The following is a 55887-nucleotide window of genomic DNA, read 5'->3' as shown; positions in this document are numbered from 1 at the left end:
CGGCACCTCGGTACTCGCCGGGACTGTGATCGGTCTGGTCGGCCTCTTTGGCTGGCGTTACTACAACGAGCTGCAGCAGACCAACCAGGAAGCCGCCTCCCAGGCTTATAACGTCATGACAGCCCAGCTCGCCAAGGGTGACGATGCCGCCCTTGAGCAGGCCAAGAGCTTCATCAGCGCCCATCAGGGCGACGCCTATGCCGAGCTGGCTTCCCTGCAACTGGCCGCGGCTGCGGTCAAGGCGGGCAAGCTGGATCTGGCTGCCGAGCAGCTGACCCAGGTGGCCGCGAACGGCGACGAGAGCATCAAGCCCATCGCCGCTCTGCGCCTGGCCCGGGTGCTCAAGGATCAGGGCAAGGCCGACGAGGCCCTGGCTCAGCTTGGCAAGATCAACAACGACGCCTTCAAGGCCCAGGTGGCGGAAGTGCGTGGTGATGTCCTGCTGGGGCAGGGCAAGCCCGAAGAGGCGCGCGATGCCTATCAGGTGGCGGCCGATGCCGGTGGCCTGCAGAGCAGCGCCGAACTCAAGCTGAAGATGGACGATCTGGCGCTGCCAGCGGTCACTGCGGGTGAGGCTCCGGATGCGTAATCTGTACAAGAAAATGGCGCTGGGGGTGGCAGTCTCCCTGGCCCTGCAGGGCTGCTCCCTGTTCAGTTCAGAGGAAGACCTGACCCCGATGGCGCCTCTGCCCGTGGTGGAGTCCGCCTTCAGTGCCGATACCCAGTGGTCCTCCTCCGTCGGGGATGGCATAGGTGATTTCTACTCCCAGCTGCAACCCGTGGTGGACGAGGATCACATCTATGCCGCCGCCCGTGATGGGGATGTGACAGCCTTCGATCGCAACAGTGGCGAGACCCTGTGGAGCGTGGATCTGGCAGACCTGCCCATCAACGCCGACAAGCGCAGCGCCCGCCTCTCCGGCGGTCTGGTCTCCCGCTACGGCAAGCTGTTCCTCGGCTCCGAGAACGGGGTGGTCTACGCCCTGAACGAAGCGAACGGGGAAGTGCTGTGGCAGACCACTGTGCCCGGTGAAGTGGTGGCGAGCCCCGCCGTCGAGGATGGTCGCGTGGTGGTGCTGACCACCTCGGGCCGTCTGGTGGCGCTCGACACCGATGAGGGCAAGCTGCAGTGGACCCTGTCCGAAGAGCAGCCCCCCCTGACCCTGCGCAGCGCCAGCACCCCTGTCATCACCAACGGCGCCGTGCTCTATGGCCGCGCCGATGGCAAGGTGGGCATCGCCCTGCTGAGCAACGGCCAGCCGGTGCGCCAGTCCAAGGTGGCCGACCCGCGCGGTGCCACCGAGCTGGATCGCATGGTCGATGTGGACGCCAGTCCGCTGATTGCCGGTGATGAGCTCTATGCCATCGCCTACAATGGCCAGCTGATGGCCCGCAAGCTGATGACGGGTGACGAGGTGTGGAAGCGCAAGTATTCCGGCTATCGCGATCTCGCGATGACCGGCAATGCCATCGTGCTGACCGACAGCCGCAGCCATCTGTTTGCGGTCGACCGTCGCAATGGTCTAGAGCTGTGGTCCAACACCCAGCTGGAAAACCGCACCGTGACCGCTCCCGTTGTCCTGGGTGACTATGTGGTGGTCGGCGATGTGGAAGGTTACCTGTATTGGCTGGATCGGACCGACGGGTCCATCAAGGCCATGCAGCAGCTCGACAGCAGTGGTCTCTATGCCGCGCCCTTGGTGGACGGTGACACCCTGTATGTGCAGAGCCGTGGCGGCAAGTTGTACGCTATCAAGCGTCCCTGATCGCCCGTCAATCTGAATATCCGGCTCCTGGTCTTCGGACCCGGAGCCTTTGTCGTCTTGAGAATGAGGCTTTTATGACTCCTGTAGTAGCCCTGGTGGGCCGCCCCAACGTGGGGAAATCCACCCTGTTTAACCGCCTGACCCGCACCCGGGATGCCCTGGTTGCCGATTTCCCCGGCCTGACCCGGGACCGTAAATACGGCCAGGCGAAGTTGGGCGAGCTGGAATTTATCGTGGTCGACACCGGCGGTATCGATGGCACCGAGGAGGGGATCGAGCTGAAGATGGCCGAGCAGTCCCTGCTGGCCATCGAAGAAGCCGATGTGGTGCTCTTCATGGTGGATGCCCGTGCCGGTTTGACCGCCGCGGATCAGGCCATCGCCGAGCACCTGCGCAAGACCCACAAGAAGGTGTTCCTGGTCGCCAACAAGACCGACGGCATCGACGGTGACTCCGCTGTCTCCGAGTTCTACGGCCTGGCGCTGGGGGAGGTCTACCAGATCGCCGCCGCCCATGGTCGTGGGGTGCTGAGCCTGCTGGAGCTGGCGCTGGCCCCCCACCTGGAGACCCTGGTCGAAGCCGCCGCCGAAGAAGAGGCGCAGGAAGAGGAGGACTTCGACGAAGAAGCCCTGCTGCGCATGGTGGCCGCCGGTGATCTCGACACCCGGGACGACACCAAGGAGACCCCGTTCGCCGACTTGCCCATCAAGTTCGCCATCGTCGGTCGCCCCAACGTCGGCAAGTCCACCCTGACCAACCGCATGTTGGGTGAAGACCGGGTCATCGTCTATGACATGCCGGGCACCACCCGCGACTCCGTCTACATCCCCATGGAGCGTGACGAGCAGAAGTACGTGGTCATCGACACCGCAGGCGTGCGTCGCCGCGGCAAGGTGCATGAGACGGTGGAGAAGTTCTCCGTCATCAAGACCCTCAAGGCGATCGAAGACGCCAACGTCTGCCTGCTGGTGATAGACGCCCGCGAGACCATCACGGATCAGGACTTGAGCATCCTCGGCTTCGTGCTGAGCAGCGGCCGCTCCGTGGTGCTGGTGGTGAACAAGTGGGACGGTCTGGATCAGAAGGTGAAGGAAGACATCAAGAACGAGCTGGACCGTCGTCTGGGCTTCATCGATTTCGCCCGCGTCCACTTCATCTCCGCCCTGCACGGTAGCGGTGTCGGCCACCTGTTCGAGTCCATCAACGAGGCTTACCAGTCCGCCACCCGTCGTACCAGCACCGCCATGCTGACCCGCATCATGCAGATGGCGCAGGAAGATCACCAGCCGCCTATGGTCAACGGTCGCCGCGTCAAGCTGAAGTATGCCCACGCCGGTGGCTACAACCCGCCGCGCATCGTGATCCACGGCAACCAGCTGAACGATCTGCCGGACTCCTACAAGCGGTATCTCATCAACTACTTCCGCAAGTCCCTGAAGATCATGGGTACCCCGATCCGGGTCGAGTTCCAGGAGTCGGTCAACCCCTTCGAGGGCAAGAAGAACACCCTGACCCTGAGCCAGGAGCGGCAACGGGATCGCCTGCTCAAGGCCAAGAACAAGAGCAAGAAATAAGCCCTGACGGCTGCCCTGGTGGCAGCCGTTTTTTTATCTGTCGAACGAGGGGCGAGCCCAGCGCGCCTGCCCTGGAGAGGAGATGACCATGAGTCTCTTGACATGCCCGGCCTGCCAGGCCGAGCTGGACAGCCGCAGCCCAGAGGCGAGCTGCGGCCAGTGCCATGCCCGCTATCGGATCCGGGCCCTGTGCCCGACCTGCCAGCATGAGCTTGAACGGCTTCGGGCCTGCGGGGCGGTGGATTACTTCTGCAACCACTGCAACAGCCTGGTCTCCAAACGTACTGTCCAGTTTGAGCTGACGCCGGTCGAGGCATAAAAAGACATTAAAAAACCCGGCCTTGGCCGGGTTTATGCTGTGTGCTCCGCAATCAGCAAGGTATAGGAGCGGTTGCGGTGCCATATCTTGCGTTTCATGTCGGCCAGTTTCAGCTTGCGTCTGGGGCTCCAGGCGCATCTGGTTTTTCTGGTCAACGTGGCTCTTCTGCGTGTTCGCATCTGGTTTTCCTCCCTGGTCATCCCGGCGACGCTGACGGCTCCCTGACATGGGTTGCCATCGGTATCGCAAGTTGATGAATGTATTGCAATAAGCCTTTCTCAGACAGGCTTGGGTCTGGGGGAATGGTAACAGAGAATTCCCCCAGACGACACACCCCGCAGGGCTCAGGGGGTGATGATCTGGCTGACCACCTCGGCGATGATGGCGGGGCGCTCTGCCGGGGGGGCCGGCTCGCTGCCGTCGTCCTCGTCCAGGGCCTCGCGACGATGGGCCTTCTGCTGCTCGTTGTCGAGCCAGAGCAGGCTCTGGTAGTACTGGCGCACGTTGTTGACGTAGTTGCGCGCCTCGCCGCCCCGGGCATAGCCGTAACGCACCTTGCGATGCCAGCGTGACTGCTGCAGCAGGGGCAACACCTCTTTCACGTCGCTCCAGGCATCGGGATTCTTGCCGAGCTGCTTGGTCAGGCGGCGGGCATCCATCATGTGGCCATAACCGATGTTGTAGGCGGTGAGGGCAAACCACACCTTCTCGTCGGCCGGCACCGAGTCCGGCACCTTCTCCATCATCTCCTGCAGGTAGCGGGCGCCCCCCTTGATACTCTCCTCCGGGTGGGTTCGATCGTTGACCCCCATTGCCTTGGCGGTGGGTTCGGTCAGCATCATCATGCCGCGCACCCCTGTGTAGGAGCGGGCCTGGGGGTCCCAGTGGGACTCCTGATAGCTGATGGCGGCCAGCAGGCGCCAGTCTATGTCCTTGGCGTGGGTCTGGAACAGCGTCTGGTACTTGGGCAGCAGGCTCTTGGCCCGCTTGAGGAAGGTACGGGTGTCGACGAAGTCGAAGTTCTGCACGTGGCCGAAGTACTTCTCGTCGAGCTTGGCGATGGAGCCATCCATGAAGCGCTGGCCGAAGAAGTCGATGATGCTGGCGTAGAGGCTGTCATCGGGCAGCTTGGTCATGGCCCAGGCTACCGTCTGCTTGCTGGCGAGCGTCAGCCCCTCGGTGAGCTCGGGGTAGTAGCGCTGGGTGCGGGCCAGCACTGTGTCCTGCACCACCGTGTAGTCCACCTCGCCGTCGGCGACCTGCTTGAGCAGCTCCTCCACATCGGCGTCCCGGTTGATGCGCCAGCTCAGATTGGGGTACTGGCTGGCCAGCTCCTTCATCAGATCCTCACCGGTGGAGCCGGCAGGTACCACTATGGTGCCCTTGATGTCGCCGAGATCCTTGGGCCTGGGGGAGCCGTTGCGATAGACCAGCTTGGGAGAGACCTGGTAGAAGCCGGGGCCGAAGCGAAACAGCTTGCGCCGCTCCGGGGTCACCACGATGGCGGCGGCGGCGAGATCCAGGCTTCCCTTCTGCAGCTGTTCGACCAGCTCGGCGGTGGAGTAGGCCGGGACTATGGTCAGCTTGACCCCCAGCCAGTCGGCATAGTGCTGCGCCAGCTCGTAATCGAACCCCTGGGCGGTGTCGTCACGCTGGTAATAGGAAGTGGGACCATAGAGGGTGCCAACACGGATCTCGCCCCGTTGGCGGATCTGCTCCAGCTGGCTGGAGGGGGAATAGAAGTCACAGCCGGCCAGGGCCAGTGTCAGCAACATCCCGATAAACAGTCGAAAAATGCAGCGCAAGTAGGTGAGTACCCTTGTTGAAAAAATCGGCATTTGTCAAAAGAGAGGCACCTTTATACCAGAGAGTGTGGAGGGAGTCACATCGTGGGAGATGAGAAAAACGTTTGTTCGCGGTGAGCCTGATCCCTATAATACGCGCGTCTCAAATCCCCCCACACTCTAAAACTTGGTGAGAAAGGTATATGGAAATCTTGCGTGGTGCCCCAGCACTGTCTGAGTTTCGTGTCCACAAGCTGCTGCAGAGCTGCGCACAGAGAGGAGTAGAGATAGCAGACGTCTATGCCGAATACGTGCACTTTGCCGAGCTTTCGAGCCCGCTCTCGCCCCCTGAGCGAGCGACCTTGGGCCAGCTTCTGCGCTACGGCCCGACCATCCCTGAACACACCCCCAGCGGTCAGCTGTTTCTCGTTACCCCCCGCCCCGGCACTATCTCCCCCTGGTCTTCCAAAGCAACCGACATCGCCCACAACTGCGGCCTGAACCAGGTCAAGCGGCTGGAGCGCGGCATTGCCTATTACGTGCAGGCCAAGGGCGAGCTGACCGCAGCCCAGCGTGGCGAGGTCGCGGCCCTGCTGCACGATCGCATGATGGAGGTGGTGTTCGATGAGCCGAGCCAGGCAGCCGCCCTGTTTGCCCATCACGAACCGCGCCCCTTCACCCAGGTGGACGTGCTGGGCGGTGGCCGCAGCGCCCTGGCCTCGGCCAACATCGAGCTTGGCCTGGCGCTGGCTGACGACGAAATCGACTATCTGGTGGAGAACTTCACCCGGCTTGGTCGCAATCCCAACGACATCGAGCTCTACATGTTCGCCCAGGCGAACTCCGAGCACTGCCGTCACAAGATCTTCAACGCCGACTGGACCATAGACGGTGAGCAGCAGCCCAAGTCGCTGTTCAAGATGATCAAGAACACCTTCGAGCAGACGCCGGATCATGTCCTGTCTGCCTATAAAGACAACGCTGCCGTGATGGAAGGCAGCCAGGGTGGCCGCTTCTTCCCGAGCCCCGCCAGCGGCGAGTACCAGTATCACCAGGAGCGCGTCGACATCCTGATGAAGGTGGAGACTCACAACCACCCGACCGCCATCTCTCCCTTCCCGGGGGCCGCCACCGGCTCCGGCGGCGAAATTCGCGATGAGGGTGCGACCGGTCGTGGCGCCAAGCCCAAGGCGGGCCTGGTGGGCTTCTCCGTCTCCAACCTGCGCATCCCAGGTTTCGAGCAGCCCTGGGAGCAGGATTTCGGCAAGCCGAGCCGCATCGTCAGCGCCTTTGACATCATGCAGGAGGGGCCCCTTGGTGGCGCCGCCTTCAACAACGAATTCGGTCGTCCCGCCATCCTCGGCTACTTCCGTACCTTCGAAGAGCAGGTGCCGAGCCACAACGGCGTCGAAGTGCGCGGTTACCACAAGCCCATCATGCTGGCGGGCGGCATCGGCAACATCCGCAGCGAACATGTCCAGAAAGGGGAGATCCCGGTCGGCGCGGCGCTGATCGTGCTGGGCGGACCGGCCATGAACATCGGCCTGGGGGGCGGCGCCGCCTCCTCCATGGCCTCCGGCCAGTCTGCCGAAGACCTCGATTTCGCCTCGGTGCAGCGGGACAACCCCGAGATGGAGCGCCGCTGCCAGGAGGTGATCGACCGCTGCTGGCAGCTCGGCGATGACAACCCCATCGTCTTCATCCACGACGTGGGGGCCGGTGGCCTCTCCAACGCCATGCCGGAGCTGGTGAACGACGGCGATCGGGGCGGTCGCTTCGACCTGCGCGCCATCGCCAGCGACGAGCCGGGCATGAGCCCGCTGGAGATCTGGTGCAACGAGTCCCAGGAGCGCTATGTGCTGGCGGTCACCCAGGAGAAGCTGCCCCTGTTCAAGGCCCTGTGCGAGCGCGAGCGCGCCCCCTATGCGGTCATCGGCACCGCCACCGAAGAGAAACACCTCACCCTCTCCGACAGCCATTTTGACAACCAGCCCATCGACCTGCCGCTGGACGTGCTGCTCGGCAAGGCGCCCAAGATGCACCGCGACGTGCAGACCCTGCCCGCCCAGGGCAAGGCGCTGCAACTGGACGGCATCACCCTCAGCGACGCCGCCGAGCGGGTACTGCGTCTGCCGACCGTGGCGGAGAAGTCCTTCCTCATCACCATCGGCGATCGCACCGTGACCGGTCTGGTCAACCGCGACCAGATGGTCGGCCCCTGGCAGATCCCGGTGGCCGATTGCGCCGTCACCGCCGCCACCTACGACAGCTATCACGGCGAAGCCATGTCCATGGGGGAGCGTACCCCGGTGGCACTGCTCTCCCACGCCGCTTCTGCCCGCATGGCGGTGGCCGAGGCCCTGACCAACCTGGCACCGGCTCATATCGGTTCCCTCAAGCGGGTCAAGCTCTCCGCCAACTGGATGTCCGCCGCCGGTCACCCGGGGGAAGATGCGGGCCTCTACGAAGCCGTGAAAGCGGTGGGCGAGGAGCTCTGCCCGGCCCTGGGCATCACCATCCCGGTGGGCAAGGACTCCATGTCCATGAAGACCCGCTGGCAGCAGGACGGCGAAGAGCGCAGCGTCACCTCGCCGCTCTCCCTGCTCATCTCCGCCTTTGCCCGGGTCGAGGACGTGCGCAATACCGTGACCCCGCAGCTGCGGACCGATCTCGGGGAGACCGACCTTATCCTGATTGACCTTGGCAACGGCAAGCAACGCCTCGGCGCCTCGGCCCTGGCCCAGGTCTATCGCCAGCTTGGACAAAGTGCCCCGGATCTGGACAACCCCGTCCAGCTCAAGGGCTTCTTCAACGCCATCCAGGCGCTGGTGGCGGATCGCAAGCTGATTGCCTACCACGACCGCTCCGACGGTGGCCTCTTCGTCACCCTGACCGAGATGGCGTTTGCCGGTCACTGCGGCCTCGACATCCAGCTCGATCGCATCGGTGGCGACCTGCTGCCGGCCCTGTTCAACGAGGAGCTGGGGGCCGTCATCCAGGTGCGCCGTGACGACAAGGAAGCGGTGCTGACCCTGCTGGCCGGTCACGGTCTGGCGGCTTGCTCCCACGTGCTGGGCACGGTGCGTGAAGACGATCTCATCCTGTTCCAGCGCGCCGGCACCGAAGTGTATCGCGCCAGCCGCACTGCGCTTCGCACCCTCTGGGGCGAGACCAGCTGGCAGATGCAGCGCCTGCGGGACAACCCGGAGTGCGCGGATCAGGAACATGCCGCCCGTCAGGACGCCACCGATCCGGGTCTGCAGGCCAGGTTGACCTACAACCCGTCCGAGGACGTGGCCGCACCCTATATCGCCCGCGGGGTCTCCCCCCGTCTGGCGGTGCTGCGCGAGCAGGGGGTCAACTCCCACGTGGAGATGGCGGCAGCGTTCGATCGAGCCGGGTTCGCGGCGGTGGATGTGCATATGAGTGACATCCTGTCCGGTCGCATCAAGCTGGAGGAGTTCCAGACCCTGGTGGCCTGTGGCGGCTTCTCCTACGGCGACGTGCTGGGGGCGGGCGAAGGCTGGGCCAAGTCCATCCTGTTCAACGACGGGGCCCGCGAGCAGTTCCAGCGCTTCTTCGAGCGCGGCGACACCTTGTCGCTGGGGGTGTGCAACGGCTGCCAGATGATGTCCAACCTGCGGGACCTCATCCCGGGGGCCGATCTCTGGCCTCGCTTCGTGCGCAACCGCTCCGAGCGCTTCGAGGCGCGCTTCAGCCTGGTGGAAGTGCAGGAGTCCCCCTCCGCCTTCTTCGCCGGCATGGCGGGCTCGGTGATGCCGATCGCCGTCTCCCACGGGGAAGGGCGGGTGGAAGTGCGCGACGCCGCTCACCTTGCCGCGCTGCAACAGAGCGGCCTGGTGGGACTGCGCTTCGTGGACAACCGGGGTCAGGTCACCGAGCAGTACCCGGCCAACCCGAACGGGGCTCCGGCGGGCATCACTGCGGTCACCACCACGGACGGCCGTGCCACCATCATGATGCCGCACCCGGAGCGGGTGTTCCGCACAGTGGCGAACTCCTGGCACCCGGACAACTGGGGCGAGGATGGCGCCTGGATGCGAATGTTCAGAAACGCTCGCGTGCGTCTGGGTTAATCCCGCGCTGACGTGGTAGAGAATCAGAAACCGGCCCCCGTGGCCGGTTTTTTTATGGGCGTTGATCTGACGATGGGGAGGGCAGGCAGAGACGAGCGCGATGGGGGGCGAGCGGGTCATCCCCGTGCTCGCAGCTCCGTCAGCCGTTTGCTGGAGGATGAGGTACTCCGGACCTGCATTGATTGAGGGACGCCGCTCTGGCGCCGCTTCTCAGACGGGCAAGCCGGTTTGGGGCTTGGCGGACATAAAAAACCGGCCACGGGGGCCGGTTTTGTTGTGTGGGCTGTACTTGAGGCTAGCGCAGCACCACGTGCTGGAAGCCCTGCACCAGGCTGATGACCGGCTGGGGATAGATGCCGAGCAGCACCACCAGGATGGCGGAGAGCAGCACTACCAGCCCGCCGGAGGAGAAGGCCCAGTCGGCCCTGGCATCGCGTAGCTGCATGCCGGGTTCGCGCAGGTAGAGGGTGACCATGACGCGCAGGTAGTAGTAGAGCCCCAGGGCGCTGCCGAGCACGATGGCGCCGGAGAGCCACCACAGCTGCGCCTCGACGGTGACGCCGATGAGGTAGAACTTGCCGATGAAGCCCAGCGTCATGGGGATGCCCGCCAAGGAGAGCATCATCACCGTCATGACGGCGGTCAGATAGGGGCGTTTCCAGAACAGGCCGCGATAGCTGTGCAGGGAGTCCGCATCCTTGCCGCGATAGGGGCTGGACATCATGCTGATGACGCCGAAGGCCCCCAGGCTGGTGAACAGATACATCAGCAGGTAGACACCGGCCGCCTCCACCGGCATCTGGCCGAGGCGGCTCGCCACCACCACTGCCAGCAGATAGCCGAAGTGGGAGATGGAGGAGTAACCCATCATCCGCTTGATGTTGGTCTGGATCAGCGCCAGGAGGTTGCCGACCACGATGGAGATGACTGCCATGGCCGCCAGCAGCCAGTGGATCATGGGATCCGAGGTGGCCGGTACCGCCAGGTAGAAGCGCAGCAGCACGCAGAACACGGCTATCTTGCTCACGGTGGCGAGGAAGGTGGCCACAGGTGCAGGTGCCCCTTCGTAGACATCCGGGGTCCAGAGGTGGAAGGGGGCCAGGGAGAGCTTGAAGGCGAAGCCCACCAGCATCAGGCCGAAGCCCCCCATCAGCAGCGGATGGTGGGCCGGGCTCTGGGCCAGGGTCAGGCCGAGATCGCTGAAGCTCAGGCTGCCCGCCTGGGCATAGAGCAGCGCCATGCCGAACAGCAGGAAGGCGGTGGCGGCGGCGGAGAGCACCATGTACTTGATGCTGGCCTCCAGGGAGTGGCGCTCGCGGTAGGCATAGCCCACCAGACCGAACATGGGCAGGGTCAGCATCTCGATCCCGATGAACAGCGACGCGAGGTGACGGGAACCCGCCAGCACCAGGCCGCCTGCGGTGGCGATGAGCAGCAGCAGGTAGAACTCTTCCCGGTTGTCCGGGTAGCCCTTGAGCCAGGAGCGACCGAAGGTACAGGTGGCCAGGGCACCGATGAGCACCAGACCCATGTAGAAGACCGCATAGCTGTCCACTTGCAGCAGGGGAGTGACCCCCTGATCTCCCTGGGCCATGACGATGGGCAGGGAGAAGAGCGCCAGGTTGAGGCCTGTGATGGTCACCACGAAGGCGGTGTCATCGCAGCGCTTCCAGGCGATGGCGAGCATCAGGGCGACCATGGCCCCCGTGGTCAGCAACAGGGGCAGCAGGGCCAATAGTTGGGCGGCGGTAAACGTCATGACAAGGCTCCCGGCGTGGACAAGGAAAGGGAGAGAGAAGGAGAGGGCATCATTGCAGTGCTCCTGTGGCTGGCAGCGCGTACCAGTGCAGCACGCTCAGCAGGCTGCTGCTGGCGGTGTCGAGCACGGGTTGCGGGTAGAGACCGAGCAGCACCAGCAGGCCGGCTATGGTCAGCATCATGGCCAGCTCCCGTCTGTCCAGGCCCTTGAGGACACTCTCGTCCTTGGGGGCACCGAAGCAGGCGCGCTGCAGCATGATGAGGGAGTAGACCGAGGCCAGCACCAGGCCGAAGGTGGCGATGATGGTGATGATGGGGGCCACCTGGAAGCTGCCGATGAGGATCAGGAACTCGCCGACGAAGTTGCCTGTTCCCGGCATGCCAAGGGAGGCCACCGAGAAGAACAGCATGACGCCTGGCAGGTAGCGCAACCGACCCCAGAGGCCGCCCATCAGGCGCAGATCCCGGGTGTGCAGCCGCTCGTAGAGCTGGCCGCACAGGATGAAGAGGCCGGCGGCGGAGAGGCCGTGGGCGATCATCTGCACCACCGCGCCTTGCAGGGCCAGCTCGCTGCCCGAATAGATGGCGATCATCACGAAGCCCATGTGGGAGATGCTGGTGTAGGCCACCAGGCGCTTGATGTCGGTCTGGGCGAAGGCCAGTAGGGCGCCGTAGACGATGCCGAACAGGCCAAGGAGCATGGCGTAGGGGGCAAACTCGGCGGAAGCCTCCGGGAAGAGCGGCAGGGTGAAGCGCAGCAGGCCGTAGGCGGCGGTCTTGAGCAGGATGCCCGCCAGGTCCACCGAGCCCGCGGTCGGTGCCTGGCTGTGGGCGTCCGGCAACCAGCCGTGCAGGGGCACCAGGGGCATCTTGACCGCGAAGGCGATGAAGAAGCCCAGCATCAGCAGCCACTGTACCGTGCTGCTCATGGGGGTGTTCAGCAGCTCCTGATAGTTGAAGGTGAAGACGCCTGTGCTGGCGTGGTGGGTCAGCACCAGGCCCAGGATGGCCACCAGCATGATGAGGCCGCTCGCCTGGGTGTAGATGAAGAACTTGGTGGCCGCGTTGATCCGGGATTTGCCGTCGGTGACCGAGTGGCCCCAGAGCGCGATCAGGAAGTACATGGGGACCAGCATCATCTCCCAGAAGAAGAAGAAGAGGAACAGGTCCACCGCCATGAAGACGCCGAGCACGCCCCCCAGGATCCACAGCAGGTTGAGGTGGAAGAAGCCGATGCGCTGCACGATCTCCTTCCAGGAGCAGAGGATGGCCAGCACCCCGATGAAGCTGGTGAGCATCACCATCAGGAGTGACAGGCCGTCTACCGCCAGGTGCAATGAGATGCCGAAGCGGGGGATCCAGGGTTGCTGCCACTCGGCCGCCCAGACGGGGAGGCCGGGGCTCGCGAGGGAGAAGTCACCCCCCAGCCAGATGGCACCGGAGAGCACCAGACAGGCGCTCATGGAGAGCAGGGCTACCCAGCGAACGAATTGTCCGCCGAGCCGCTCCATCTGCCAGCAGAGCAAGCCGCCGATAAAAGGAATTAACAAGATCCAGAGTAAGGTCACGATATCAGCTCTCGTCTAGGTTCTAGTCGGGCAGGCCCCTGGCCTGCCACACATATTGGGCTCATGGATCAGCCGAGCAGCAGCAGGGCCAGGATCAGGGCGGCGCCCATCCCCATGGAGGCGGCGTACCAGCGCAGCTTGCCGGAGACTGTCCAGGCCAGCAGCTGGTGACCCCCCTGGGCCAGCACGGCGGGCAGGTTCATCATCCGATCCAGCGGGTCCTTGCCGAGCAAGCGGGTTGTCAGCAGGTAGGGCTTGACCCAGATCCAGTCATAGAGCCAGTCAAAGCCCCAGGCATTGAACCAGAGGGTGCTGAGCGCGCGGCCGACGGCACTCTCGGCGATCCCCTTCGCCAGGCGACGTTCGCCGAGGAAGAGGAAGGCGGCGAGCGCAATGCCTGCCACGGCGATGACGCCGGAGAGGATCTCGAGGCCGTGGCGTCCCTCTTCAATATGATCCCCCGGGCCTGCTGGCAGTACCCCGGCGAGCGGCGGCACTATCAATGCGCCAATCCCGGTGGAGAGCACCAGCAGCACCAGCAGCGGCAGCTGGTGGGCCAGGCCGTGACCGGCGTGGGCCTCGGTTTGCGCCTTGCCGTGGAAGGCGATGAAGATGAGGCGGAAGGTGTAGAGGGAGGTCAGGAAGGCCCCACCCAGACCGGCCCACAGCAGGGCGCTCTGGCCACTGGCCTGCACCTGCCAGAGGATGGCGTCTTTACTGTAGAAGCCGGCGGTGACCAGCGGCAGCGCGGCCAGGGCCGAGCCCCCCACCAGGAAGCAGGCATAGACCAGCGGCAGGCTCTTGCGCAGGCCCCCCATCTTGAAGATGTTCTGCTCGTGGTGGGTCGCGACTATCACGGCACCGGCGGAGAGGAACAAGAGCGCCTTGAAGAAGGCGTGGGTCATCAGGTGGAAGATGGCTCCTTCCCAGGCGCCGACCCCCAGGGCCAGGAACATGTAGCCAATCTGGCTCATGGTGGAGTAGGCCAGAATCCGCTTGATGTCGGTCTGGACCAGGGCGGCAAAGCCTGCCAGCACCAGCGTGATGGCACCGACCAGGGCCACCAGATGGAGGATCTCCGGGGCCAGCAGGAACAGACCGTGGGTGCGGGCGATGAGGTAGACACCGGCGGTCACCATGGTGGCCGCGTGGATCAGCGCCGAGACCGGGGTCGGGCCCGCCATGGCGTCTGCCAGCCAGGTCTGCAGCGGCAGCTGGGCGGACTTGCCGACCGCGCCGCCGAGCAGCATCAGGCAGGCGAACGACAGGGCAGGGGAACCCTCGGCAAACATCGCGGGGGCACGCACCAGCAGCTCGTGGATGTTGAGGGTGCCGAGCTCGCGGTAGAGCACGAAGAGCCCGATGGCGAGGAAGACGTCGCCGACCCGGGTCACCACGAAGGCCTTGAGGGCGGCTGCCCCGTTGGCCGGGTTGCGGTAGTAGAAGCCGATCAGCAGGTAGCTGCACAGCCCCACCCCTTCCCAGCCGAGGTAGACGAACAGCAGATCATCGGCCAGCACCAGGAACACCATGCTGGCGATGAAGAGGTTGGTGTAGGTGAAGAAGCGGGAGTATCCCTCTTCCCCGCGCATGTACCAGGAGGCGAACAGGTGGATGAAGAAACCCACCCCGGTCACCACCCCGAGCATGGTCAGCGACAGCCCATCCAGCGCCAGACGGAAAGTGGGGGTGAAGCTGCCCACCGACATCCACTGCCACAGGGTCTGGGTATAGACGCCGCCCTCAGGGGTGTGATTGAGGAAGTCGAACCCGACCCAGAGGGTGGTCAGGGCCGACAGGCCTATGCTGCCGACACCGATGAGTGCCGCGCTGCGCTCGCCGAGACGGCCGATGGAGAAGGCCAGCAGCAGCCACCCCAGCAGGGGGAACAGGAAAGTCAGGTATAGGAGGCTCATCCGCGCATCTCGCTCACAGTGTCCACGTTCAGGGTGTGGTAACGACGATAGAGCAGCAGTAACAGGGCGAGGCCGATACTGGCCTCCGCTGCCGCCAGAGAAATCACCAGTATGTACATGATCTGGCCGTCGGCCTGGGCCCAGCGGCTACCCGCCACCACGAACGCCAGCGCGGACGCATTCATCATGATTTCGATACTCATGAGGATAAACAGCAGGTTGCGGCGGATCAGCAGACCGCACAAACCGATGCAGAACAGGATGGCGGCCAGCAGCAGACCGTGTTCCATTGGGATTCCATTCATGACTGACCTCCTTCCTGGGATGGGCGAGCTGTGGTTTTGGGGACGGAGAGCACTTCCCCGCTCTTGTCTTCACGGCCAAGGTGATAGGCGGTGACCAGACCCGCCAGCAGCAGGATGGAGGCGAGCTCCACCGCCAGCACATAGGGGCCGAACAGGGCGATGCCGACCTCCTTGGCGCTGACGTCGGTCAGTCCGAGTTCACCGCCGGTGACCCCGAGAATGCCATGGGCCAGGAAGCCGAGCAGGATGAGGGAGAGCAGGGCAGGCCCACCCCAGGTCATGGGGGTGAGCCAGTTGCGCTCCTGATCCTGGGCGGACCCCAGGTTCAGCATCATCACCACGAACACGAACAGCACCATGATGGCGCCGGCGTAGACGATCACCTGCAGGGCGCCTGCGAAGGAGGCCCCCAGGCAGAAGAAGATCATGGCCACGGCGATGAGGGAGATGATGAGATTGAGCAGCGCATGCATGGGGTTGCTGGTGCTGATGACCCGCAGCGTGCTGTAAACGGCGACCAGGGCCGCGGCATAAAATGCCAGTTCCATGATTGACTCCTAGGGCAGCAGGCTCTTGACATCGATGGGCTTGGCTTCGTTCTCGGCATCCCCTTTGGGCTTGCCGTCGATGGCCATCCCGCTCATGCGGTAGAAGTTGTAGTCCGGGTATTTGCCGGGGCCGCTGATCAGCAGATCTTCCTTCTCGTACACCAGATCCTGGCGGCGATACTCCCCCATCTCGAAATCCGGCGTCAGCTGGATGGCGGTGGTGGGGCAGGCCTCTTCACACAGGCCGCAGAAGATGCAGCGGGAGAAGTTGATGCGGAAGAACTCCGGGTACCAGCGACCGTCGTCCCGCTCCGCTTTTTGCAGCGAGATGCAGCCGACCGGGCAGGCCACGGCGCACAGGTTGCACGCCACGCAGCGCTCGTCACCGTCCGGATCCCGGGTCAGTACGATGCGGCCACGGAAACGGGGGGCGGCATAGACCTGCTGCTCCGGGTAGTTCAGGGTCTCGCGGGGGCGCCAGGCATGGGAGAAAACCATCCCCAGACTGCGCAGTTGGGTGCCAACACCCTTGATAATGCTCGTAATTTTCATTGGTGCCTCACTGCACGTTCATAAGCACGACGGCGCCGGTTACCAGCATGTTGAGCAAGGTAAGCGGTAAGCAGACTTTCCAGCCAAAGGACATCACCTGGTCGAAGCGCGGGCGGGGCAGGGAGGCCCGCAGCAGGATGAAGAACACCATGAAACAGGCGGTCTTCAGGGCAAACCAGATGAAGGGCGGCAGCCAGGGGCCGTGCCAGCCACCGAAGAAGAGGGTCACGATGAGGGAGGAGATCAGCACTATGCCGATGTACTCGCCCACGAAGAACAGACCCCACTTCATGCCCGCGTACTCGATGTGATAGCCGTCGGCGAGCTCCTGCTCGGCCTCCGGCTGGTCAAACGGGTGGCGGTGGGTGACGGCAACCCCGGCAAACAGGAAGGTGATGAAGCCCAGGAACTGGGGGATCACGTTCCACAAACTGGCTTGCGCTTCCACTATATCCCGCAGGTTGAAGCTGCCGGTCTGGATGACGATGCCCATGAGCGACAGGCCGAGGAACACCTCGTAGGAGAGGGTCTGGGCCGAGGCGCGCAGGCTGCCGAGCAGGGAGTACTTGTTGTTGCTCGACCAGCCGGCGAAAAGCACGGCATAGACAGCAAGCCCTGCGATGGCCAGGATGTAGAGCAGCCCCACGTTGAGATCCGCCACGCCCCAGGTGGGGGTGATGGGCACCACCGCAAACGCCAGGATGAAGGCGGTAAAGGCGATGATGGGGGCCAGCACGAAGATCCGGCGATCCGCGAACGGCGGGATCCAGTCCTCCTTGAAGAACATCTTGACCATGTCGGCCGCCAGTTGCAGCAGGCCGAAGGGGCCCACCCGGTTGGGGCCGTACCTGTCTTGCCAGAGCGCCAGCAGACGGCGCTCGATGAAGCTCATGAAGGCGCCAGCCCCCACGATCCCCACCAGCACGATCAAGGCTTTGCCTACCTCCAGCAACAGATCGATCAGCTCATTGCTCATGCGATGGCCTCCTGCAAGTCAGTCACATAGGCCTGGTGCAGCGCGGTCGGCAGACCATGGGCTCCCAGGGGCAGGCCGAGCAGGCCTGGTGCCAGCCGCTCGCTGATCCGAAGGCGCAGCCGCCAGTGGTGACCTCCCCAGGAGAAGGCCACCAGATGGCCGGCATGAAGGGCCAAACGGGCGGCGTCGGCCGGGTTCAGCACCAGCTCGGGGTCCCCCATGCGGGCCTGGATGACGGGGCTGCGGGCGGAGAGCTCGTCGCCACCGAACAGCTGGTCATAACTGACCACCTGCAGGGCTGCCTCTGCCCTGAAGGGGGCGGGAATGGTGTCGAACCAGCCGAGGGACTCGCTGCCTGGCTCCAGCAGGCGACGACCGGGATCGCCGGCCCGCAGGCTGCCACCCACCTCGTCCTGGAACTTGTTCCAGGCAGAGGGAGAGTTCCAGCCCGGTGCCCAGGCGAACGGCACCTGTTGCAGGGGCTGGCGGGCACCGGCATAGCCTTCCATGGAGAAGGCGAACGGGGAGTCGGGATCTTGCGCCACACGGGGCTCGCTCACGTTCTGATCCGCCAGCATGGAGGTGCGGCCGCTGTAGCGGTGCGGCTCGCGGGCGAGCTTCATGCCGCGGATGCGCAGACCCGCGTTGGGGGCGGCTTCGCGCATGGTGACCAGCAGCGGGGCAGAGGCGGCGCAGGCTGCACTCACCTCGTCGAAGGTGCTCCAGCGCGGGGACTTGCCGTCCAGCATGCCTTGCAGCGCGGCCAGCCAGCGCCACCCTTCGCGTACCTGGATGTCGGCGTCGTAGAAGGCGGGGGCATAGACCTGGAAGAAGCGCTGGGCGCGGCCTTCCATGTTCACCACAGTGCCATCGGCTTCCGCGAAGCTGGCGGCAGGCAGCACCAGGTGGGCCTGCCGGGCGGTGCCGGTGTCCTGATGATCCACCACCAGCAGATGCTGCAGGCGCTTGATGGCGCCATCGACCCGGTTGCGGGGGGCGCGGCGATAGAGATCGTTCTCCAGGGTGATCAAGGCAAGGGATTCGCTCCCTTCGATGCGCTCGAGGGCGGCTTCCAGCGGGGCGGCGTTGCCGGCCAGCATGGCCAGCCCCAGGCTGTTGGCCTCCTGGGCCACCAGCGCCAGCTCCACGGCCTGGCCGCGACCCTTGAGGGCGTGAGCTATGTTGCTGGCCGCCTCGATCAGCGCCTGGTTGCGGGCACCATTGCCTGCGATGATGAGGGGCTTCTTGGCATTGCCGAGCAGCTCGGCCCAGCGGCTGGCTTGGGCCAGCTGATCGGCGTCCAGATCCTGGGGGGCAGGGGCCAAGCCGTCGAGCAGGTGGGCGATAGCAAAGCCGAGGCGGGCCTGATCGGCGTGGGGGGCGTGCAGTGTATCGGCGGCCACGTCGTCGAGACGGGTCTGATCCAGGCTGGTGATAAGCAGCGGATAACGCTCATTCTGAGCCAGCGTCTGCACCGCGGCGACCTGCCAGAGATCCACCTTCAGCTTGCGGGCTATTTCGCGTCCCTTGCCCTTGACCGCCTGACGCAGGGCCAGGGCGATGCGGGCGGCGGTCTGGGTGACATCTTCACCCAGCACCAGCACGGCGTCTGCCTCTTCCATGTCCCTAAGGCTCGGGGTACGTACCCCGCCCTGATGCAGCACATGCAGCATCTTCTGCAGGCAGGCCCATTCGCTCTGCTCGACGCCTGCGTAGAAGTTGGCGGCGCCCACCAGCTCGCGCAGGGCGAAGTTGCTCTCGAGCGAGGCGCGGGGCGAGCCGATGCCGATGATGCCGCTTGCGGTGCGCAGGGCATCGGCTGCGCGGTTGAGGGCGCCATCCACAGTGATGGCCAGCTTGTCATTGCCATCCTGCAGCAGGGGTTGGCGCGGGCGGTCGGCCTGGTTGACATAGCCGTAACCGAAGCGGCCACGATCACAGAGGAAGTAGTGGTTCAGGGCGCCGTGGAAGCGGTTCTCGATGCGGCGCAGCTCGCCGTAGCGCTCTCCCGGGCTGATGTTGCAGCCGACCGAGCACTGCTGGCAGATGCTGGGGGCGAACTGCATGTCCCACTTGCGGTTGTAGCGCTCGGAGTGGGTCTTGTCGGTGAAGACGCCGGTGGGGCAGACCTCCACCAGGTTGCCGGAGAACTCGCTCTCCAGGGTGCCATCCTCGACCCGGCCGAAGTAGACGTTGTCGTGGGCGCCGTAGACCCCCAGATCCTCGCCGCCGGCGTAATCCTTGTAGTAGCGCACGCAGCGGTAGCAGGCGATGCAGCGGTTCATCTCGTGGTTGATGAAGGGGCCGAGATCCTGATTCTGGTGGGTGCGCTTGGTGAAGCGGTAGCGGCGGCTGTTGTGGCCCGTCATCACCGTCATGTCCTGCAGGTGGCAGGCGCCACCCTCTTCGCACACCGGACAGTCGTGGGGGTGGTTGGTCATCTGCCACTCCACCACCGTCTTGCGAAACTCCTTCGCCTCTTCGTCCTCGATGGAGATATAGGTGCCATCGGTGGAGGGGGTCATGCAGGACATGACCAGGCGGCCGCGCTTGTCGTCGGCATTCTGGTACTGTTTGACCGCGCACTGGCGGCAGGCGCCGACGCTGCCGAGCGCCGGGTGCCAGCAAAAATAGGGGACGTCCAGACCCAGCGACAGACAGGCTTGCAGCAGGTTGTCTGCCCCGTCTACCTCGAACTCTTTACCGTCTACATGAATGGTTGCCATACAACTTCCCTGAAACCTGTTTTGTGAAATCGGCTATTGCCCGATGCGTCCTGGCGTATTACCAGCGCTCGCCCAGCAGATTGGGCTGGATACCCTTGAACAGCTTGTGATTGTCGTGGGGGGCCTTGACCCCGGCCTCGAACTCGGACCGGAAGTACTTCATGGCACTGCCAAGGGGCTCGACGGCGCCGGGGGCATGGGCACAGAAGGTCTTGCCTGGCCCCAGGAAGCTGACCAGCTGCTCCAGGGTGGCGAGATCCTCGGGTTGGCCTTCGCCTCGCTCCAGGGCCCGCAGAATCTTGACGCTCCAGGGCAGGCCGTCGCGGCAGGGGGTGCACCAGCCGCAGGATTCGCGGGCGAAGAACTCCTCCATGTTGCGCAAGAGTCCGACCATGTTGATGCTGTCATCCACCGCCATGGCGAGCCCGGTGCCCATGCGGGTGCCCACCTTGCCGATGCCGCCTGCGTACATCTGGGCATCCAGGTGCTCAGGCAGCAGGAAGCCGGTACCTGCGCCGCCCGGTTGCCAGGCCTTGAGGCGATAACCGGCCTTCATGCCGCCTGCGTACTCTTCGAACAGCTCGCGGGCGGTGATGCCGAACGGCAGCTCCCAGAGGCCGGGGTTGTTCACCTTGCCGGAGAAGCCCATCAGCTTGGTGCCGTGATCTTCCGACCCCGGCAGCGCCAACCCCTGATACCAGGGGACGCCGTTGCCGATGATGGCGGGCACGTTGCACAGGGTCTCGACGTTGTTGACGCAGGTGGGCTTGCCCCAGACGCCAGAAACGGCGGGGAAGGGGGGTTTGGCCCGCGGGTTGGCGCGCCGTCCTTCCAGGGAGTTGATGAGCGCCGTCTCTTCGCCACAGATGTAGCGGCCGGCGCCGGTGTGGACGAACAGCTCGAAGTCAAAACCCGAGCCCAGGATGTTCTTGCCAAGGAGCCCCGCGGCCTTGGCCTCTTCCACCGCGCGGCGCAGGTGGATGGCGGCATCCACGTACTCGCCGCGCAGGAAGATGTAGCCGCGATAGGCCTTGAGGGCCCGGGCACTGATGATCATCCCCTCGATCAGCAGATGGGGCAGTTGCTCCATCAGCAGCCGATCCTTGTAGGTGTTCGGCTCCATCTCGTCGGCGTTGCAGAGCAGGTAACGGATGTTCATGCTCTCGTCCTTGGGCATCAGGCCCCACTTCACCCCGGTGGAGAAGCCGGCGCCGCCGCGCCCCTTGAGGCCGGCGTCCTTGACGGTGCTGACGATCTCATCCGGGCTCATCTGGCCCAGTGCCTTGCGGGCGGCCTCATAGCCCTGCTTGGCCTGATACTCCTCCAGCCACACCGGCTGGCCGTCATCCCGCAGCCGCCAGGTGAGGGGATGGGTCTCGGGGGCGCGGGCCATGCGGTTGGCGGTGCCGAGGGAGGCGAGTGTCTTGCCTGGCTGAATGCTCATGGGTAAGCCTCCAGGGTTTTCAGCAACGTCACCGGATCGAGTCCGCCATAGGTATCGTCATCGATCATGATAGCCGGCCCCTTGTCGCAGTTGCCGAGGCAGCAGACCGGCAGCAGGGTGAAGCGGCCATCCGGGGAGGTCTGGCCGGGGGCCAGATTGACGACCTCTTTCAGACCGGCCAGCAGCTGCTCGTGGCCGTTGATGTAGCAGACCATGCTGTCGCAGACGCGGATGATGTGGCGCCCTACCGGCTGGCGGAAGATCTGGCTGTAGAAGGTGGCGACCCCCTCCACGTCGCTGGCGGGGATGCCGAGCGCGGCGGCGATGGCGTGAATGGCACCGTCCGGCACCCAGCCGCGGGCCTGCTGCACTATCTTGAGTGCTTCTATGCTGGCGGCGCGGGGATCTTCGTAGTGGTGCGTCTCATGCTCTATGGCATCGCGCTCGGCCTGGCTCAGGACGAAGCCGTCCTTCTGGCTTGGGACTGGGCTGTCCCCCTTGCTCTGGCATGCGCTCTGTCCCGCGTTGGACGATGTATTCTTGCACTGACATTGCTGGCTCATGAACTTAACCTTTTGTCGTTTATTCTTCTTGTCCCGTTGCGCCCTGGTGTGGGCGCGGCGGGGACTTAACGATCCACATCCGACATGACGAAATCGATACTGCCCAGGTAGACGATGAGATCCGACACCATCTGGCCACGGATCACCGAGGGGATCTGCTGCAGGTGGGCGAAGCTCGGGGTCCGGATCCGGGTCCGGTAGCTCATGGTGGAGCCGTCGCTGGTCAGGTAATAACTGTTGATACCCTTGGTCGCCTCGATCATCTGGAAGGACTCGGCGGCCGGCATCACCGGGCCCCAGGAGACTTGCAGGAAGTGGGTGATCAGGGTCTCGATGTCCTGCAGGGTGCGCTCTTTGGGGGGCGGCGTGGTGAGCGGGTGATCCGCCTTGAAGGGACCCTCCGGCATGTTCTTCATGCACTGCTCTATGATGCGCATGCTCTGGCGGATCTCCTCGATGCGCACGGTGGCGCGGTCGTAGGCATCCCCGTTGCTGCCCACCGGCACCTCGAACTCGAACTGATCGTAGCCGGAATAAGGGCGCCATTTGCGCACGTCGAAGTTGAGGCCGGTGGCGCGCAGACCGCCCCCCGTGGTGCCCCAGGCGAGCGCCTGCGCCGTGTTGTAGGCGGCGACGCCTATGGTGCGACCGCGCAGTATGCTGTTGCGCATGGCGGCCTTCTCATACTCCATCAGGCGCTTGGGCAGCCAGCTCAGCAGGTTGTCCTGGATGAGACGGGCCCAGCCGGTGGGCAGGTCGTGGGCCACGCCGCCGATGCGAAACCAGGCCGGGTGCATGCGGGCGCCCGTGATGGCCTCGATGATGGTGTAGATCTTCTGCCGGTCGGTGAAGGTGAAGAAGACAGGGGTCATGGCCCCCACGTCCTGGATGTAGGTGCCAAGGAACAGCAGGTGGCTCTGGATGCGGAACAGCTCCGCCATCATCACCCGGATCATGTCGACCCGGTTGGGTACCTTGATCCCCGCCAGCTTCTCGACCGCCAGCACATAGGGCAGGTTGTTCATCACGCCGCCCAGGTACTCGACCCGGTCGGTGTAGGGGATGTAGCTGTGCCAGGACTGGCGCTCGCCCATCTTCTCGGCACCGCGGTGGTGATAGCCGATGTCGGGCACACAGTCGCGGATCTCCTCCCCGTCGAGCTGCAGCACCAGGCGGAAGGCGCCGTGGGCCGAGGGGTGGTTCGGGCCGAGGTTCAGGAACATGTAGTCCTCGTTCTCGTTGCCACGGGCCAGGCCCCACTCTTCGGGCTTGAACAGCAGGTTGTCCTGCTCCTGATCCTGCTTGACCGCATCAAGCATGAAGGGATCGAACTCGGTGGCACGGGCCGGGTAGTCCTTGCGCAGCGGGTGTCCTTGCCAGCTCTTGGGCATCATGATGCGGGTGAGATGGGGGTGACCGTCGAAGGTGATGCCCATCAGATCCCAGACTTCCCGCTCGTACCAGTTGGCGTTGGGGAAGTGGCGGCTGACGGTGGGCAGGTGCAGATCGCTCTCCATCAGCGGCACCTTCAGCATCACGTCGGCGTTACGGTCGATGGAGATGAGGTGATAGAAGACGGTGAAATCGCTCTGCGGCAGGCCATGGCGATGGCTGCGCATCCGCTCGTCGGTGGCGCTCAAGTCATACAGCATCACGAAGGGGGAGGGGAGCTTTTGCAAAAAGCCCATCACATCCAGCAGCAGATCGCGGGAGAGCCAGATCACCGGCACCCCGGTACGGGTGCTCTGCACCGTGAAGCGCTCGGCACCGAAATGGGCGAACAGCTCGCCGACCACCTGGGCATCCTTGTGGTCCGCCGTCTGCCCCTGGGCCATGGTGTAGTTGCTTGGGAATTCTCGAGTCAGTTTCATGATCAGATCTCATCCGGCGTGCGCAGGTTGGTGACTTGGATGCGCTCTTCCCGCTTGCGATCCTTCTCGGCCTGCATCTGGGGACGGTAGATCCCCTGATCACCCACCACCCAGGAGAGGGGGCGGCGCTCCTTGCCGATGGAGTCCTGCAGCAGCATCAGGGCCTGCAGGAAGGCTTCGGGACGGGGCGGGCAGCCCGGGATGTAGACGTCGACCGGCAGGAACTTGTCCACCCCCTGCACCACGGAATAGATGTCATACATGCCGCCCGAGTTGGCACAGGCGCCCATGGAGATGACCCACTTGGGTTCGAGCAGCTGTTCATAGAGGCGCTGGATGACGGGGGCCATCTTGATGAAGGGGGTACCGGCGATCACCATGAAATCCGCCTGACGGGGCGAAGCCCGGATGACTTCGGCGCCGAAGCGGGCCACGTCATGGGGGGAGGTGAAGGCGGTACACATCTCCACATAGCAGCAGGAGATGCCGAAGTTGTAGGGCCAGAGGGAGTTCTTGCGGCCCCAGTTGACTGTGTCTTGCAGCACCTCTTCGAGGCGCCCGATCATGATGCCGCGGGTCGCCTGCTGCGCCAGCGGGTCATCGACGGTCTGGCGCTGTTCCTGGGGGTAGCGCTCAACGGGCGCATCCGGGTCAATCCGGGTCAGGGTGTACTTCATGGTGCAACCTCAAAGGGATAGTCGGTAAATCAGTCTGGCTTCTTGTCAGTCAGGACGCGTTTCTTCGGGGCCCAGTCGAGGGCACCGATGCGCCACAGGTAGATGAGGCCTACCAGCAGCAGGGTGATGAAGATGGTGGCTTCGATGAAACCGACCCAGCCGCTTTCCCGCACGGAGACGGACCAGGCGAAGAGATAGAGCGCCTCGACGTCGAAGATGACGAAGAACATGGCGACCAGATAGAACTTGGCGGAGAAACGCAGACGGGCATTGCCGACGGAGTCGATGCCCGATTCGAAGGGCCTGTTTTTGGCACGGCCATAGGCGCGTCCCCCCAACAAGGCGGCGACGCCTATCATGGTCAGACAGATGCAGATGGCCCCAATGACATAGACAGCAAAGGCCCAATGCTGGACAGCAATATCAGCAAACATATAGGTTTTCCCTAACCGAATTAATCATGTGACTTAACAAGGACGCTACGTAGTATGCCACTTTCATACTGATTTACATGTCATTTCAACGGATTAATTATTAATCGATGGAGGGAAAATCGCGTTTTGCTAGCGGGGTCAATTTTCTCATTTGAGAATCATTTTCAATTGCTTCCGCAAAATGGGAAAAAAGGCGGGAACGGGCAAAAAACAAACTAATCGGGAGGCAACAGCGAGTGGTGACAATCCCCGCATGGCGGGGTCTGTCGTCAGGGATTGAGAAGGGGGAGGGCTTGCTCTGCGGCCTTGCCCTGGGAGAGCACTATCTCCACCCGGCGGTTGGCCTGGCGGTGGGCCGGGGTGTCGTTGGCAAAGCGGGGCTGGGTGTCTGCCACGCCCTGGGCGATGACGCGCCGTGAATCCAGTTTGGGGTTGGTGAGCAGGGTATGGACTATGGTGGCCGCCCGCAGCACCGACAGTTCCCAGTTGTTGCGATAGAGCTCCACCGGAGCCTGGGAGTTGTCGGTGTGACCGGTGACCACCACCATGCCCGGAATATCGGCCAGCACGTCGGAGACCTTGTTGACCAGGGGGATGAACTGGGGCTGCAGGAAGGCCGAATCGGCCGGGAACAGGGTCTTCTCGCCGATGCGGATCACCAGCTGGCTGCCGAGCTGCTCCACCTCGATCTCCTTGGATTCAATCTGGCTCTTGAGCTGCTGATCCAGCTTTTGCTTGGTGAGGGCGGCCCACTCCTGCTCCTTGGTCTTGTGGGGCCATGACTCGGTGGCACTGGGTTTCTCCGAGGCGCCTATGGTCTCGTTGAAGGGATCGGCTGCGGCGGCCGGCGCCTGGGTGTCCAGCACCTCCTCCTTCTGGGAGGTGCCCGGCGTGGTCTTGGACTCCGGCTCCAGGATGCCGGTCCCCCCCTGCATCACGGGAGAGCCCGCGGGCAGAGAGATGAGGCCTATCTTGCCAAGAGACTCGATAAAGCCCTGGATCAGCACCCGTGTCTCCGATTGCTTGGCCATGGCGAAGGAGTAGAGCACCACGAACAGGGCAAACAGCAGGGTCATGAAGTCGGCATAGGAGACCAGCCAGCGTTCATGGTTCTCCGGCGCCTCAGCCTTTTTCTTTTTCGCCACCATGGCCTCCGAGATAGGGTTCAAGGGTCACTTGCAGTCGCTGTTGTGACTCGCCGTCCACTATGCAGAGGATGCCGGTCAGGGTCATCTCCTTGTAGTGGCGGATCTGGTGGGCGAACCCCTTGTAGCGGTTGCCAAAGGGCAGGAAGATCAGGTTGGCTGCGCCGACCCCGTAGATGGTGGCGATGAAGGCCACCGCGATGGCGCCACCGAGCTTGTCCGGTGCATCCAGCAGCCCCATGGCGTGAATGAGGCCGAACACGGCCCCGACTATCCCCATGGTCGGGCAGTAACCCCCCATGGCTTCGTAGAATTTGACGGTCTGCTCGAGATCTTCCTGTTCGAACTCGATCTCGTTTTCCAGCACCTCGTGGATCTTGGTCTTCTCGTAGCCATCCACCATCATCTGCACCCCTTTTTGCAGAAAGGGATCCTTGATGTCGTCGATCATCCCCTCCAGTGCCAGCATGCCGCTGCGCCGTGCATTACCAGCCAGGGTCTCCAGCAACTGGGCCTGCTCCAGCATGTCGAGGCGCAGGGGAGAGATGAGCCACTTGAAACGCTTGAAGGTCTTGCCGACCACGGAGAAGGGGAACTGGGTCAGGGCGGCACCCACTGTGCCCCCGATCACGATGAGAAAGGCGGGGAGATCGAGCAGGGCGCTGGGGTGCCCCCCCTCGATGATGTTGCCACCCAGGATGGCAGCCAGGGCCAGCAGCAAACCAATAAGACTCATTTGTCCATATCCCTATGCGTTGTGTGTGGCTAGTGTAGCCATTTAACTATCAGTTTTTCAAAACGAAATACAATCGGTGAGCAATATCGGGGAGCTAACCGGCACGGGCCCACCCTACCGTGTCGGCCCGAGTCGCGGGATCATGAGGGCTGGCGGGCGCCAGCATGGCAGCGAGGGGCAACCGGGTATCGTGGCGCCTTGGTGAAGTGGAAAGGGATTGTGCGGACAGGTCGGTGATAAAAAGAGAGTGATGGGCGAGGAGTGGTGGAGATCGGTCTTTCCCCCTCGGTTCTGGGGGCGCAGGAGTTCAAACGCAAAAAACCGACCCTGAGGTCGGTTTTTTATAATTTGGCGGTGGGTCGGGATTGACTCGCGCCATCCCTGGCGCTCGCCCTGCGGGCAGCCTGCGGCTGTCCAAGGGGGCTGTCCTGCCCCCTTGTCGAACCAGGGTTAGAACCGAGCCGCCCATCACCGGATAAAGTAAAAAGGCCTGTCTTGCGACAGGCCCTTTTACTTTATTTGGCGGTGAGGGAGGGATTCGAACCCTCGATACGTTGCCGTATACACACTTTCCAGGCGTGCTCCTTCAGCCACTCGGACACCTCACCAAATTTTTGACTGCTGTTTAACGTGTTCAATCGCCACGTGGTTCGCTGCGCTGTTGCGCTGGAACGGGGCGTAATTTAGGGGAAAGCTGACTCGGGGTCAAACACTTTTCCCCTTATTTTTCAGAATCTTTATCGAATGCCTATCCCTTGCACAGAATGCCGGTTTTTTAAACCGGCTCAGGGTTTGTCCAAAATGATCAGGCTGTCGGGCAACTCGTTTTGATCCCGGGTCGCCGGAAACGCATCGGTCAGGATGGCGCTGGTACGCTCCACGCACTCGAGGAAGCCCTGCTCCACCTCCTTGTTGCGCACTCGCACCACGAAGTCGTCGATGATCTGCTGCCACTGCGCGTTGTCTATGTGCTGGGCTATGCCGTCATCCACCAGGATCTCCACATAGTGCTCCGCCACCGAGACGAAGATCAGCACCCCGAGCCGGTCGCGGGTGCGGTGCAGCCCCTGCTCGACAAATTGCAGGCGGGCCATCAGGGCAGCCCTGTGCTGACGCACCTTTTTCGGGATCAGCCGCATCTTGATGGGGGTCCAGTGGAACAGCAGGCTCAGCAGCAACCAGACCGACCACTGTACCAGCAGGATCTCGTACCAGCCGAGCCAGAAGCCGAGCTGGAACACCAGCAAGGGGGTGAGCATGGCCAGCAGCGCCGCCCAGAGGGTGGGAATGTAGCGATATCCATCGCTGGCCGGAGCCAGCACCGTGACCAGTTCAGCATCAGTCTCTAGCTCCGCTTCGCGCACCTTGGCCTGAAGCGTGTGGAAGAACTGTTTAGAAATCATGATTTGTCTCTTTACTCCTGTTACCAGCCACCGGAGGCACCGCCGCCGCCAAAACTGCCGCCGCCACCGCTGAATCCTCCGCCAGAGCGACCACCAAAGGAGCCGGCACCAAATCCACCGGCCATGTAGGCCGCCCGACGTCGTCCTCCCGGCCCACCGCCGCCACCACGCAGGTTGTGCAGCACTATCATCGCAATCACCACCAGAATAAACAGCCAGGGGCCGCCACCGCTGTCACTCTTCGGCTGCTCGGCCGGCTGATACTCTCCGGCGAGTGCCTTCATGATGCTCTGGCTGCCGGCCACCACGCCGGCCACCATATCGCCGCGCTTGAAAGCGGGCAGGATCCGGGTCTGGATGATGTTGGCGGCGATGGCATCGGGCAGGGCGCCCTCCAGGCCATAGCCCACCTCGATGCGCACCTTGCGCTCATCCTGGGCGATCAGCAGCAGCACGCCGTTGTTCTTGCCCTTCTGACCTATGCCCCAGTGGCGACCGAGCTGGTAGCCGTACTCCTCTATGGTCTCCCCATCTAGGCTGTCGACGGAGACCACCACCAGCTGGATACCGCTGCGCTTCTCGAAAGCCGCCAGTTGCTGGGTCAGCTGGTGGGCCTGTTTGCGGGACATCAGGGCGGCCTCATCCACCACCCGTCCGCTCAGGGCCGGAAAGTTCGGCGCGGCTTGCAGCGCTGCCGTCCAGAGCAGCAGCAAGGGGAGCAGCGCGCGCAACATCATGGTCATTGGAAGCTGACCTTGGGCGCCTCATCGGCACCGGGCTTGGCGCTGAAACTGGGTTTGGCCTCGAGATCCGAATAGAGCAGCTTGGACCAGATGACCCCCGGGAAGGTGCGGATCTCGGTATTGAACTGGCGTACCGCCTCTATGTAGTCGCGCCGCGCCACAGCGATGCGATTCTCGGTGCCTTCCAGCTGGGCCTGCAGGGTCAGGAACTGCTGATCCGCCTTCAGATCCGGGTAGCGTTCCACCACCACCATCAGGCGGGAGAGGGCGCTGGAGAGCTGATCCTGCGCCGCTTCAAAGGCTTTGAGCTGGGAGGGGTCGCTCACCTGCACGCTGCCGACCCGGGCGCGGGCATCGGTGACCGCTTTGAGGGTCTCCTGCTCGTGGCTGGCGTACCCCTTGACGGTGGCCACCAGGTTGGGAATGAGATCGGCCCGGCGCTGGTACTGGTTCTCGACCTGGCCCCAGCTCGCCTTGACCTGCTCATCCAGGGTGGGAATGTTGTTCATGCCGCACCCGGTCAATCCCAGCAGCAGGGTGAAAGTCAGCAGGCACTGGGTGGCCCTGTGCCGGAGTGAAGTGGCCATCTTGTTGTTCTCCATTGAAATTTCTGGTGGATATCGGCTCACCATAGCAGCTTGTGGTCAGCCCTCACAACGCTTCGGCAAGACGGGGGCACGGTAGCTCATGGAGACTTTGGGCAACTGGGGCTTGTCCTTGAGCCAGGAGGCCAGCTCGGCATCGCAGCCGTTGCCGGGGGGGATGGGGGCCTGGGGCTGGCAATCCGGGCTGTTTGCCGGGCAGCGCAACCTGACGTGAAAGTGGCTGAAGTGGCCGACCCAGGGGCGCAGCTTGGCGACCCAGGGTTCAGCGGCCGCCCGTTTGCACACCTCGGCCTTGATGACGGGGTTGACGAAGATGCGCGCCACCTCGGGCTTGTTGGCGGCGAGGCGCAGCAGATTGAGCTGCCGGGGGCCGAAGCGGCCGGGCAGCATACGGTAGCTGGGCTCGTCGATCAGCGCCCACTCCTTGGGGGCATCCTGCTCCCACTTACTGATGGGCCTGTCGGCCATGCGAAACCAGATGTCGGCATCGAGGCCGGTCTGGTGACTGCGATGGCCAGAGGTGAAGGGGCCGCCCCGCGCCATGGCGAGATCGGCGATATAGAGATCCGGCATGCCGGCCAGCCTGGTCTGGTTGGCCAGACCCTGCAGGTAGTGAATGAGATTGGGGTGACCGTAGTAGCGCAGTCGCTTGCTGCGGATCACCTGATAACCGGGTCCCGTCAGCGGCAGGGCCACGGCATTTTTAAGGCAACCGGCCGCGTAGCCGCCGATGGCTTCTGCATAGAGGGCGCTGGTGGTGAGCAGCAGGGCAGTGGCGAACATGGGACTCCTGAAGATGGCGGGCTCAGACAGCCCCAAGCATACCAAGAGTGACGGCTGGCCGTCATCCGCGCCGCCGCGCCGGTTGCAACCCATGGGCGGGCTCGCGCACAATGCGGGCCAACGCCGATGCGGCAGGGCCGTTTCCATCATGTGAGGAGGATGAAATGAGAGTCAGTGAACTGGCATCGCAGGGGGGAGTGAACTGGCTGATGCCCCCGGCGCGGCGCTTCTACGGGGTCATGATCTGCCTGTTGCTGGCGAGCCTGGGGACTGTGGTGGCCGCGCTCTTGCTGGGTTATCCCGAGATGGGGCTGCTGCCCTGGGTCGGTCTGGTGTTTGGCGGCATAGTGCTGGTGATGATGGTGTTGCCGCGCAACTGGCAGCGCTGGCGGTTGGCGGAGCTCGCCTGGGACGACCATCATCTCTATCTGCTCAACGGCGGCGAAGACAGGGCCCTGGCCCTGCCGAGGGCGGCACTGGTGGGCATAGAGCGGGATCGCAAGGTGGGGCACGACGGTCAGTGGCTCGACTTCAGCCTGGATCTGGGGCTGGATGGGGAGACCCTGGCCGACGCCACCGCCTTGCTGGGGTTGACCCGGGAAGGCACCCATGAGGTGGCCCCAGGTGTCTATCGCTTCGGTTTTAAACGGGCCTGGCATAGCCGCCGCGCTCTGAGCAGCTTGTTGGCCGCGCTGCAGCCTGGCTGAGTATTTTCTCGACAATTTACCGCAAAGCTCAGATACTCCCTCTGACTCGAATTGATCTTTCCTGCTCCGATAGTCCAAGAGATCAACGACTTGGGCCTCGAGGCAGGGAGTGCCACGGCATGATGCCATGGCTGGTCCGGCAGGGGGGTTGTGCCCTTACTCCAGGTCGGTGGATGCATAGAGAAGGCACCTTGAATCGAGAGTGGATGGCATGAAGATTTACGTAGGTAATCTGTCGTACCGGATGACGGCCGACGAACTGACAAATGTGTTCAGCCAATTTGGGCAGGTAGACAAGGTCGATATCATCATCGATCGCGATACCGGTCAGTCCAAGGGGTTTGGCTTCATTGAAATGCCTGCCAACGGGGATGCCGAGAAGGCCATCGCCGAGTTGCATGGCACCGAAATAGGTGGCCGTACCATCACAGTCAACCAGGCCAAACCGAAGACAGATGCACCTCGTGGTCGCCCCCAGCGCCATCGTTGAGTCGTCTCGATAACGAAAAACGGCATGGAGCAATCCATGCCGTTTTTGTTTGCCTCGCGCTCAGTGACGGGCGGGATCAGGGCACATCGTAACCCAGGGCGGCCTTGCGGATGCGGAACCACTGCTGGCGGTTGAGCACGATGGACTCGGCCGCCACGGCGGCGGCGATCCGCTCCCGCTTGCCCGAGCCGATGAGTGGCAGCGGCTGGCTCGGCAGCATCATCACCCAGGCGTAGACCACCTGCTCCAGGTGCTGGGCCCCCACCTCATGGCGGATCTGCTCGAGCTCGGCCCGCAGCGTGGCATAGGCGGGATCGTTGAACAGCCGTCCGCCACCGAGGCAGGACCAGGCCATGGGCTTGATGCTCAGTTGCTGGCACTGATCCAGGGCGCCATCCAGCGTCCCTTCCTGATGCAGCGGCGAGATCTCCAGCTGGTTGGTGACCAAGGGGAAGGGCAGGCGCGATTGCAGCAGATTGAACTGATGGGGAGTGAAGTTGGAGACGCCGGCGTGCTTGATCTTGCCCGCCTGCTTGAGGCTGATGAAGGCCTCGGCCACCTCGTCGGCATTCATCAGAGGGTCGGGGCGGTGGATCAGCAGCAGATCCAGGTGATCGGTGCCGAGCTTTTGCAAGGAGGCCTCGGCGCTGGCGACGATGTGGCCCTTGCTGGTGTTGTAGTGATTGAGGGCATGTTCCGGCTTGGCGGTGAGGGCGATGCCGCACTTGCTGACAATCTCCATCCGGCTGCGCAGAGAGGGCTCCAGACGCAGGGCCTGGCCGAAGGCCTCCTCGCACTGGTAGCCGCCGTAGATGTCGGCGTGATCTATGGTGGTGACCCCGAGATCCAGGTGGTATTTCATCAGATCCAGCAGGGCGGCCGGGGAGAGTTGCCACTCCATCAGGCGCCAGTAGCCCATGATGAGGCGGGAGAAGGTGGGGCCTTGATGGTGCAGGGCAAGACGGGATACGGACATGGTGACTCCTCTACGGATAAAGAGACGGATAAATAAAGGCAGAATCAATGCTGCCAGCATCTTGGTCTCTTCTGGCGGACAAGGCAATAATGCCCCCCTCGCGAATTCGAACTATGGTTCTGACCGATAACGGTGCCCGGGCGCAGAGGCGGGCCAAAAAGAGGATGGAGAGGTTGTGATGGAAGGATTTGCCGCCAGGCTGCAGAGCCTGATCGGGGAGGGCAGCGTCAGCGCCTTCGCCCGCAAGGTGGGGCTGAGTGAGGCCCTGATCCGCAAGTATCTGAAAGGGGCCGAGCCAGGCCTTGGCAAGGCGAACCAGATCGCCATGGGGGCGAACTGCTCCCTGGAGTGGCTCGCCACCGGCTGCGGTTATCTCTACCGCCAGGCCGAGGTGGTGGACAGGGACGCGCTGGCGGCGGCGGGGGCGTTGGTGCAGGAGACGCTCCCCGGCCAGCCGCTGCCAGGCGAACAGCAGCTGGTGACCCTGCTTGCTTACTACCAGTTCCTGCGCAGCCACAAGCAGGCGGACGGTTTTCTGGATCTGGCGCGGGCGCGGGAGTTCGGCCGTCATCTGGCAGAGGCCTGAGGCCGCCGGGTCCCCGGCAGGGCGCCATTCTTCTGATACCCTCTAAGCAATGGACAAATCCAAGGACACACAGATGAGTTATCTGATCCTGGGCAGTGGCGGATTGGGGGGGGCCCTGGCCCATGAACTCGCCAGCCGTGGCGAAGAGTGGTTGCTGGCGGGCAGGCAGTTGCCAAAAGGGCTGGATCCCGCCTGCTATTTCCCGCTGCAGGAGGTGGACCCGCTCTCCTTCGAGGCTCTGTTCACCCTCTATGACGCCACCACATTGCCGAGGGTGGTGATCAACACCATAGGTCTGCTGCACGATCTCAATCACATGCCGGAGCGGCGGGTGGAAGAGGTGAGCCCCCAGTGGCTTGGGGAGAGCCTGCAGGTCAATGCCTGGCCCCACCTGGCCCTGGGTGCCAGCCTGAGCCGGCTCATGACACCCGAGAGCCGGCTGTGGCTCTGCTCTTTCTCGGATCTGGCGGGCAGCCTGGGGGCGGCCAACCTGGAGGCCGTCGGGCGCTACAGCTACCGGATGAGCAAGGCGGCCCTCAACATGGGGGCCAGGATCCTGGCCGCCGAGTGGGCCGAGCGCTTCCCCGGCGCCGGCGTCATCACGGTTCACCCCGGGCTCATGGACACCCCCATGCAGCAACCCTTCCGGCAGGGGCTTGACCCGGCCCTGTTGCAGGATCCCGCTCTGGTGGCACCGCAGTTGCTGGATCTCCTGGCCTCGTTGACCCTGGCGCACTCCGGTCGCTTCGTGGACTTGCGCGGCCAGCCGCTGCCCTGGTAAGCCGCCGGGCTCACATTCCCGCCCCCCATCCCTTGCCAGCATGGTGCCGGCTGGTTAATGTCATGCTCCTGCATCAGGAGGATGACATGCGCTATATCGATTTACGAAGTGATACCGTGACCCAACCCACGGAAGCCATGCGCCAGAGCATGCTGCACGCCGAGGTGGGCGATGATGTCTACGGGGAAGATCCCAGCATCAATGCACTGGAGCGTCGGGGTGCCGAGCTGCTGGGCAAAGAGGCGGCCCTGTTCGTGCCATCCGGCACCATGTCCAACCTGCTGGCGATGATGAGCCACTGCCAGCGCGGGGAAGGGGCCGTGCTGGGTTCTGCCTCCCACATCTATCGCTACGAGGCGCAGGGCTCTGCCGTGCTGGGCTCGGTGGCCCTGCAGTCTGTCCCCACGCAGGCCGACGGTACTCTGGCCCTGAGCGACGTGCGGGCCGCCATCGCCCCCGATGACGCCCACTTTGTCCAGACCCGGCTGGTGTGCCTTGAAAATACCCACAATGGCAAGGTGCTGCCGCTGCATTACCTGCGCGAGATGCGCGATTTTGTGGATGAGCACGGCTTGCTGCTGCACCTGGACGGGGCCCGTCTGTTCAATGCGGTGGTGGCGAGCGGCGAGCCGGTCGCGGCCATAGCGGCCCCCTTCGACAGCATCTCCGTCTGCCTCTCCAAGGGGCTGGGGGCGCCGGTCGGTTCACTGCTGGTGGGTTCCCATGGCTTCATCGCGCGGGCCAGACGGCTGCGCAAGATGCTGGGGGGCGGCATGCGCCAGGGGGGGATCCTGGCCCAGGCCGCGCTGTTTGCCCTGGATCAGCACGTCACCCGGCTGGCGGACGATCATCGCCGTGCCAGGCGTCTGGCAGAGGGGCTGGCTTCCTTGCCAGGCGTCGCGCTCAATATGGAAGAGGTGCAGACCAACATGGTGTTCCTGCGCCTGACCCAGGGGGATCCCGCCACCCTGCTCGGCTTCATGAAGGAGCGCGGCATCCTCTTCTCCGGCTACGGGGAGCTGAGGCTGGTGACCCATCTGCAGATCACCGATGACGACATCGACGAGGTGATAGACGCCTTCACCGAGTTCCTGAACGGCTGAGGGTGATCGGCAAGCATGAAAAGAAGGGCGCCTGATGGCGCCCTTCTTGTGTCTCTGTGCCGAAGGATCACCCCTGTCGCTGGCCCGTGATCAGCATGGCCTCGTCGGTGGCGTCGTAGATCATGATGGCCAGATGGGTGACCTCGCCGCCGAAATCGGCCAGGGGCACCAGGGTCAGGTTCTGGTACATGTGGGGGGCCGAGCCTGTGATGGGGCGATAGTTGGAGAAGCGCAGCAGATAGGGGCGCTGCTCCCAGGTGCTGAAGGCGCGGTTGTTGAGCTTGAACACCATGTTTGCCTTGCGCTCCAGCCAGGCGCGGTCCACGTCGGGGAAGAGATCGAACAGCACCTGATCGCGTACCTCGCCGGCCAGCCGGCCGCTGTGGCTCTCCATGAAGCCGTTCCATACCTGTACCCGGTAGCCCTTGTCGAGCACGACCAGCCCCACGTCCAGGTTCTGGACTATGTTCATCAGCCAATGAAATTCCCGGATTTCCATGGTCACTCCTGGTGCCTGAGTCTGTGTTGTTGATGCTGGTGATGGGATCACCGCTAGAGCATGTGCATGAACTTGTTATTGATGCTGGCGATGGGATCACCGCTAGAGCATATGCATGATCTTGTTGTTCATGGTGGCGATGGAGTCTTCGGTAAACAGCAGCAGCAGGTCGCACTGCACCGCATACCCCTGCACCCGGTAGTTGATCTCGATGGCCAGGGTGCGGCGCCAGCGGCTCTGGTTGGTGCGAATGAGATCCCTAATGGGCCTGTGCTGACCGAGCACCACGGGATGGCCCTGGCTGAAGGGGGTGTCGAGCTGGTTGGCATAGCCGCGCAGGAAGGCCCCGATCAAGACGTTGGCGGTATCCATCAGCAGCTCCAGCTCGGCATGGTGATCCAGCACCCCCTGATGGTTCATCAGGCGTGCCAGATCCTGGAAGCTGGCATCGTGGAACAGCAGCAGCGCCTCGCCGGCGATACCGGCCCCGATGAAGCCCTGGCAGACGGCGGAGAGGGTATCCGACTCGGCGGCGGCCGAGAGGGCCATGTGCAGCTCGGAGACCTCCAGCACGTTGACGTTGGGGATGGGCAGCAGCACGAAGGCATCCAGCAGGCGAGCCAGCAGATCGGCCCCCTGGCCCATGGCGACGTTGGCCAGCTCCTGATAGACATCCCGCAGCTCGGGGGTGAGCAGGACGGGGGACTCGATGGGCTGCCGTTCGGCAAGGGCGGGGGCGGCGGCCGGGTGGGGCGCCGCTTGCCACAAGCCGTGGCGGCTGAGCAGGGCGAGCAGGGTTTCTGGAGACGCCGGCTTCTTGATGAAATCGAGGGCCCCGAGGGCCATGACGCGGGCGTGGGCTTCCGGCTGGATGTCGCCGGAGACCACGATCACCTTGCTGCGCAGCCCCTCGCGCTTGAGGGTCTCCAGCACGCCATAGCCGTCCATTTGTGGCATGGTCAGATCGAGAAAGATCAGATCGCCGTGGCCCATCAGGATCTGCTCGACCCCTTCCAGGCCGTCAGCGGCCTGGTGCAGGGTGACATTCCAGCCGGCAGGCAGGGCGCGTATCAGCTGCTTGCGAGCGAACCCCGAGTCATCACATATCAATACATTCATAGTGTTAGCCGACCTGTGCAACGAGGATTGCGCTAAGTGTGGGCGATCAACCGTCAGATGCAACGGGCAGCGGCATGGCCGGTAAAAATTGATCGTCCCGTTGATGATGGCGATAGCGTGCGGAGTATTTCTCGACGAAATCGGCAAACATCTTAACACGCAACGGGGTGAATCTGGGCTGGCAATGGAGCATGTAGAAGGGGCGCTTGCCCGACTGCCAGTCCGGCAGCACGGCGACCAGCTGCTCATCCTGCAGGAAGGGGTGCACATAGTGCAGGGGGGCATTGACGATGCCGAGGTGGCGCCGGGCCGCCCGCACCGCGGCCTGGGTCTGGTTGACGTTCAGACGCGGTGTCCGCTTGACCTGCACCGTCTGCTGGTCCCGCCCGCTCAGCTGCCAGTGCTGGTGGGGCCAGCAGTAGATGAGATCGTGCTCTTCCAGCTGGGCCGGGTGGGAGGGGATGCCCATTTTCTCCAGATAGAGAGGGGAGGCAAACAGGCCGTACTCTATGTGGCCGAGGCAGAGGGCATTGGGCAGGGTCTGGGAGAGCTCGCCGTTGAAGAACACCAGATCCCTGTCCTGATCACAGTGGGGGGCGTGGTCATTGGTCTGGCTGATGTCGAACTGCACCCCGGGATAGCGCAGACCGAAGTCGGCCAGCATGTCGACCAGGATGGTATTGGAGAGGGCGATGGGTGCGGCGAGGCGGATGAGGCCGCTGATGTCCCTCTCCTGGCCCTGGATCTCGCCGGTCGCCTGCTCGATTTCGGCCAGCGGCGTGCACAGGCGCTCGTAATAGCGCAGCCCCTCGTCGGTGAGGCGCAGCTTGCGGGTGGAGCGGTGCAGCAAGGCACACCCGAGCTGTTCTTCCAGTTGTGAGATGCGTCGACTGATGGTGCCGGTCGGCATGCCCAGCGCGGCGGCGGCGTGGGAGAAACCGCCCTCTTGCACCACCTTGACGAACAGATAGAACTCTTCGATGTACTTCATAAGCGGCTTAGGGGGTGTTTGTAACAAGCCCGTGACCTTATGAAGAGTCGCCAGGCTTGGCAAGCGCAATCCGGCGTTTAATTGATCTGGATTAGATTCGACTCGCGCTGGTACTGATTGAGCAAATGGACGAAGTCGGCGGGGGGGCGGTCCAGGCTGTTGTCCGGCACCAGGAGATCATAACCCAGCAGATCCCGCAGTCTGGCCATGCGGTTGCCTAGCATGGCGATCACCCCCTCGTACTGCTGGCCCGAGGGGGAGCGAAAGCGGCTCTCCTCCAGCAGCCCCTCGCCCAGCAGCCCGCTGCCGCAGCCTCCGGTGAGGCAGTCGGGGCGCTCGCTGTTCATGGCCTGCAACAGCACGGTGCGCTGCTCGGTCAGCAGGCGAACGGCCAGTCTGGGTGTGATCAGCGTCAAGAAATCGTCGTAATCCTTAATCTTCAAACCTATGTAGGGCAGGGGCACCAGATCCCACCCTAAATGGATACGTGGTTGGTCAATTCGCTGAATATTTCTCCATTTCAGGATCCAGCCACCGTACTTATGGTGATATTGCAGGCAATCCTGACACAGGGAGAGACTGAAATGAGGCTCTGCCAGCTTCAGCGCCCCGACAAGAATTGTCATCAGGCCCGTCAACAGGAGGAAGATGACCGGCATTAATAGTTGTTCAGGAAAGAAAAAAAGTATAAAAATCATAGCAATGGTTATGACTATGCCCAACAATACCAGTGTGAGTCCATTTCTCCTGACCATGGGGATCACATGTAGCGTTTTCATATGATTTCGGCCCTTTTCCACACCTCTGTTTCCAGATTATGGGTCGGAACGGATTTTGTACCAGCACGGACGCGTTGACCAAACGCGGATCCAGGCCGGTTCTGCCATGAGCTTTCAGCATGAATCATCACTCAACATGAATACGCTAGACGAACGCCTGCTCACCGCAATGGACGTGCTCCATACGCCCATCTGGGTCTATGACATCCAGCGTCATCATATCTACTGGGCCAATGGCTCCGCCCTGGGGTTGTGGGAGGCGAGCTCCCTGGCCGAGCTGCAATCCCGCGACTTCTCGGCCGACATGGCCGCCGCCATCGATCTGCTGCTGCAGCGTTATCTCGGTGATTTTCAACAGGATCGCAGTTACAACGAGTGGTGGACCCTCTCCCCCAAGGGGGTCAAGAAACAGGTCTATCTGCGCCTCTCCGGCATCCAGCTTGCCGGACGGCAGATGATGATGACGGAGGCGGTCATCGATGCCGATACCCTCTATCAGGAGTCTTCCCTCGCCACCGGCGACACCCTGGCCTGCCTGTTCGACAACGAGGGGGGGCTCGAGAGCGGCAACCACCATTTCGACATGTGCTTTGGCACCGACATCAGCCGGCTGACCCAGGTCTTCTCCGGTGGTGATGAGGCCTTCTACACCCGGCTCTCCCGGGTGGGGGAGGTGGTGGCCGAGGGAGAGTGCCGGACCCGGAAGGGGATGCGCTGGTTCCAGTATCAGTTCCGCCACATCCAGCAGGGGGCGCGGATCCTGCTGACCATGCGGGACATCACGGATCGCAAGCTCGAGGAGCTCGAACACCGCCACCTGGCCTGGCACGACTCCCTCACCGGCCTGCTCAATCGCTACGGCCTGATGAAGTCTCTCGAGGCCTATTGCGGCCTGGGGGGGCGCTTCGCCCTGGTGTTCATGGACTTGGACAACTTCAAGCTGGTCAATGACAACTATGGCCACAAGGCGGGGGATCGCCTGCTGGAGCGGGTCGCTGGTCGGCTCAAGCAGATCTGCCCGCGGGATGTGGAGCTGGCACGCCTCGGCGGAGACGAGTTCACCGCCCTGGTGCCCCTCAATCAGGCGAGCGATCGGGCGCAGGAGGTGGCGGATCTCATGCTCTCCCAGATGAGCAAGCCGCTGCAGCTGAGCGGGGTGCCCGAGGTCACCATAGGGGGCAGCATCGGCATCGCCATCTACCCGGACGACGCCGATGATGGCGACAACCTCATCACCCGTGCCGACATGGCCATGTACCAGGCCAAGCAGATGGGGCGTCTGCGCTGGCAGCGCTTCACCCCCAGCATGCAGCAGAGCCTGCACCGCAAGCTGACCCTGAAGCAGTTTCTGGCCAAGGCCGTCGGCCGGGGGGAGCTCAGCCTGCGCTATCAACCCCAGGTGGATGTGGCCCAGGGCAAGCTCATCGGTTTCGAGGCCCTGCTGCGCTGGTACAACCCCGTGCTCGGGCACGTCTCGCCGGCGGAGTTCATCCCCCTTGCCGAAGAGATGGGGCTCATTCGTGAAATAGGGAGCTGGGTGCTCGCCACCGCCTTGGCCCAGATGGGGGAGTGGCAGCGCCAATGGCAGGTGCGGGTGCCGGTGTCAGTCAATCTCTCCGGCTTCCAGCTCTCCGCCTCCCTGCCGGGGCAGGTGGCGCAGCAGCTCAGGGAGTCCAATGTCGAGGCGGGCCTGCTGACGCTGGAGCTGACCGAAACCGTGCTGATGCTGGACATGAAGGGGTGTATCGAGATCCTCGACGCCCTGAGCGAGCAGGGGATTAAGATCGCCATCGACGACTTTGGCACCGGCTACTCGTCGCTCGCCTACCTCAACCGTCTGCCCATCGACACCATCAAGCTGGATCGCTCCTTCGTGGTCGGGCTGAACCTGCCGGTGATCCGGGCCACCGTGGCCATGGCCACCAGTCTGGGGCTCGGGATCCTTGCGGAAGGGGTGGAGGACGAGCACGAGCTGGCGGCCCTGCGTGCCCAGGGCTGCCATGTCTTCCAGGGGTTCCTGTTCAGCACACCCATGACCCCGGAGGAGGTGGCGGCGGCAGGCTTCGGGATCCGCTGCAAACTTGGTCACTATCCGCTGGCAAGTCGTTGAGATCCTTGCCGATAAGTGTGCGGCATGTCCCATTTCAGAAGCGCGACATGCCAAATTAAGCATAATTAATCGAATGTTTGTCTCATATCATGGGATTCACTAGACGTTATCGCTAGTATGCGCGCTCATTCCTTGGTCATGGAGTATCACCATAATGAGTCAAGCCGCAGTGAACGAGCGTCCGGCCAGTCCCAATGGCTGGTTGAACCGCTTCCTCAACGGGGTCGAGAAGGCGGGCAACAAGCTGCCGGATCCCGCCATGTTGTTCCTCTATGCCTTGCTGATCGTCTGGGTCGGCTCCTGGATAGGCTCCCAGTTCTCCTTCGATCTGGTCAACCCCCGCACCGGGGAGGCAGTGGTGGTCAACAACCTGCTGACCGGGGCGGGGCTGGCCGAGTTTCTCGCCAGCATGGTCACCACCTTCACCGGCTTTGCGCCCCTTGGCATAGTGCTGGTGGCCATGCTGGGGGTCGGGGTGGCCGAGCAGTCCGGTTTCATCAACACCGGCCTGAAGAAGTTGCTCAAGGTCACCCCGGCGCGCTTCCTGACCCCCATGCTGATCCTGGTGGCCATCGTCAGCCATACGGCGGCAGATGCGGGCTATGTGCTGGTGATCCCCATCGGCGGCATCATCTTCCATGCGGCGGGTCGCCACCCGCTGGCGGGCATAGCTGCGGCCTTTGCCGGGGTCTCCGGCGGCTTCGCCGCCAACTTCCTGCCCTCCGGCGGGGATGCCCTGCTGCAGGGGTTCACCCAGTCGGCGGCCCAGCTGCTCGACCCCGACTACATGGTCAACACCCTGTGCAACATCATCTTCACCGGCGCCTCCTCCCTGCTGATCATCTGCGTGGGCTGGTTTGTCACCGAGAAGATAGTGGAGCCGCGCCTCAAGCAGGTGCCCCTCAACGAGGATCTGGAGAGTGCCGACGAGATGGGGCGCTACAGCGCGCAGGAGAGCCGGGCCTTCAACTGGGCCGGGTTTGCCATGCTGGCGGCCGTGGTGCTGCTGGGGCTGGCCCTGTCCCCGGACGACTCGCCGATGCGGGCACCGGATGGATCGCTCACTACCTTCGCGGCGCCCGTGATGAAGTCCATCGTGCCCCTCATCTTCCTGCTCTTCATCCTGCCCGGCATCGTCTACGGCTTCGTGGCGGGGAGCTTCAAGAGCGGCAAGGATGTGATCGATGCCATGTCGGCCACCATGAACAAGATGGGCTCCTACATGGTGATGGCCTTCTTCTGCGCCCTCTTCATCAAGGCGTTCGGTGACTCCAACCTGGGGACCCTGCTGGCCCTCTCCGGCGCCGAGGTGCTCCACGCCCTGGCGCTGCCGGGAGAGGTGACCATAGTCGGCATGATACTGCTCACCGCCAGCGTCAACCTGGTGGTGGGGTCGGCCTCGGCCAAGTGGGCGCTCATCAGCCCCATCCTGGTGCCCATGCTGATGGCGGTGGGGATTTCGCCCGAGCTGACCCAGGCCGCTTATCGGGTAGGGGATTCCGCCTCCAACATCATCACCCCGCTGATGGTCTTCTTCCCCCTGGTGGTGGTCTATTGCCAGCAGTATGTGAAGAGCACCGGCATCGGCACCCTGGTTTCCATGATGCTGCCCTACTCCCTGGCCTTCCTGGTGAGCTGGACCTGCTTCCTGCTGCTCTACTGGGCGCTGGGCTTCCCGCTCGGGCTGCAGGCCCCCTATGTGTATCCTGCCCCCTGAGGGTGACGAGGGGCCTTGGGCCCCTCGCTTTTTTTGGGTACAGTGTGACCTTCATTTTGGAGGCACCATGAACCCGACCATAGATCTCATCCTTTCCCATCGCTCCATTCGTCAGTTCACCCCTGAGCCCATCAGCGCCTCGCAACTCGATCAGATACTGAGCGCCGCCCAGAGCGCCTCCAGCTCCAGCTTCCTGCAGGCAAACAGCCTCATCCGGGTGACCGACAAGGGGCTGCGCGCCACCCTGGCCGAGCTGGCCGGGCACCAGGCCTATGTGGCCGAGGCCGCGGAGTTCCTGCTGTTTTGCGCCGACTATCAACGCCACAGCCAGATAGTGCCGGAGGCCCAGACCGGCTTCGTGGAGCAGCTCATGATAGGCGCCATCGACGGAGCCCTGATGGCCCAGAATGCCCTGCTGGCGGCCCAGTCTCTGGGCCTTGGCGGCGTCTACATCGGCGGCATTCGCAACAACCCGGCCGCGGTGAGCGAGCTGCTGGGGCTGCCCCATCAGGTGATCCCGCTGTTCGGCCTCTGCCTGGGTCATCCCGCCCAGCAGCCGGAGCAGAAGCCCAGGCTGCCCCGCGCGCTGGTGGTGCACGAGAACCGCTATCCAGAGACGCTCGATCGCGCCCTGCTGGCGCAATACGACAGCCAAATCCACGACTACTACCTGGCCCGCAGCAGCAACAACAAGGTGCAGACCTGGAGCGGACAGATCAAGGCCATCCTCGGCAAGGAGGCGCGTCCCTTCATGCTGGGCTTCCTCCAGTCGAAGGGGTTTTGCCTCAAGTAATGGGGGCGGCGGGCGATATGGAGCATGAGGCCCCGGCCATCGCCATCGCCGCGGCTCCCTTGCGTTGTTGTGAGGCAAGGTGCGATCTGGGCGCTACCCTATGCGGGTAAGCTGTTGTAGGATCACGCAATTGGATTGGGACAGGAGTGTGAATACCCTATGATTTTAACCTTGATATTGCTGTCAATTGGCGCACTCCTGTTTCTGGTCATCGCCTATAACGTGGTGCAGCAATACAAACAGAAGGCGGAAGCCGACAAGCGCCAGACCATCGCCCGCCACAAGGCGGTGGCGGATGAGACGGAGGAGGTGCTGCTGAACGTCAACCTGGTGCCCTTCTCCAAGAACATGGTGCTGCTGCTGCAACACCGGATCCTGGATGCCTACCGCGCCATAGTGCAGGTCATGCCGAACGCCCAGGTCAAGCAGCGCATCATCGACGTCCAGACCCAGATCAAGAACGTGCAGGAGAACTACAGCAGTCAGGACGAGGGGCACTTCAAGACCCCGGAGTCCGACCGTCAGGCGATCCAGATGCTGCAGCTGGCCAAGAAGATGCGGGCCGTGCTGCGGGTCGAGCACAACAAGGGCAAGATAGATCCCCAGGGGTTCGCCCAGGAGGATCGTCGCCTCGAGCTGATGCAGCTCAAGATCAACATCGCCAACCTGATCAAGCGAGCCATGGATGCCCAGATCCAGGGGCAGTACGGCACCTGCCGTCAGCTCTATACCAAGGGGCTCGGCGCCCTGGCCAATGTCTCCGACAAGGACCCTTACCTGCTGGCGCGGGAAGAGGACATGCGCCAGGGGATGCGCCAGCTGGAAGAGCATCTGCAGCAGCACAGCGAGAAGGAGCTGCAAAATATCAAGGACAAAGAAGCGGACGAGCTCGATGTCCTGTTCCAACCCAAGAAGAAATGGTGATCATGTCTCATCCACTGGATACCACGCTGGGGCCCATGGCCCCATTCGTTTGCCAACTGCTCACTGAAATGCACGCCCTCATGGGGGAGTGCGAGGCCCCCCAGGTGGATCATCTCTGCTACCGCGCCGCCACCTTGCCGGAATACCTGGCCCTGAAAGAGACGCTGGCGCGCCATGGGGTGCTGCTGGTGGAGGGAATGATAGGGGGCCGCCCCATCGCCACCTATCGCCTGCATCAACCCGTCTGCTGGCAGCAGGTCACGGTTCCCTGCATCGAGCTGGCCGCCCCCAAGGCGGGCCGCGTCCATCAGGCGGGGCTGGAGCACATCGAGCTGGTGGTGCCCTCGCTCACGGCCCTGGTGGCCGCCCATCCCGGGCTTGCGTTCAAGACGGCCAACATGGGCGACGGGCGCAACCCGGATGTGGGGCTGATGCTGCCGTCGGGGCAAATCAAGTTTCATCTGCGCCCTTTGAGCGAGGTGATCGACGAGGAGTTGCACACAGGCGCCGTGGTGCCGGTGCCGGCGGACTATTACGACGGCCTGTGAGTTGAGGACCCCGTCACTGACGTGACGAGGCGTGAGAGGAGAGGGGCGGCGCCGCGCGCCCCTTGAGATGGCCGAGCCAGAGGCTCAAGGCGGCGGTGACGCACAACACCAGCTCGATGCCGAGCACCAATCCCCAGAGGCCCCCCCGCTCCCAGAAGGGATGCAAGTAAAGCCCCCCCAGACTGGCCCCTAGGTAATACCCCACCAGATAGAGCGACGAGGCGAGCGCCCTGTTGTGCTCCACATGCTGGCCGACCCAGGCGCTGGCACAGGCGTGGGCGAGGAAGAAGCCGAAACTCGAGACCAGCAGCCCCCCTATGATGGCGGCAAGAGTCCCCTGCAGCAGGGCGAGGCTGCCGAGCGCCATCAGGGCGATCCCCGCCAGCAGCAGGCGCTGCGCCCCAAAGCGATGGGCGCAGCGGCCGCTCAGGGAGGAGGCGAGGGTGCCGGTGAGGTAGGTCAGAAACAGCATGCCGAGCCACTGGGTCGGCAGGGAGAAGGGGGCCTTGGCCAGCAGGAAGGTGAGGTAGCTGTACTGGTTCAGGAACACCATGAAGTTGAGCCCGCCGATGAGATAGGCCCCCAGCAGCAAGGGGTTGCCGAGGTGGCTCTGGATGGCGCGGCGCAGCTGCCCCGGGGCGGCCTCCACGGCCACGAAGCGGGTCTGGGCCGGCAGCAGCCAGATGACCAGCGGCAGCAGGGCGAGGCTGATGAGTCCGATCCCGAGGAAGGTATGTTGCCAGTCGCCGAACCAGCCTGCCAGCAGTCCGCCGACCACCCGGCCGGCGATGCCACCGAGGGAGTTGGCGGCGATATAGACCCCCACCGCAGAGAGCAGGGCGCGTTTGCTGAACTCTTCTCCCATGTAGGCGATGGCGGTGGCAGGCAGCCCGGCCAGCAGCGCCCCCTGCAGGATGCGCAGGCACACCAGCAGATCGAAGCGGGTCACCCAGGGAATGCACAGGGAGAGCAGGATGGCGCAGGTCAGCGTCAACAGCATGATCCGGCGACGCCCGAACCTGTCCGCCAGGCGGGCGCAGATGAGCAGGGATCCCGCGAGCCCCGCGGTGCAGCCCGCCAGGGTCCATCCCGCCGACAGGGAGCTGACGGAGAACACCTGTGCCAGCAGGGGCAACAGGGGATGGGTCTGATAGAGATTGAGAAATACCAGGAAGGATCCCAGGCTGAGGGCCAGGGTGGCGCGTATCCATTCGCGACTGCCTACTTCGATCATATGGAGTTGTCCCGACGACTTTTGTGCAGAGTAGTGGGTCGCTTTACATAAATATAATATATTTAAGTTATCAGTCTGATAAATGGAATTGATATGGATCTGAAGCAGCTCGGTTATCTGCTGGCGGTGCGGGACGCGGGCTCCTTCACCAGGGCCGCCCAGGGCCTGCACGTGGCGCAACCTGCCGTCAGCATGGCCATCGCCAAGCTGGAGCAACAGCTCGATCTGCGCCTGTTCGACAGGCAGGATCGCAGCGTGCGGCTCACCCCGGAGGGAGAGGTGCTCTGCCGTCATGCCGAGCGGCTGCTGCTGCAGATGCACCAGGCAGAGGCGGAGATGGCCGAGCTCAAGGGACTGGAGCGGGGGGAGGTGCGCATCGGCATCCCCTACATGATGGGCTCCTATTACTTCCCGCCGATCCTGATGGCCTTCAAGCATCGCTACCCAGGTTTGAAGATCCGGGTGGAGGAGGCGGGCTCCCGCGAGCTGCTCAGCCGCATGGTGGACGGCAGCCTGGATCTGGCCATCCTCATCACCAGCGACTTGCCGCCGGCCCTCGAGGGGGCCCAGCTGCTGCGGGAAGAGATGCTGATGGTGGTGGGGGAGGAGCATCCCCTGCGCGGGGTCGGCGCCGTCTCGCTGCCACAGTTCTTCAGCCAGGAGCTCGCCATGTTCCGACGGGGCTTCTACCACAGAGAGCACATGGAGGCGCTGGCGCAGGGCTTGGGAATAGAGCCCAACATCGGCTTCGAGAGCAACCTCATCCCCCTGCTCAAGGCGGTGGTGAGACAGGGGTTCGCCGTGACCACCTTCCTGCGCATGGTGCTGGAGGAGGAGACGGCGCTTTGCGGCATCCCCTTTGCTCCGCCCATCTTCCTCGATCTCTGTGTGGCCTGGCGGCGGGGAGATCCCCTCTCCATGGCCAACCGGGCGCTGCGGGATTTCCTGTTGGCACAGGCCAGTCCTGAGCCAACCCCGGACGCTGCCCTGGGGGACAACAAATAGGGCTGCAAGATCGCCAACAAAAACGCCTCCCGATGGGAGGCGTTTTTCATGCCGCTGCCAGGCTGCGAGCCATCACTTCTTGAACAGATGATCCAGCTTGTTCGCCTTGGTGGAGAGATAGAACTCGTTGTGGGGATTGCGACCCTCCTGCAGGGGGACGCGCTCGGCCACCGGAATGCCAAAGGATTCCATCGCCTTCAGCTTGCGCGGGTTGTTGGTCATCAGGCGCAGGCTCTTGACCTCCAAGGCCTTCAGCATATCGGCACAGATGGTGTAATCGCGCATGTCGGCGGCAAAGCCCAGTGCCACGTTGGCCTCGACGGTGTCGGCGCCCTGATCCTGCAGATGATAGGCGCGGATCTTGTTGAGCAGGCCGATGCCACGGCCTTCCTGACGGACATACAGCAAGACGCCGCGACCGGCCTTGGCGATCTTCTCCATGGCGGCCTGCAACTGGAAGCCGCAGTCGCAGCGCAGGCTGAACAGGGCATCCCCGGTCAGACACTCGGAATGAATTCGGCCCAGCACGGGCTCACCGTCCGCGATATCGCCCATCACCAGCGCGGCATGATCCTTGCCGGTGCCGGTTTCCTGAAAACCAACCAGCGTGAAGGTGCCCCAGGGGGTCGGCAACTTGGATTTGGCCACGAGGGTAACGCTGCTCATATGGTTGCTCCTGACTACAGCTGCTTAAAAAAGGCGGCCAGTTTAGCGCGCCTTGTCCATAACAACCATAAGAACAAAACCTTGCAGGAGGGATGGTTTCCCGGATTGGTCATAATAGGCGCAATCGCGACGACTTTTGCGCAATTGTGCGCCCTGACAACTGCCAGCGCCGGTGCATTCGGGTATAATCGGCGCCCATTACCCCATCCCGGCAGGGATGCGTGCAACCAGTCAACATGCCGAGTGCGCAGGAGAAAAGTTATGCCTCAGATGGCCCCCGTGATGACAATTGATGGCCCGAGTGGAGCCGGTAAAGGCACCCTGTGCCAGCTGTTGGCAGAGAAACTGGGTTGGCACCTGCTCGACTCTGGTGCCATCTACCGGGTACTGGCGCTGGCGGCCTTGCACCACGATGTGGAGCTCGATGCCGAAGCCGCGCTGGTGCCCCTGGCCGCCAATCTGGACGTGCAGTTCCAGGTCGACGGCGGACAGGTCAAGGTGGTGCTGGAAGGGGAGGATGTCTCCCGTACCATCCGCTCCCAGGAAGTGAGCGATGCCGCCAGCAAGGTCGCCGTCTTCCCCCGCGTGCGTGAGGCGCTGCTGCGCCGCCAGCGCGCCTTCCGCCAGCTGCCGGGCCTCATTGCCGATGGCCGTGACATGGGCACCGTGGTTTTCCCCGAGGCCGAGGTGAAGATTTTCCTCGATGCCAGCGCGGAGGAGCGCGCCCAGCGCCGCTATAAGCAGTTGCAAGATAAGGGCTTTGATGTTAACTTTGAGCGTCTTTTAACCGAGATTCGGGAACGTGATGATCGCGACAGAAATCGCGCCGTTGCCCCCCTGAAACCCGCGGAAGATGCTCTTGTGGTAGACTCAACGTCTATGACCATAGACGAAGTGCTGGTAACGGTGCTCGCCTATGCGGAGCAACAACTTGGTGATGTCAGCACCAGCTGATGTCAGTCGTCTGCACCATGGATGGCGCAGATAATTTAAAACAACCCCGCTTGTGCCGGATTGCGAGTGGATGTTTCATTTGTGACACAAACAATGATCGAATCTTTTGCTCAACTCTTTGAAGAGTCCCTGAACGCCGTTGAAACCCGTCAAGGTTCCATCGTCAAGGGCACCGTCGTTGCTATCGAGAACGGTTTTGTACTGGTTGACGCCGGTCTGAAATCCGAGTCTGCCATTCCTGCTGAAGAGTTCAAGAACGCCCTGGGCGAGCTGGAAATCAACGTAGGCGACACCGTTGACGTGGCTCTGGACTCTATCGAAGATGGTTTCGGCGAAACCAAGCTGTCCCGCGAAAAAGCCAAGCGCCACGAAGCCTGGCTGCAGCTTGAGAAGGCATACGAAGAGCAAGCTACCGTTATCGGTATCATCAACGGCAAGGTCAAGGGTGGTTTCACCGTTGAACTGAATGGCATCCGTGCCTTCCTGCCGGGTTCTCTGGTTGACGTGCGTCCGATCCGTGACACCGCTCACCTGGAAAACAAAGAACTCGAGTTCAAGGTCATCAAGCTGGACCAGAAGCGCAACAACGTTGTCGTTTCCCGTCGTGCCGTGATCGAGACCGAGAACACCTCCGAGCGCGAAAGCCTGCTGGCTAACCTGCAAGAAGGTCAAGAAGTTAAGGGTATCGTCAAGAACCTGACCGACTACGGTGCATTCGTAGATCTGGGCGGTGTTGACGGCCTGCTGCACATCACCGACATGGCGTGGAAGCGCGTTAAGCATCCTTCCGAAATCGTCAACGTTGGCGACGAGATCGCAGTCAAGGTTCTGAAGTTCGACCGCGAGCGTACCCGTGTATCCCTGGGTCTGAAGCAGCTGGGCGAAGATCCCTGGGTTGCTATCGCCAAGCGTTACCCGGAGACCACCCGTCTGTCTGGCCGCGTGACCAACCTGACCGACTACGGCTGCTTCGTTGAAATCGAAGAAGGCGTTGAAGGCCTGGTACACGTATCCGAGATGGATTGGACCAACAAGAACATCCACCCGTCCAAGGTTGTTAACGTTGGCGACGTGGTTGACGTGATGGTTCTGGACATCGACGAAGAGCGTCGTCGTATCTCCCTGGGTCTGAAGCAGTGCAAGTCCAACCCGTGGCAGCTGTTTGCCGAAACTCACGCCAAGGGCGACCGTGTTTCCGGCAAGATCAAGTCCATCACTGACTTCGGTATCTTCATCGGTCTGGACGGCGGCATCGACGGCTTGGTTCACCTGTCTGACATCTCCTGGAACAACCAGGGCGAAGAAGCAGTACGTGAATTCAAGAAGGGCGACGAAATCGAAGCCGTTGTTCTGCAAGTGGACCCGGAGCGCGAGCGCATCTCCCTGGGTGTCAAGCAGATCGAAGAAGACCCGTTCAACAAGTACCTGTCTGACAACAAGAAAGGTGCTATCGTGAAGGGTAAGGTTACCGAGGTTGATGCCAAGGGTGCCGTGATCGAACTGGCTGACGGCGTGGAAGGCTACCTGCGTGCCTCCGACGCTGCTCGTGACCGTGTAGAAGACGCCACTCTGGTGCTGTCTGTTGGTGACGAAGTTGAAGCCAAATTCATGGGCGTTGATCGCAAGAACCGTACCGTAAGCCTGTCTGTCCGTGCCAAGGACGAAGCTGACGAGCGTGTTGCCATCGACAGCCTGAACCAACAAGAAGAAGTTGTGTTCAGCAATGCCATGATGGAAGCGTTCAAAGCCGCCAAGGGTGAGTAATCCTTGATGCAAGAAAAGGGCGGCTTCACGCCGCCCTTTTTTATCTTGGCATAATGAAAATTGCATGTGATCGGGGAAGGAGATTTAACCTTATGACCAAATCAGATCTCATCGAACAATTGGCTGCCAGCCGCATGCATATGCCGGCCAAAGATGTCGAAGCCGCCATCAAGGAGATCCTTGAGCAGATGGCATCGACCTTGCAGAACGGCGACCGGATTGAAATCCGAGGATTTGGAAGTTTCTCGCTGCACTATCGTGCGCCCCGCGTGGGTCGCAACCCCAAGACTGGGGACAAGGTTGAACTGACCGGGAAATATGTCCCGCATTTCAAGCCTGGTAAAGAGTTACGCGAACGCGTGAACATCATCGAATAATGCAGAAAATGGCATACCTGGGTATGCCTTTTTTATTTTTACGTCTTTTGATATGTCATTTGTCAGGTTTCTCGCAGTCTTTTCCCATTCGCTCTAGAGTCTGCCTGTGATTTTAAGGATAATCAGTCTCTCATTAGCTACAGACAGGGAGATCTTATGAAGCGTATTTTGGCCCTCATCCCATTGGTGCTGGTGTTTGTACTGACCCTCGCTATCGGCTCGCAAAATGGCCAGCTGGTGCAGTTCAACTATCTCATCGCCCAGGGGGAGTTCTCCCTCTCCATGCTGCTGGGGTTCTTTTTTGCCGGTGGCTTCCTGTTGGGCTGGCTGGTGTTCGGTCTGCTCTTCCTGCGCTTGAAACTGCAAAACCGTACCCTCAGTCGTACCATGCGTCGTCAATCCCGTGAGTTGGAGCTAGCCCGGTCGCCAGCCAAGGAATAATGTCCCTCGATGCTTGAACTGCTTTTCCTGCTGTTGCCGATTGCCGCTGGTTATGGCTGGTACATGGGACGCAGGAGTGTTCGCCAGGACACCCAGCAACAGAGTAACCAGTTTTCCCGCCAGTATGTGGCGGGCCTCAACTATTTGCTGTCTGACGAGTCGGACAAGGCGGTGGATCTCTTCATCCAGCTGCTGGAAGTCGACAGCGAAACCATCGAAACCCATCTCTCCCTCGGCAACCTGTTTCGTCAGCGGGGGGAGGTCGATCGCGCCATCAAGATCCACCAGAACTTGGTCGCCCGCCAGCTGACCCGGGAGCAGCGTCAGCTCGCGCTGCAGGAGCTGGCCCGGGATTTCCTGGCTGCCGGCCTGCTGGATAGGGCGGAAGCGCTCTGGAAGGAGCTGTGCGAGGACAGCGACTTTGAAGAGACGGCGCTGGCGCAGTTGCTCATCATCCATCAACAGCTGCGTGACTGGGACAAGGCCATCGAGGTCGCCACTCGCCTGCAGAAATTCCAGGGCAAGAAGCTGGCGGAGCCCATCTCCCATTTCTATTGCGAGCAGGCGGAGAGCGCCTTGCGCGACGGTGACAAGGGGGCGGGGATCGCCAAGTTCAAGCGGGCGCTCGCAGCCCACCCTGCCTGTGCTCGGGCCAGCCTGCGACTGGCCGATCTGTCGATGGAGGAGGGCAAGTTCGAGGAGGCCAGCAAGGATCTGCTGCGGGTGTTCGAGCAGGACATGGATTTTGCCTCCGAGGCCATGCCCAGGCTGCTCGATTGCTATCAGCAGCTTGGCCGCACCCAGGAGCTGATCCCGCTGCTGGAGAAGGCGGTGGAGGATCATGCCGGTGTCAGCGTGACCCTGGCCCTGGCCAATCTGGTGGAGGCGCGCGACGGCCTGAGCCAGGCCCGTGCCCTGGTGCTGCGCCAACTGCGGCGCCACCCCTCCATGAAGGGGTTTTACCAGCTGGTGGGCTTCCAGCTGGCGAGCGCCGAGGAGGGGCCCGCCAAGGAGAGTCTGGAGCTGCTGCAGCAGCTGGTCGGCGAGCAGATCAAGATAAAATCGACCCACAAGTGCCGCCAGTGCGGCTTTGCCACCCATTCGCTGTTCTGGCAGTGTCCCTCCTGTCGGCAGTGGGGCTCCATCAAGCCTATCCGTGGCCTGGATGGTGAATAACCTTTAGTAACCGAAAGCCCGTATCCGAGCGGAGGCGGCAAGCCGAACCTGGCGCAAACCCAAGTGAGCAAGATGCCAGACTGCGACCGGCTCGTCGGCCGTGTCGAGTCTGGATGTGGCATAACAACCCATAGGAAGTGACATGCAAGACCCCAAAGTACTGGTCGCGCTGGATTATCAGCACGAAGCCGATGCCTTCGCCTTCATTGAACAGATCTCCCCGGCCGAGTGCCGCCTCAAGGTGGGCAAGGAGATGTTTACTCTGTTTGGCCCCCAGTTCGTCCGCCAGCTGGTGGCCAAGGGGTTTGACGTCTTTCTGGATCTGAAGTTTCACGACATTCCCAATACGGTTGCCAAGGCCGTGGCAGCGAGTGCCGAGCTCGGGGTCTGGATGGTGAACGTCCATGCCAGCGGGGGAGAGCGCATGATGCGTGCCGCCAGGGAGGCGCTGCTGCCCTATGGCGACAAGGCGCCCTTGTTGATCGGTGTGACCGTGTTGACCAGCATGGAGCAGTCCGACATGGTGCCCCTGGGTCTGGATCTGAGCCCGGCCGAGCAGGTGATCCGGCTGGCCACCCTCGCCAAGACGGCAGGGCTGGACGGCGTGGTCTGCTCCGCCGAGGAGGCTCGCGAGTTGAAAGCCTTGCTCGGCTGTGACTTCAAGCTGGTGACCCCGGGCATTCGCCCGAGCGGATCGGCTGCCGGGGATCAACGCCGGGTCATGACGCCGCAGGCGGCGGTGGAGGCGGGGGCTGACTACCTGGTGATTGGGCGCCCCATTACCCAGGCGGCGGATCCGGCTGCTGTGCTGGGGGCGATCAACGCCGAGCTCTGCCGATAAGGGGCCGACTCCTGAATGACAACAGGCCGGATTGCAGATCCGGCCTGTTGCGTTTTGATGGGTAGCTGAGCGCTGCTGCTAATGAGTGGCAGCCCTTATCCCCAGGCGGTCAGGACTTGACGGTCTGCACACCCAGGCCGATGGGGAAGAGGCCGAGCAGCAGGCCGGCGGCCGAGCCGATGAGGTGCGACTCTATGTGCACCCTGGCGCCAATGAGGGCAGAGACAGGGCTCTCTCCCGCACTGTAAAAATCCAGCCCGAGCTTGATGACGATGCCAAGCAGCATGAGCCAGCCCGAGTGGCGACGATAGCGGATATCCTGCATGGCCCCCCACACGAACACGCCGTGCAGCAGGCCGGAGAGCCCCATGTACCATTGGGTCTGCGGGCACCACCACCAGATCCCGAGCCCGACGGCCGTCCCCAGCAGCAGGAGCAGCACGGGCAGGCGCCAGCCCGTCAGGTATTCGCGAAACAAACTGTAGAGCACCGCAAGCCCGCTCAGGTTGAGCAGCAGGTGCCATCCGTTGGTGTGGGCCAGATTGCCTGTTATGATGCGCCACCCTTCGCCCTGGGCGATCAGGTCGCGATCGAAGGAGAGCAGCTGGTTAGGTACCGTGAAGAAGAGTAAGGCAGTGACGAGCGAAAGCGTGATGACCCAGAGCAGACCCGATTTTTCTGACAACATGAAACAACCCAACGACAGAGAGAGCCGATACTGTACACGCTGTGCCCGAGCCCTCAAAGCCTGCCTGTGTGAATATATCCAGCAGGTGCCCCACCTCGCACCGCTCCATATCCTGCAGCACCCCAACGAGGTCGCCCACCCCAAGGGAACGGCCGCTCTGTTGGCCGCCTCCCTCAGCCATGCCCGCATTCACGTGGGGGAGCACTTCGCCGATGCCGACTGGCTCAATGCCCTGCTCGCCGACCCCAAGGTGCAGTGCTATCTGCTGTGGCCCGATGATGAGGCCCTGACCCTGGCGCAGGTGCGAGAGCACAGTGAGCAAGCCAGAGAGGTGCACTTCATCCTGCTCGATGGCACTTGGCGCAAGGCCTATCGCATGTTGCACAGCAACCCGGCCCTGTTGGGATTGCCGAGGATCACCCTCGGTGCCATGGCGGGGCAATATTCCATTCGCAAGAAGCCGTTTCCCGAGGCGCTGTCGACCCTGGAGGCGGGCTACCATCTGTTATCCCAGTGGGAAGGGGAGCCCGAGCGCTTCGCCCCGCTGATGAACCTCTTTACCGAGTTAAACCGGCAGTGGCATGACTTTGCCCAAGGTCGCCGCGCTTGAATCTGAATTGCAAACAGGAGTGATGAACGTGAAAAAAGCCGTCGTGGTATTCAGTGGTGGTCAGGACAGTACCACCTGTCTGGTGCAGGCCCTGGCCCTCTATGATGAAGTGCACGCCATCACCTTCGACTATGGCCAGCGTCATCGGGAAGAGATCGAGACAGCTCGCCGTCTGGCCGGGCAGCTCGGGATTGCCGCTCACAAGGTGATGGATGTGACCATGCTGGGTGAACTGGCCGTCTCGGCCCTGACCCGTGACGACATCCCGGTCAGCGGTGAGTTGCAGGACAACGGCCTGCCCAACACCTTCGTGCCGGGTCGCAACATACTGTTTCTGACCCTGGCGGCCATCTATGCCTACCAGGTCGGCGCCGAGACCCTGATCACCGGGGTGTGCGAGACCGACTTCTCCGGTTATCCCGATTGCCGCGACGACTTCGTCAAGACCCTCAATCAGGCGGTGTCGCTGGGGCTGGATCGCGCCATTCGCTTCGAGACCCCCCTGATGTGGCTCGACAAGGCGGAAACCTGGGCCCTGGCGGATCACTATGGCCACCTCGAGACGGTGCGCCAGCAGACGCTCACCTGCTACAACGGCATCAAGGGGGATGGCTGTGGCACTTGCCCCGCCTGCGAGCTGCGCAGCCGCGGCCTGCAGCGCTATCTGGACGACAAGGCGGGCATCATGGCCAGCTTGCGCGAGAAAACCGGATTGTGATCCTGCCTCTTTCCCGGGTTTGGGGTATAATCCGCGCCTTTTGCAGCAAGCCGTGACCGAGATGCACTACCCAATCAACGAGATCTTCCAGACCATCCAGGGGGAGGGCGTCTTTACCGGCGTGCCCGCCATCTTCGTTCGCCTGCAAGGCTGCCCGGTGGGCTGCCCCTGGTGCGATACCCGCCATACCTGGGTGGTGGATCCTGCCCGTGAGGTGGACAGCCGCGAGGTGCTCGACCGATCCAACGAGTCCGATGGCTGGAGCAAGATGAGTACGGGCGAGATCCTGGGGAGCTTCGAGACCCTGGGTTACCGGGCGCGCCATGTGGTGTTGACCGGTGGCGAGCCCTGTCTCTACGATCTGCACGAACTCTCGTCGGCCCTGCTGGCGGCGGGATATCAGGTACAGATCGAAACCAGTGGTACCAGCGAGATCCTGACCCACGCGCAGACCTGGGTCACCGTCTCCCCCAAGATCGGCATGAAGGGGGGCTTGCCTGTGCTGGTATCGGCTCTGGAGCGGGCCAACGAGATCAAGCATCCGGTGGCCACCGAGCGCCACATCGAGGAGCTCGATGCCCTGCTGGCCACGGCCAGCCTGCGCCCCGACGTGGTGATCGCATTGCAGCCCATCAGCCAGAAGCCCAGGGCCACCGAGCTGGCCATGGCGACCTGCATCGCCCGTAATTGGCGGCTCTCCATCCAGACCCATAAATATCTGAATATCGATTGATATGGACAGACTCTCCGATGAGCGGGTATTGCTCACCCTGGCGGGCAAGATGCCCTACGGTAAATATCAGGGGCGACGCATCATAGATATTCCAGAACCCTATCTGGTATGGATGGCGCGCAGCGGTTTTCCGGCTGGTGCGCTGGGCCAAACCCCAGGGTGAGAGCGTGAACATTTTGTTAAATTTCACCCAGTTTTTTGAGACCCGCATTGAGTACCGTTTCCAGATATTCACTGCTCATTCCTGCGATTTTTTGCTTCCGT

53 protein-coding genes, 1 tRNA gene and 1 pseudogene (1 of these 55 only partly in view) are annotated in these 55887 nt (G+C 62.8%); 26 read left to right on the top strand and 29 right to left on the bottom strand.

What is annotated here, in order from left to right; translation table 11 throughout:
- From ACB030_RS16495 to ACB030_RS16480, 4 genes are all read left to right on the top strand, one after another.
- A protein-coding gene (locus tag ACB030_RS16495; RefSeq protein WP_371161259.1) for a YfgM family protein crosses the window boundary here: on the top strand, nt 1-589 show its 3' portion. Its footprint begins 62 nt before the window's first position; only the last 589 of its 651 coding nucleotides appear in the window; the start codon falls outside the window, past its left edge; its stop codon occupies nt 587-589.
- Complete coding sequence (gene bamB, locus ACB030_RS16490; RefSeq protein ID WP_371161257.1) at nt 582-1766, top strand: outer membrane protein assembly factor BamB; 1185 nt, start codon at nt 582-584, stop codon at nt 1764-1766. The genes ACB030_RS16495 and bamB overlap by 8 nt, the downstream gene beginning before the upstream one ends.
- A 74-nt stretch (nt 1767-1840) precedes the next feature.
- Entirely contained in the window at nt 1841-3340 is a 1500-nt protein-coding gene (gene der, locus ACB030_RS16485) for a ribosome biogenesis GTPase Der (RefSeq protein ID WP_371161255.1), read from the top strand.
- An 88-nt stretch (nt 3341-3428) separates the two neighbouring features.
- Nucleotides 3429-3659 carry a zinc ribbon domain-containing protein gene (locus ACB030_RS16480; RefSeq protein ID WP_139434258.1) on the top strand — a complete coding sequence of 77 codons (231 nt, stop codon included), beginning with the start codon at nt 3429-3431 and terminating at the stop codon, nt 3657-3659.
- Between the two features lie 344 nt (nt 3660-4003).
- Here ACB030_RS16480 and mltF read toward each other — a convergent pair whose 3' ends face one another.
- On the bottom strand, nt 4004-5497 hold the full coding sequence (gene mltF / locus ACB030_RS16475) for a membrane-bound lytic murein transglycosylase MltF (protein WP_371161253.1): 1494 nt from the start codon (nt 5495-5497) through the stop codon (nt 4004-4006).
- Nucleotides 5498-5646: 149 nt separating this feature from the next.
- Here mltF and purL point away from each other — a divergent pair, with 149 nt between their 5' ends.
- The gene (purL, locus tag ACB030_RS16470) at nt 5647-9540 is read left to right on the top strand and encodes a phosphoribosylformylglycinamidine synthase (protein WP_371161251.1); all 3894 of its coding nucleotides are present in this window, start codon (nt 5647-5649) and stop codon (nt 9538-9540) included.
- A 295-nt stretch (nt 9541-9835) separates the two neighbouring features.
- Here purL and nuoN read toward each other — a convergent pair whose 3' ends face one another.
- The 20 genes from nuoN to mepA form a co-directional block, all read right to left on the bottom strand.
- Nucleotides 9836-11299 (bottom strand): NADH-quinone oxidoreductase subunit NuoN, encoded by a 1464-nt coding sequence (gene nuoN / locus ACB030_RS16465; protein ID WP_025327224.1) that lies wholly within the window; start codon nt 11297-11299, stop codon nt 9836-9838.
- A gap of 49 nt (nt 11300-11348) precedes the next feature.
- Complete coding sequence (gene nuoM, locus ACB030_RS16460; protein WP_371161248.1) at nt 11349-12866, bottom strand: NADH-quinone oxidoreductase subunit M; 1518 nt, start codon at nt 12864-12866, stop codon at nt 11349-11351.
- 68 nt (nt 12867-12934) lie between these two features.
- The gene (gene nuoL, locus ACB030_RS16455) at nt 12935-14782 is read right to left on the bottom strand and encodes an NADH-quinone oxidoreductase subunit L (RefSeq protein WP_371161246.1); all 1848 of its coding nucleotides are present in this window, start codon (nt 14780-14782) and stop codon (nt 12935-12937) included.
- Complete coding sequence (gene nuoK, locus ACB030_RS16450; protein ID WP_005314891.1) at nt 14779-15087, bottom strand: NADH-quinone oxidoreductase subunit NuoK; 309 nt, start codon at nt 15085-15087, stop codon at nt 14779-14781. Before nuoK ends, nuoL begins: the two co-directional genes overlap by 4 nt.
- Complete coding sequence (nuoJ, locus tag ACB030_RS16445; protein ID WP_371161243.1) at nt 15084-15635, bottom strand: NADH-quinone oxidoreductase subunit J; 552 nt, start codon at nt 15633-15635, stop codon at nt 15084-15086. Before nuoJ ends, nuoK begins: the two co-directional genes overlap by 4 nt.
- 9 nt (nt 15636-15644) lie before the next feature.
- Nucleotides 15645-16187, bottom strand: a complete 543-nt coding sequence (nuoI, locus tag ACB030_RS16440; protein ID WP_025327221.1) for an NADH-quinone oxidoreductase subunit NuoI — start codon at nt 16185-16187, stop codon at nt 15645-15647.
- A 7-nt stretch (nt 16188-16194) separates the two neighbouring features.
- Nucleotides 16195-17163: an NADH-quinone oxidoreductase subunit NuoH gene (nuoH, locus tag ACB030_RS16435; protein WP_371161240.1), complete on the bottom strand. Its 969-nt coding sequence runs from the start codon at nt 17161-17163 to the stop codon at nt 16195-16197.
- Nucleotides 17160-19889 carry an NADH-quinone oxidoreductase subunit NuoG gene (gene nuoG, locus ACB030_RS16430; protein ID WP_371161238.1) on the bottom strand — a complete coding sequence of 910 codons (2730 nt, stop codon included), beginning with the start codon at nt 19887-19889 and terminating at the stop codon, nt 17160-17162. The genes nuoH and nuoG overlap by 4 nt, the downstream gene beginning before the upstream one ends.
- Before the next feature lie 58 nt (nt 19890-19947).
- Nucleotides 19948-21333: an NADH-quinone oxidoreductase subunit NuoF gene (nuoF, locus tag ACB030_RS16425; protein ID WP_371161236.1), complete on the bottom strand. Its 1386-nt coding sequence runs from the start codon at nt 21331-21333 to the stop codon at nt 19948-19950.
- Nucleotides 21330-21896, bottom strand: a complete 567-nt coding sequence (gene nuoE / locus ACB030_RS16420) for an NADH-quinone oxidoreductase subunit NuoE (RefSeq protein WP_371161234.1) — start codon at nt 21894-21896, stop codon at nt 21330-21332. The genes nuoF and nuoE overlap by 4 nt, the downstream gene beginning before the upstream one ends.
- A gap of 65 nt (nt 21897-21961) precedes the next feature.
- Nucleotides 21962-23767 carry an NADH-quinone oxidoreductase subunit C/D gene (gene nuoC / locus ACB030_RS16415; RefSeq protein ID WP_371161232.1) on the bottom strand — a complete coding sequence of 602 codons (1806 nt, stop codon included), beginning with the start codon at nt 23765-23767 and terminating at the stop codon, nt 21962-21964.
- 2 nt (nt 23768-23769) lie between these two features.
- Complete coding sequence (locus ACB030_RS16410) at nt 23770-24444, bottom strand: NADH-quinone oxidoreductase subunit B family protein (protein ID WP_025327215.1); 675 nt, start codon at nt 24442-24444, stop codon at nt 23770-23772.
- 29 nt (nt 24445-24473) lie between these two features.
- A complete protein-coding gene (locus ACB030_RS16405; protein WP_025327214.1) occupies nt 24474-24878 on the bottom strand; it encodes an NADH-quinone oxidoreductase subunit A in 405 nt (134 codons plus the stop codon).
- Nucleotides 24879-25147: 269 nt separating this feature from the next.
- Nucleotides 25148-26026, bottom strand: coding sequence for a flagellar motor protein MotB (locus tag ACB030_RS16400; protein ID WP_371161280.1), 879 nt, complete (start codon nt 26024-26026; stop codon nt 25148-25150).
- Entirely contained in the window at nt 26001-26759 is a 759-nt protein-coding gene (locus ACB030_RS16395) for a flagellar motor protein (RefSeq protein ID WP_042076558.1), read from the bottom strand. The genes ACB030_RS16400 and ACB030_RS16395 overlap by 26 nt, the downstream gene beginning before the upstream one ends.
- A gap of 520 nt (nt 26760-27279) precedes the next feature.
- Nucleotides 27280-27367, bottom strand: a tRNA-Ser gene (locus tag ACB030_RS16390).
- A gap of 177 nt (nt 27368-27544) precedes the next feature.
- On the bottom strand, nt 27545-28162 hold the full coding sequence (locus ACB030_RS16385) for a TPM domain-containing protein (protein ID WP_106886594.1): 618 nt from the start codon (nt 28160-28162) through the stop codon (nt 27545-27547).
- 20 nt (nt 28163-28182) lie between these two features.
- Nucleotides 28183-28905 (bottom strand): YgcG family protein, encoded by a 723-nt coding sequence (locus tag ACB030_RS16380; RefSeq protein ID WP_371161228.1) that lies wholly within the window; start codon nt 28903-28905, stop codon nt 28183-28185.
- Nucleotides 28902-29507: a LemA family protein gene (locus tag ACB030_RS16375; RefSeq protein ID WP_162519308.1), complete on the bottom strand. Its 606-nt coding sequence runs from the start codon at nt 29505-29507 to the stop codon at nt 28902-28904. The genes ACB030_RS16380 and ACB030_RS16375 overlap by 4 nt, the downstream gene beginning before the upstream one ends.
- 42 nt (nt 29508-29549) lie before the next feature.
- Complete coding sequence (gene mepA, locus ACB030_RS16370; protein ID WP_371161226.1) at nt 29550-30293, bottom strand: penicillin-insensitive murein endopeptidase; 744 nt, start codon at nt 30291-30293, stop codon at nt 29550-29552.
- A 164-nt stretch (nt 30294-30457) separates the two neighbouring features.
- Between mepA and ACB030_RS16365 the strand changes: the two genes are divergently transcribed.
- Together ACB030_RS16365 and ACB030_RS16360 are read left to right on the top strand one after the other, a co-directional pair.
- Nucleotides 30458-31000, top strand: a complete 543-nt coding sequence (locus ACB030_RS16365) for a hypothetical protein (RefSeq protein WP_371161224.1) — start codon at nt 30458-30460, stop codon at nt 30998-31000.
- 211 nt (nt 31001-31211) lie between these two features.
- Nucleotides 31212-31490 (top strand): RNA-binding protein, encoded by a 279-nt coding sequence (locus ACB030_RS16360; RefSeq protein ID WP_205641893.1) that lies wholly within the window; start codon nt 31212-31214, stop codon nt 31488-31490.
- 76 nt (nt 31491-31566) lie between these two features.
- On the opposite strand, the gene ACB030_RS16355 is transcribed toward ACB030_RS16360, so the two are convergent.
- Nucleotides 31567-32466, bottom strand: a complete 900-nt coding sequence (locus tag ACB030_RS16355; RefSeq protein ID WP_371161222.1) for an aldo/keto reductase family oxidoreductase — start codon at nt 32464-32466, stop codon at nt 31567-31569.
- 178 nt (nt 32467-32644) lie between these two features.
- On the opposite strand from ACB030_RS16355, the gene ACB030_RS16350 reads away from it, so the two are divergent.
- The 3 genes from ACB030_RS16350 (at nt 32645) to ltaE (ending at nt 34936) form a co-directional block, all read left to right on the top strand.
- On the top strand, nt 32645-33052 hold the full coding sequence (locus ACB030_RS16350; protein WP_205643378.1) for an XRE family transcriptional regulator: 408 nt from the start codon (nt 32645-32647) through the stop codon (nt 33050-33052).
- Nucleotides 33053-33125: 73 nt separating this feature from the next.
- Entirely contained in the window at nt 33126-33833 is a 708-nt protein-coding gene (locus ACB030_RS16345; protein ID WP_371161219.1) for an SDR family oxidoreductase, read from the top strand.
- An 86-nt stretch (nt 33834-33919) separates the two neighbouring features.
- The gene (gene ltaE, locus ACB030_RS16340; protein WP_371161217.1) at nt 33920-34936 is read left to right on the top strand and encodes a low-specificity L-threonine aldolase; all 1017 of its coding nucleotides are present in this window, start codon (nt 33920-33922) and stop codon (nt 34934-34936) included.
- Nucleotides 34937-35003: 67 nt separating this feature from the next.
- On the opposite strand, the gene ACB030_RS16335 is transcribed toward ltaE, so the two are convergent.
- The 4 genes from ACB030_RS16335 to ACB030_RS16320 form a co-directional block, all read right to left on the bottom strand.
- On the bottom strand, nt 35004-35435 hold the full coding sequence (locus ACB030_RS16335; protein WP_042650276.1) for a PAS domain-containing protein: 432 nt from the start codon (nt 35433-35435) through the stop codon (nt 35004-35006).
- A gap of 102 nt (nt 35436-35537) precedes the next feature.
- The gene (locus ACB030_RS16330) at nt 35538-36554 is read right to left on the bottom strand and encodes a response regulator (protein ID WP_205641891.1); all 1017 of its coding nucleotides are present in this window, start codon (nt 36552-36554) and stop codon (nt 35538-35540) included.
- Between the two features lie 46 nt (nt 36555-36600).
- Complete coding sequence (locus ACB030_RS16325; protein ID WP_205641890.1) at nt 36601-37545, bottom strand: LysR family transcriptional regulator; 945 nt, start codon at nt 37543-37545, stop codon at nt 36601-36603.
- Between the two features lie 77 nt (nt 37546-37622).
- A complete protein-coding gene (locus tag ACB030_RS16320) occupies nt 37623-38324 on the bottom strand; it encodes a DUF2982 domain-containing protein (protein ID WP_371161214.1) in 702 nt (233 codons plus the stop codon).
- 169 nt (nt 38325-38493) lie between these two features.
- Here ACB030_RS16320 and ACB030_RS16315 point away from each other — a divergent pair, with 169 nt between their 5' ends.
- From ACB030_RS16315 to ACB030_RS16295, 5 genes are all read left to right on the top strand, one after another.
- Nucleotides 38494-40434 (top strand): putative bifunctional diguanylate cyclase/phosphodiesterase, encoded by a 1941-nt coding sequence (locus tag ACB030_RS16315; RefSeq protein WP_371161278.1) that lies wholly within the window; start codon nt 38494-38496, stop codon nt 40432-40434.
- Between the two features lie 154 nt (nt 40435-40588).
- Nucleotides 40589-42151 (top strand): AbgT family transporter, encoded by a 1563-nt coding sequence (locus ACB030_RS16310; RefSeq protein WP_042650274.1) that lies wholly within the window; start codon nt 40589-40591, stop codon nt 42149-42151.
- 67 nt (nt 42152-42218) lie between these two features.
- Nucleotides 42219-42944 carry an oxygen-insensitive NADPH nitroreductase gene (gene nfsA, locus ACB030_RS16305; RefSeq protein ID WP_139745560.1) on the top strand — a complete coding sequence of 242 codons (726 nt, stop codon included), beginning with the start codon at nt 42219-42221 and terminating at the stop codon, nt 42942-42944.
- Nucleotides 42945-43103: 159 nt separating this feature from the next.
- On the top strand, nt 43104-43868 hold the full coding sequence (locus ACB030_RS16300; protein ID WP_205641889.1) for a DNA repair protein: 765 nt from the start codon (nt 43104-43106) through the stop codon (nt 43866-43868).
- Complete coding sequence (locus tag ACB030_RS16295) at nt 43862-44416, top strand: VOC family protein (RefSeq protein ID WP_371161211.1); 555 nt, start codon at nt 43862-43864, stop codon at nt 44414-44416. Before ACB030_RS16300 ends, ACB030_RS16295 begins: the two co-directional genes overlap by 7 nt.
- Nucleotides 44417-44429: 13 nt before the next feature.
- On the opposite strand, the gene ACB030_RS16290 is transcribed toward ACB030_RS16295, so the two are convergent.
- Nucleotides 44430-45650 carry an MFS transporter gene (locus tag ACB030_RS16290; protein ID WP_371161209.1) on the bottom strand — a complete coding sequence of 407 codons (1221 nt, stop codon included), beginning with the start codon at nt 45648-45650 and terminating at the stop codon, nt 44430-44432.
- A 93-nt stretch (nt 45651-45743) separates the two neighbouring features.
- On the opposite strand from ACB030_RS16290, the gene ACB030_RS16285 reads away from it, so the two are divergent.
- Entirely contained in the window at nt 45744-46655 is a 912-nt protein-coding gene (locus ACB030_RS16285; protein WP_371161207.1) for a LysR family transcriptional regulator, read from the top strand.
- A gap of 72 nt (nt 46656-46727) precedes the next feature.
- Here the strand turns inward: ACB030_RS16285 and ribA are convergent, their stop codons facing one another.
- On the bottom strand, nt 46728-47321 hold the full coding sequence (gene ribA / locus ACB030_RS16280) for a GTP cyclohydrolase II (protein ID WP_025327191.1): 594 nt from the start codon (nt 47319-47321) through the stop codon (nt 46728-46730).
- 261 nt (nt 47322-47582) lie between these two features.
- Here ribA and cmk point away from each other — a divergent pair, with 261 nt between their 5' ends.
- The 6 genes from cmk (at nt 47583) to pyrF (ending at nt 52874) form a co-directional block, all read left to right on the top strand.
- Nucleotides 47583-48275: a (d)CMP kinase gene (gene cmk / locus ACB030_RS16275; RefSeq protein WP_371161205.1), complete on the top strand. Its 693-nt coding sequence runs from the start codon at nt 47583-47585 to the stop codon at nt 48273-48275.
- Nucleotides 48276-48368: 93 nt separating this feature from the next.
- Entirely contained in the window at nt 48369-50039 is a 1671-nt protein-coding gene (rpsA, locus tag ACB030_RS16270) for a 30S ribosomal protein S1 (RefSeq protein WP_005327816.1), read from the top strand.
- A gap of 92 nt (nt 50040-50131) precedes the next feature.
- Nucleotides 50132-50416: an integration host factor subunit beta gene (ihfB, locus tag ACB030_RS16265; RefSeq protein WP_005299934.1), complete on the top strand. Its 285-nt coding sequence runs from the start codon at nt 50132-50134 to the stop codon at nt 50414-50416.
- A 156-nt stretch (nt 50417-50572) separates the two neighbouring features.
- Entirely contained in the window at nt 50573-50857 is a 285-nt protein-coding gene (locus tag ACB030_RS16260; protein WP_005327818.1) for a LapA family protein, read from the top strand.
- 9 nt (nt 50858-50866) lie between these two features.
- Complete coding sequence (lapB, locus tag ACB030_RS16255; protein ID WP_205641885.1) at nt 50867-52033, top strand: lipopolysaccharide assembly protein LapB; 1167 nt, start codon at nt 50867-50869, stop codon at nt 52031-52033.
- Between the two features lie 142 nt (nt 52034-52175).
- Complete coding sequence (pyrF, locus tag ACB030_RS16250) at nt 52176-52874, top strand: orotidine-5'-phosphate decarboxylase (RefSeq protein WP_371161202.1); 699 nt, start codon at nt 52176-52178, stop codon at nt 52872-52874.
- 109 nt (nt 52875-52983) lie between these two features.
- Here pyrF and rrtA read toward each other — a convergent pair whose 3' ends face one another.
- Complete coding sequence (rrtA, locus tag ACB030_RS16245) at nt 52984-53562, bottom strand: rhombosortase (protein WP_371161200.1); 579 nt, start codon at nt 53560-53562, stop codon at nt 52984-52986.
- Here rrtA and ACB030_RS16240 point away from each other — a divergent pair.
- The 4 genes and pseudogenes from ACB030_RS16240 to ACB030_RS16225 all read left to right on the top strand — a co-directional run.
- Nucleotides 53528-54172 (top strand): tRNA-uridine aminocarboxypropyltransferase, encoded by a 645-nt coding sequence (locus tag ACB030_RS16240; RefSeq protein WP_371161198.1) that lies wholly within the window; start codon nt 53528-53530, stop codon nt 54170-54172. The genes rrtA and ACB030_RS16240 overlap by 35 nt on opposite strands.
- A gap of 28 nt (nt 54173-54200) precedes the next feature.
- A complete protein-coding gene (gene queC, locus ACB030_RS16235) occupies nt 54201-54890 on the top strand; it encodes a 7-cyano-7-deazaguanine synthase QueC (RefSeq protein ID WP_371161196.1) in 690 nt (229 codons plus the stop codon).
- Nucleotides 54891-54951: 61 nt separating this feature from the next.
- Nucleotides 54952-55623 (top strand): 7-carboxy-7-deazaguanine synthase QueE, encoded by a 672-nt coding sequence (gene queE / locus ACB030_RS16230; protein WP_371161194.1) that lies wholly within the window; start codon nt 54952-54954, stop codon nt 55621-55623.
- 1 nt (nt 55624) lies between these two features.
- A pseudogene (locus ACB030_RS16225) lies at nt 55625-55777 on the top strand (putative quorum-sensing-regulated virulence factor); the annotation flags it as partial.
- Nucleotides 55778-55887 lie beyond the last annotated feature (110 nt).

Source organism: Aeromonas sp. S16(2024), assembly GCF_041403065.1.
GTDB lineage: Bacteria > Pseudomonadota > Gammaproteobacteria > Enterobacterales > Aeromonadaceae > Aeromonas.
The sequence above is the reverse complement of the archived record's forward strand: the minus strand, read 5'-3'. Positions and strand labels throughout refer to the sequence as shown.

Coding starts and splice junctions, on each gene's coding strand:
- ACB030_RS16395 (WP_042076558.1), bottom strand. CDS start 26,759: ATGAGTCTTATTGGTTTGCTGCTGGCCCTGGCTGCCATCCTGGGTGGC.
- nfsA (WP_139745560.1), top strand. CDS start 42,219: ATGAACCCGACCATAGATCTCATCCTTTCCCATCGCTCCATTCGTCAG.
- nuoL (WP_371161246.1), bottom strand. CDS start 14,782: ATGAGCCTCCTATACCTGACTTTCCTGTTCCCCCTGCTGGGGTGGCTG.
- ACB030_RS16320 (WP_371161214.1), bottom strand. CDS start 38,324: ATGAAAACGCTACATGTGATCCCCATGGTCAGGAGAAATGGACTCACA.
- queE (WP_371161194.1), top strand. CDS start 54,952: ATGCACTACCCAATCAACGAGATCTTCCAGACCATCCAGGGGGAGGGC.
- mepA (WP_371161226.1), bottom strand. CDS start 30,293: ATGTTCGCCACTGCCCTGCTGCTCACCACCAGCGCCCTCTATGCAGAA.
- ACB030_RS16400 (WP_371161280.1), bottom strand. CDS start 26,026: ATGGTGGCGAAAAAGAAAAAGGCTGAGGCGCCGGAGAACCATGAACGC.
- ACB030_RS16330 (WP_205641891.1), bottom strand. CDS start 36,554: ATGAATGTATTGATATGTGATGACTCGGGGTTCGCTCGCAAGCAGCTG.
- ACB030_RS16295 (WP_371161211.1), top strand. CDS start 43,862: ATGGTGATCATGTCTCATCCACTGGATACCACGCTGGGGCCCATGGCC.
- ACB030_RS16260 (WP_005327818.1), top strand. CDS start 50,573: ATGAAGCGTATTTTGGCCCTCATCCCATTGGTGCTGGTGTTTGTACTG.
- nuoF (WP_371161236.1), bottom strand. CDS start 21,333: ATGAGCATTCAGCCAGGCAAGACACTCGCCTCCCTCGGCACCGCCAAC.
- ACB030_RS16380 (WP_371161228.1), bottom strand. CDS start 28,905: ATGACCATGATGTTGCGCGCGCTGCTCCCCTTGCTGCTGCTCTGGACG.
- ACB030_RS16480 (WP_139434258.1), top strand. CDS start 3,429: ATGAGTCTCTTGACATGCCCGGCCTGCCAGGCCGAGCTGGACAGCCGC.
- ACB030_RS16285 (WP_371161207.1), top strand. CDS start 45,744: ATGGATCTGAAGCAGCTCGGTTATCTGCTGGCGGTGCGGGACGCGGGC.
- ACB030_RS16410 (WP_025327215.1), bottom strand. CDS start 24,444: ATGAAGTACACCCTGACCCGGATTGACCCGGATGCGCCCGTTGAGCGC.
- ACB030_RS16325 (WP_205641890.1), bottom strand. CDS start 37,545: ATGAAGTACATCGAAGAGTTCTATCTGTTCGTCAAGGTGGTGCAAGAG.
- nuoI (WP_025327221.1), bottom strand. CDS start 16,187: ATGAAAATTACGAGCATTATCAAGGGTGTTGGCACCCAACTGCGCAGT.
- rpsA (WP_005327816.1), top strand. CDS start 48,369: ATGATCGAATCTTTTGCTCAACTCTTTGAAGAGTCCCTGAACGCCGTT.
- ACB030_RS16365 (WP_371161224.1), top strand. CDS start 30,458: ATGAGAGTCAGTGAACTGGCATCGCAGGGGGGAGTGAACTGGCTGATG.
- ACB030_RS16315 (WP_371161278.1), top strand. CDS start 38,494: ATGGACGTGCTCCATACGCCCATCTGGGTCTATGACATCCAGCGTCAT.
- ribA (WP_025327191.1), bottom strand. CDS start 47,321: ATGAGCAGCGTTACCCTCGTGGCCAAATCCAAGTTGCCGACCCCCTGG.
- ACB030_RS16335 (WP_042650276.1), bottom strand. CDS start 35,435: ATGGAAATCCGGGAATTTCATTGGCTGATGAACATAGTCCAGAACCTG.
- ACB030_RS16350 (WP_205643378.1), top strand. CDS start 32,645: ATGGAAGGATTTGCCGCCAGGCTGCAGAGCCTGATCGGGGAGGGCAGC.
- nuoG (WP_371161238.1), bottom strand. CDS start 19,889: ATGGCAACCATTCATGTAGACGGTAAAGAGTTCGAGGTAGACGGGGCA.
- ACB030_RS16290 (WP_371161209.1), bottom strand. CDS start 45,650: ATGATCGAAGTAGGCAGTCGCGAATGGATACGCGCCACCCTGGCCCTC.
- ACB030_RS16360 (WP_205641893.1), top strand. CDS start 31,212: ATGAAGATTTACGTAGGTAATCTGTCGTACCGGATGACGGCCGACGAA.
- ACB030_RS16300 (WP_205641889.1), top strand. CDS start 43,104: ATGATTTTAACCTTGATATTGCTGTCAATTGGCGCACTCCTGTTTCTG.
- lapB (WP_205641885.1), top strand. CDS start 50,867: ATGCTTGAACTGCTTTTCCTGCTGTTGCCGATTGCCGCTGGTTATGGC.
- rrtA (WP_371161200.1), bottom strand. CDS start 53,562: ATGTTGTCAGAAAAATCGGGTCTGCTCTGGGTCATCACGCTTTCGCTC.
- ACB030_RS16310 (WP_042650274.1), top strand. CDS start 40,589: ATGAGTCAAGCCGCAGTGAACGAGCGTCCGGCCAGTCCCAATGGCTGG.
- purL (WP_371161251.1), top strand. CDS start 5,647: ATGGAAATCTTGCGTGGTGCCCCAGCACTGTCTGAGTTTCGTGTCCAC.
- nuoJ (WP_371161243.1), bottom strand. CDS start 15,635: ATGGAACTGGCATTTTATGCCGCGGCCCTGGTCGCCGTTTACAGCACG.
- ltaE (WP_371161217.1), top strand. CDS start 33,920: ATGCGCTATATCGATTTACGAAGTGATACCGTGACCCAACCCACGGAA.
- pyrF (WP_371161202.1), top strand. CDS start 52,176: ATGCAAGACCCCAAAGTACTGGTCGCGCTGGATTATCAGCACGAAGCC.
- mltF (WP_371161253.1), bottom strand. CDS start 5,497: ATGCCGATTTTTTCAACAAGGGTACTCACCTACTTGCGCTGCATTTTT.
- cmk (WP_371161205.1), top strand. CDS start 47,583: ATGCCTCAGATGGCCCCCGTGATGACAATTGATGGCCCGAGTGGAGCC.
- ACB030_RS16405 (WP_025327214.1), bottom strand. CDS start 24,878: ATGTTTGCTGATATTGCTGTCCAGCATTGGGCCTTTGCTGTCTATGTC.
- ACB030_RS16375 (WP_162519308.1), bottom strand. CDS start 29,507: ATGGAGAACAACAAGATGGCCACTTCACTCCGGCACAGGGCCACCCAG.
- nuoC (WP_371161232.1), bottom strand. CDS start 23,767: ATGAAACTGACTCGAGAATTCCCAAGCAACTACACCATGGCCCAGGGG.
- nuoN (WP_025327224.1), bottom strand. CDS start 11,299: ATGACGTTTACCGCCGCCCAACTATTGGCCCTGCTGCCCCTGTTGCTG.
- ihfB (WP_005299934.1), top strand. CDS start 50,132: ATGACCAAATCAGATCTCATCGAACAATTGGCTGCCAGCCGCATGCAT.
- ACB030_RS16355 (WP_371161222.1), bottom strand. CDS start 32,466: ATGTCCGTATCCCGTCTTGCCCTGCACCATCAAGGCCCCACCTTCTCC.
- nuoE (WP_371161234.1), bottom strand. CDS start 21,896: ATGAGCCAGCAATGTCAGTGCAAGAATACATCGTCCAACGCGGGACAG.
- bamB (WP_371161257.1), top strand. CDS start 582: ATGCGTAATCTGTACAAGAAAATGGCGCTGGGGGTGGCAGTCTCCCTG.
- ACB030_RS16385 (WP_106886594.1), bottom strand. CDS start 28,162: ATGATTTCTAAACAGTTCTTCCACACGCTTCAGGCCAAGGTGCGCGAA.
- ACB030_RS16345 (WP_371161219.1), top strand. CDS start 33,126: ATGAGTTATCTGATCCTGGGCAGTGGCGGATTGGGGGGGGCCCTGGCC.
- nuoH (WP_371161240.1), bottom strand. CDS start 17,163: ATGAGCAATGAGCTGATCGATCTGTTGCTGGAGGTAGGCAAAGCCTTG.
- der (WP_371161255.1), top strand. CDS start 1,841: ATGACTCCTGTAGTAGCCCTGGTGGGCCGCCCCAACGTGGGGAAATCC.
- ACB030_RS16240 (WP_371161198.1), top strand. CDS start 53,528: ATGACCCAGAGCAGACCCGATTTTTCTGACAACATGAAACAACCCAAC.
- nuoK (WP_005314891.1), bottom strand. CDS start 15,087: ATGAATGGAATCCCAATGGAACACGGTCTGCTGCTGGCCGCCATCCTG.